The organism is Arthrobacter sp. 147(2020) (assembly GCF_013116715.1).
In the GTDB taxonomy this organism is placed as follows: domain Bacteria; phylum Actinomycetota; class Actinomycetes; order Actinomycetales; family Micrococcaceae; genus Arthrobacter_D.
Window position 1 is genome coordinate 1 of the sequence record NZ_JABFOM010000011.1, and the last position, 57,671, is coordinate 57,671.

The following is a 57,671-nucleotide window of genomic DNA, read 5'->3' on the forward strand; positions in this document are numbered from 1 at the left end:
ACCCCTATGTGTGAGGAGTGATTGCGGTGGGTGGGTCAGACCTGCTGGCCGACGTTCCAGAAGAAGTTGATCAGCGTCACCGACGCTCCGCAGATCACGGCCGCACCGCAGGAGACGAGGACGCCGACTTTTCCGCGGCCGGCGAGATGCGGGTTGGAGGAGTTCGCGCCGAAGCCCCACACGATCGCCGATATGATCAGCGCCAGCACGGACAGGATCAGGCCGACGGTCATCACGGCGCCGACGATGGTGCGGAGCTGTGCGATACCAGGCAGGCCATCGCTGTTGGGATCGATGTTGATGTCCATGGGCATGAGCACGGGCAGAGCGGTGATGAGATCGAACACGGTGGGCCTCCTGACGAACGTTCTCCGCCGGTAGTGCGGAGAACACGGATGGGTTCGGCGGTCAGGTGCGCGGCCAAACCCGTGACGCCGCAAACACGACAGGTTCGCGACACGGGCGGCAGGGCGTCGTCAGAGCTGCTGACCGAGGGTGATGAGCCAGTTCATCCACGCGACCCCGCCGCCGGCCACGACTGTGGTCCCGAGGGCGGTCCACGCGCCGATGCGTGCCTTGGACGCGGCGGTGTGGTTGCCGTTGGCAGTGGCGATGGCCCAGATGATGGCGGAGACGATCAGCATCAACACGGCGGTGATGAGCACGAACGTCAGGAGCGCGCCGACTACTTCGCGCAGGTCGCCGATGCCGCTCAGGCCCTCGAAGTCGGGGAACACGTCCATGGCCGTCAGCTTCCGGCCCGGACAGTGACGTGGAGGTGGTCGATGTGCCGGGTGGTGATATCTGTGCCGTGCGCGTAGTCGCGCCATCCTTCGGCGTCTCGGGCTAAGGACCAGATCTTGTCCTGCCAGATCAGATACTCGACGCCGAGGGTTTCGGCGTGGTCCTTCATCCAGTTGGTGACCTGCCATCCGGCCTCGAGCTGCGGGGGAGTGGGGTTGGTGCCGATGGCGTTACCGAACGTCAGATCGCACGCCCGGCCCAGGGGGTGTTCGGAGACGGTGCCGCGACGTGGCGAGTAGCAGGACCAGGAGGTCTCCGGGAATGCTGCCGTGGCCTGGCTGTGGAGGTGAAGGAGGCGGGCGGTGATTTGCCCGCCGCTGGTGGGGTCGTCGACCATGCGGTCTGGGTCGCCATCCACCGGCTCCGGCTCCCCGCCCGCTGTCCCTGGTCCGGGGTTGCAGCCGCCGGGTGCGCCGGTGGCAGGCTCGGGCAGGTCGGCGGCGTTGTGGGCGTTGAGCCAGGAGGCGGGGTCGCTGTGCTGGCCGTTGGTGCCGCCGTTGCGGACCTCGAAGTGCAGGTGCGGGCCGGTGGAGTTGCCGGAGGAGCCGACGTCGCCGATGTGCTGTCCGGCGGTGACGGTGTCGCCGGCCGTGACGCGGATGCCGGTCTCCCACATGTGCGCATACGCCGTCGCCACGACTGCTCCGTCGATGTGATGTTCGATGACGACAAGTCCGCCGTAGCCGCCGGAGAACTCGGCGACGGTCACGGTTCCGTCTGCTGCGGCGAGGATGGGGGTGCCGTCGGGGGCGGCGAAGTCAGCACCGGTATGGAACGAGTTCTCCCCGCTGATCGGGTGGACCCGGGGCCCGTAGTCCGAGGAGGGAACCCAGGTGCCCTCCGGCAGCGGGAACACCACCCGCGACGACTCTGCCGCGGTCATCACTATTGGCGCGACTGTGCTGCCGGTCGAAGTGTTCGCAGTGGTCTTGGTGGTGAGGGTGGTCAGGATGGTCTCGGCGACGGGCTCGTAGTTGCGGTACCGGTCGGGGTAGGCAGATACCTCGACGGCCTGGGCGGCTTCGCCTTTGTCCATGGATTCCCAGCCGGGGATATCTAGCAGCCCTCGGGGACTGGGGTAGTTCGGGCCGTCTGGTCCTCCGAAGAACGCCCGCGCCTGATAGACGGGGTCCATGAGGTCGGCGACCGTGCCCCACCCGGACTGAGGTCGCATCTGGAACAGGCCCAGCGAGTCGTGGTCGGAGCCGTCACCGTCGTTGGGGTAGTTCGCGGATTCGGGGTAGGTGCCCGTGTTGGCGAGCATGCGCAGGGTGGATTCGGTGAGGGCTGCCATCAGCGCGATTTGGAGCCCGTCCCGGGTAACCCCGTCGATGCCCGAGCCGGTCTCGATGATTGTCGCGGCGTAGGTGAGCTGCCGGTTGTTGAGGGTGAAGGTCTCGCCGTCCGCGGTGGTCACGGTCAACGACTCGGGGACATCGCCGATCGTGATGCCGTTCCCGGTGGCGGTGCACGCGGCGGTGGAGGCGGGGTTCATCAGCACCCCGATCCCGACCAGCGCGAACGACGGGCCGAGCAGGACCAGGGCGAGAGCGGCAGCGGCGAGCTTCTTCACGACAACGACCTCCTGGGCTTATCGGAGAGGGTTGTCGAGCTGGGACAGCCGCAGCAGATGGCAGGTGTCGTAGGTCGGGCCGCAGACGATGAACATCGTGAACGTCACCGGATGTTCGGAGGCGACCGGTTCGTTGTTCCAGAGGCCGGTGCGGTGGCGGGTGCCCTCGATTGTGTAGGCGGTCATTCCGGCAGGGAGCTGTCCCGGTTGAGCCTGTGCGACGGCGGTATCCCAGGCTTTGGGGACGAACTGGGCATCGATGGTGAGGTGCTGGGTCGTGGCGTACTGGCGCAGCTTCGCCCACGCTTCCCGGGTGGGCAGGTAGGTGGCGATGTCGGAGGCAAGCCCGGCTTGCTCGGCGCCAGTGGGGTCGCCGTCAGCAAGAAGAACCGAGGTGTAGTCCTGGGGCATGAATCCCGACGCGGTGTCCCAGGCAAATAAGGCAGTCGCAACGTTGCGGGCGAAAGTCTCCGGATCATCCGACCCGGCTACGACGGGCAGGCGCGGTGTAGCAGTCGGCGCCGGGACGGTAGGTGTCGTGGCGGCTGGCCCAGGACCGGTCGAGCCGCTGTCGGTGCCGGCGGGTGTGGGTGGTCCGGTGATGAGGCCGTAGACGCCGACACCGGCCAGCACGAGAACCGCCGCGACTGCGGCGAGGACGGCGATCCATCGGCGACGGATACGGGGGTCAGTGAGGTCGGGTGTCTTCATGCCCCGTAGGTGCACTACCGGAACCCAGCGGCCTGAAGAGCGGCGCGGAGGAGTCAGAGGGCGCGCAGGTGACCGCGGACGGGCGCGAGGTCACTGCCGGTCTGTCGGTCGTGGGCAGCACGCAGCTCGTCCGCGAACTGGCCGGTCCCGGCGGCAGTGGTCAGGAAGGACTCGATCTGTTCGTCGCTGAGTTCGGCGGCGAGCTGATCGGCGTCGTAGTGGGTCCACCAGTCGACCAGTTCACCCCAGGTGAGCACGAACGCCCGCACCGGATACTGAACCGGCTCGCCACCTTCGTCGGAGGACGGGGCGGGGCGGGGTGTGCGTTTCTTCGTCTTGCTGTTCTTGGCTCGGGTGAGCGCGTCGGAGGCGAGCTGGTGCAGGTCAGTCTCACGCTGATCTTGAGCGGTGGTCGCGGTGGCGCGGACGGATTCGTAAATGGGATGGACCGGAGCGCCGGCATCGATGCGTGCCAACTCAGCAGCGACGTGCGCGCGGAGTTCGGTCGGTTGGGCGGGGTCGGCGGCGATGTGCTCCAGGTAGCCGATCTTGTCGAGGGTCTTGTAGGAGGCGCCGCCCGGGATCATCGCCGCGGCCTGCTCGCGGGTCTTGCCGCGCGAGCCGGCTGACGGTGGTGGAAATTTTCCACCACCGTCAGCTCCCGGCGGGTGGTCGCTGCTGAACATGGTTGCTGCTTGTCGCCGTTCGGCGTCTTCGGCCATCAGGGTTTTCAGTTCCCGGTAGAGGGCGGCGGCCTCGGTGTGCGTCAGTGGCTTGTGCAGCGCGTTGTCGTCCTGCTCGGCCAGGAGATGTCCGAGGCGGTCGGAGATACCTGAGCGGACCCACACATTGGTTTTCTTCCATCCGAGACGTGTGATCGCCGCCAGCCGGCGGGCACCGCACACCAGCACCCCGTCGGGGGTGATCGTGATGGGTTGCAGGAGCCCGTCGCGCTCAATGGACGCAGCAAGTTCATCGATGTCGCCCAGCTCGGTCCGGTGCCGGCGTCCGACCCGAATCGAGGCGACCGTCCGCTCCAGCTCGATGAACCCCGCTGGTGCGCTCACCGCGACCCACCCCCGCCAGGTTCGCGAGGTGCGGCGAGAGAGACGGCGAGGACGAGGTCGTCATCACGCAGCAGCACCGCGACGGGCTCGCCGATCAGCAGCCGTAGCAGCACGCCCCGCCCGGCAGCGGTCGCGGCGTAGGCAGGGTGGGGATTGCCCAGTACCGCCTTCAAGAGGGCAGTCCAAGAGGTGCGAGTGATGTCGAGCAGGGCGCGGGCGTGCTTGTCGCGTCGCAGGGCCTCGTAGGTAGCCTGGCGAGTGCCAGCCCTGGTCAGTGCCCCGCAGACGTGTTCGATCCCGGCTCGCGCGGTCGCCGGCGGCCAGTCCAGCAGGGTGAAGAACTCGATGGCATCCTCGACCGCGGCCGACGCGGAGGTGGACGCCCCCGCCGAGGGCTCGTCCTCACCTTGGCTCTGGCCGTCGCCGTCGCCGTCGCCTGTTGGCGTTGGATCGGTGACGTGGAACGCGGGGTCGTAGTCGATCAGGGGATTGTCGCGGTCGCTGAACCGTTCCGGGTCGTGGAATGCCGACACGTGCGGGCGTCGTGCCTGATGCACCGAGCACAGCAAGCCTTGGGCACGTTCCTCGAAGATGCAGGTGATCCGCACCGCATGAGTGACCACCGCCCACGGGTCGACCGCGGTCCGGGCGGCCCGGGTGCGCATCACGTCGAACGCTGCGGACGCCGCCTCCCACGGGTCCAACCCGTGCTTGCTCGCCAAGCGCGCGTACTTCTCGGCTACGAACACCATCAGCTCCGCTGCCATTGGGTCGCGTCGCCATCCGCCCGGCCCTAATTCGTGGAGCCGGCGCAGCAGGATGCGTAGGCCTTCGCTGGTTGTGTAGTCCTCGACGCTCTCGGTCGGGCGCTCGGTCGTGGTGTGCGTGTTCTCGGTCATGGTCGGGGCACCTCCTGACACACAGGTGCGCACGCGCCTCCAGCAGACGTCGTCTGCGACGTGTCGGTGCTGGGGGCGCGCATCGTCAGCTCACCTCAGCCCGATCCCCGAACGCGTCACCCACGACTGTGACCCGCCCGAACGCCCGAAGTCCGACACCGGCGGTAAACGCCGTGCCCGCTCGGCCTCGACCGTTTGCGCGTCGCTGATCCGGCGTCTGCCCGCACGGACCGCCTGAGCCGGGAGGCTACGGGTGCGGCGGGCCAGCTCGACCTCGAAGTCAATACCCCGACCCGCCAACGCGGCACCGTGACGAGCCATCAAGTCGGTCGGCCGCACCCACTCCACACCCCGCACACGGCTGACGGACGCTCCTGTCGGCGACGTGTCGCTGCCCGGGCGGCTGATTCTTGCGGCCTGCACCGCCTCCGGGGTCTCTGTCCTGTCGGCACGCTCCGATGAGGCGGGGGCCGTCTCCGGCTCGGGCGCGTGTTGATGGCGCTCGTGTGGCTGGGCGGGATGGCTGCTCATTAGTTATCTGCCTCCTCGACTTCGGCATCTTCGGTGTCGTCGGGACGGTGCGCGCTGGCGAACCATCGGCCCACGGTCGAGGGATGTACCTGGAGCTCGCGGGCGATCTCCTTGTTAGACCACCCCCGGCCATGTAGCTCCCGGGCGTGGTCGCGCCGATCCGCGGCAGCAGCCGCGCGGAGCGGTGCTTCCTCAACAGCGGGGAGTCGTCTCAAGAGCGTGCTCCCAACGCGCGGCGGCGGTGCGACGAGGTTTCGTTGCGCGGTCGTGGTGCCTGAGACGTCCGGCGTCTCCTCAGCGGTTGACGGCTCCCCAGCGGAGGGGAGGGGGCGGGTGAGAATGACGGTCAGATGGGTGATCGCCAACAGCACAACCGGCGGGACAGCCGCCACACTCGCGGCCAACACACCTGGGACATCGGCGTCGGCGGCGACGACGGCGTGGATCGCGTTCGCGGTCACAGACACGACGGCCCCGCCTATCAGCAGTGCCCACGAGTACCAGGCCGACCGCCGTCCGGCCAGAGCGACGACGGCGACCGTGGCGACCACGATCATCCCGTCCACGATCAGCGGCCAAGCCCATGCTTGTTCTTCGCCAATCCCGGACCGGGCGGCAAGGTCCGCCAACGCCGTAAAGCTGAGCCAGAACGCCCCCGCAGCGATGAACACCGTCCCGGCCACAGCCGTCACTACCGCCCAACGGCGGCCCGCCTGCTCGGCGAGAATGGAGGTGGCCATCACAGGACCCGCGTATTCGACGGGCCCGAAGCAGCAGGGTCCCTGACAAACCAGGTGCCTGCCTCTGGCGGTGCCGACGCTTGCACGGAGGACGCGGACGCGTCCCTGACGGGGTGAGCGGCACGGTAGGCAGAACGGATGGTCGCGATGATCTCCTGTTCACCCAAACCCGCATCCGAAGCAGCGGCGCCCAGTACGTCGAGGGCATCGGAGGTTGGTAGGCCGTTCTCCGCAAGCCGGCACGCGGCCCAGAACAGGCTGCGGTTCCGCTCACCCTCCGCGCGTCCAGCGACCCATCTCGCCAACCGCGACACATCCGCACCTTGCCGCTGAGCTGTATTCCTCGGCTCGCGAACTGTGGGGCGCGGGTCGAGGAAATCTCGCAACCGATCCGAGTCGAGCACCGAGGACGTTCCGGCCTCGACCCGCCGCGCCCGATAACCGACAACGTTGCCGGCGATGGACATCCGTGAGGGTGGGACGACGATGTATCCGCCGTCGCCACGGAAGTCGATCCCCGCGCGCGCCGCCTGCCAGGACCGTTGCACCTGACCAAGCGTTGATCGGTAGTAGGCGTGCATCCCACCCGACGGCGTGGATACCAGGAGCTGCCACCCGTCCAGCAAATCCACTCGATGGGCGCGCGAGAAACCACGGAACCCATCGACAGGGCCATGGACATCGACATCCACCACGACCATGCCCGAGGGTGCACCGGTCGGGACCCCGATGTTCGCCCCAGGAGACCGGGCCCACCACGCGGCGACTCGGTCGGCGTCGGTCGTGGCGTCGTGGAAGCCGTGCTCGGTCAGCGGTCGTTTCCCGCCCGGTATGCACGGGAACACCGGTACTCCCACGCGAGCCAGCTCTTCGGCGGCAGCAGGCAACGACTGCGGGCCGGATGCTCGCGTCAGCGCACGGGCGAACACGTCTGGGAAGACCATCACAGGCCTCTCTCTCGCGCCGTTGCGGTCGCTACGGTCGTGACCCGCGCGCCAGCGTCAAGTAGCAACGCTGCGCGTTCGGGCGCTAACCGTTCGGTATCGGACTGGTTTCGTTGCGGTGTCTCACGTTCCAAGCCCGGCGGGGTGCCGTCGCCGAGCTGGGCGGTATCGAGCTGGTCGAGGATTCCCATCGCGGTCTTGCGAACCCGCTCACCGGTGGTCTTGACGATCTCGACCGGCTCCTTGCCGTCGACCCTGGCCGCCCAGGTCGACACGTACGGAATCGTGTAACCAGAAGTGTCCATGCCGTGGGCGGCGCCGATCATCAGCGCGACCGACTCTGCCTCGACCTCTCCGATGCCACGGTGCTGGCGAGCGTTCTCGGCATCAGAGCCGTGCATGAGCACATGACCGAGTTCGTGAGCGAGAGTCTTCACCTGCGCGGCCGGGTCCATGTTTTCTCGCACCGCCACCGTCTTCGCGGTGTAGTCCGTCACCCCGTTGGCGCCTTGGATCATCCCCTCGTGTGGGACCCGAAGCACCTCAAACCCGCGCTCCTCGACCAGGGCTGCCAGTCCGCCCCATAGACCGGCGGGTGCCTCGCCTTCTAGAAGCCGTGGTGAGGGCGGTTCCGGAATTGGGTCCCCAGCCGTCTGCGCGACATCCCACACGTAGGCAGGGCGCGCGGCGATCATCTTCGACCGCACGACCTCGCCCGGCCTCGGCCTCTCGCCCTTCTCAAGCCGACGCCATGAATCGGAGGCAGCAGGATTTGACGAGGCGAAGCGTCCCGTTACCGGGGCGAAGATCATGTATCCCGACTGGCCCTTATCCACCTGACGGCCCAAACCCTGCCACTGTCGATACCCCGCCACGTACGACGGCATCGGGTCGGGCACCCGGCCCGCCTCATACGCGGCCTCATGCTGTGCCCAGATCAGCAGCGTGTTAGAAAAGGATCGCGCCCGAAATCGTGCCGCGAACGCGAGCGCCCGCGCCCAGTCATCACCGGCGACGAGCTGTTCCACAGCACCGGTCAGGCGCTCATGCAGCTCGTCGAGCTTCGCCTCTCGCCCCTCCTGGGATTGCTCCCGCGTTCTGGCCATGGCCTGGTCTCCTCCCGATACCCTGAGCACCGGGCCGATCGGGCTCGGTGACGATCAGGTACGCCGGGACCACCAGCAATGAGAGACGGACAGCGAAACAAGCGATGTGACCGTCGGGCGCGGCGGTGAACCCAACGAGTCTTATCTGGACTACCAGTCGAGCGGCTACCTCCGGGCGGAGGCGCGGGCGAGATGCGGATACTCGTACCTCAGATGCGCAAATATGTATCACGACTCACGCCGTGGCACTGCCCCGGCCACGTGCCGATACCGGGTGGGCGTAACTCCAACAGCCTGACGGAACATCCGTGCGGCGTGTCCCCGGCTCTGCCAGCCGACCTGAGCCATCGCTACCTCGATCGGCAGGTCAGTCTCGCGCAGAAGTCGAGCAAGTCTCTCGGCGCGCACTGTCGATAAATAGGTCATTGGTGTCTTGCCGTAGGCGTCCACGAAGACCCGGCCGAGTTGCGATGAAGACAAGTGCACGGCCGATGCGAGATCCTGGAGGGTCCACCGTTCCTCGGGCCGGTTTCGAAGCAGTTCCAGAGCCTGTCGAGCTTCGGTGCGTAGCGGCCCGAACCGGCGGAGCGACGGGGTGCCGGGCCGGCGGAGTGTCTTCCGCTGACTTGGTGTGCGACGCACCGGGGTAGTTTTTAGGTGGGGAATGGTTACATCAAGCACCGCGAAGAGCAGGGCCTGCATTCGGTAGAACCGATCGGGTGGTGCGCCATCGATGCTAAGCGCCACCAATTCATCCAACCACGGCATGAGCACCCCGGCGCGCTCTTCGCCAAGGCTCAAAATCTGAGCTGGCTCGGAGTAAAGCTCACTAGCGAAATCCCGAGCATCCCACCGATCCGCGAGCAGCTCGGCGTATTGCCAGAAGAGTTGGTCGATGACGTAGTCGCGGTCGAGGTAAAGAGTGGTCACTGTGAGTGAACCTTCGGGTTCGCCGCCGCAAAGGGTGTTAGCGGCGAGAGCAACGATGTCACCGACCTGGACGGGCTTCTCGCCGAACTCGCTGAGGAGAATTGCGGAGCCGTCGCGGACGACGATGATCTTTATGCAGTCGTATGCCACCGGGCTTACGGGTTCGCGCACGACACGTGTCCGAGCGACGATTGGGGGAAAAGCGCGTGAGGCGTCCCGCTGCCCTTCTCGCAAAATAGTGCACTCTGCCGGATTAAAGCGTTTGGCTCAGGAGGGCCCAGGTCGTGTCGCAGCACAAACAACTACGAAAAAGCGTATCCCCGACTGAAACAGTTCGGTCATCGCGTGGATCAGTTGGAGAGGTGAAACCGGGAGTCACGGCCATAGTCGTTGAGCCGTAGTTTGAGTGCGGCTGCGACTTGCATGGGTGCGTCGTTTCCAATGAGCAGCCGAAGACGTTCATCGTTCTGGTTCTCAACGTGCGCGAGGATGAGGGCCGCCACCTCTGCGGCTGGCGTGCCATCAGCGGGAGCCTCTGATGAAGGCCACGGCACTGTCGCTGTACCGAACAGATCCGTTCGCAGCTTGTCGTAGGCAGCACTCGGCTGGCTGAACCGCATGCTGTCGCCTCCCCACTCGGTAGCTATTGCCCCAGGCTGCGCCAGAGTTACGCGAATACCGAACTGGGCGACTTCGCCTGCCAATGCCTCGCTGAATCCTTCGAGACCCCACTTGGCCGAGTTGTAAAGTCCGAGGGTTGGCATTGTTCCTACGGCGCCGACGGTGGACACCTGGACAATGTGCCCGCTGCCCTGGTCGCGCATGACGGGGATCGCAGCCTGACTTAGCCAAAGGGGTCCGAAGAGATTCGTGTCGACAATGTCTCGGGCGTCCTGTTCGGAAGCCTCCTCTACAGCGCTGATGAGTCCGTAGCCCGCATTGTTGACGAGAACATCGAGTCGTCCGAATCTGGACACGACGTCCGCGACAGCCTCGAACGCTCCCTGCCTGTCGCGGACGTCGAGGTGGTGGACAGTTAGGCGCTCGTGAACCGGCAGAGAGTGCGAGCTTCGCACCGTCGCCACCACAGAATGCCCAGCGTCGAGGGCGGCCATCGTGAGGGCGCGACCCAGGCCGCGTCCGGCTCCAGTGATCATCCATATCTGTGCGGTGTTCATGCGATCATCCTAGCGCAAACTGGACGTACCGTCTCGTTTGAGTTGATATCATCGGGTATGGCTCGCCCACGCACCCAAGCGAAAATCTTCGAGGCCGTGCTCACGCTCGCTGCGGAGCAGGGCTTCGGAGACATCACGATGGAGGGCCTTGCGGCTCGTGCTGGACTCAGTAAGCAGACCTTGTACCGCACATGGCCTTCGACCGGGGCCATCCTGTTTGATGCGCTACTAGCCCAGAGCCTGAGCGAAGGTGGCGAGGTCGACGTGCCGAATTCAGGCGACCTGTCTGCGGACCTCGAATTGCTTGCGACTGCGGCCATAGCGGAGTTGCGCGATCCCGTTCACGAACGACTTCTGAGGGCGGTGACTGCGGATATGCAGACGGACGAGGACCTCGCCTCTCAGTTCCAGGATCGACTGTTGTCCCCACAACTCCGCGCGGTCTCTGATCGATTCAGACAGAGCGGTATCGAGAACTCAGACGATGCAGCGGAGCTTCTACTGGGTCCGATTCTTCACCGCTGGCTGCTGCGAACACGCCCCTTCGACCCCGATTGGGTGCGCGCGCACGTTGGACGGGTTCTTCGAGCGACCATGCCCTAGCCGTCAGGGGAGGGGCTCGTTCTGGACAGTGAGAATTGGTGACGCCCTCGGCGTGGCACTCCTCTGTCGCCGCCACGACTGTATTGCTGTCCAAGGGCGTTTATCCGGACGTCCTTGGCGCTCGTTGGTCGACACCGTCACCGATGAGCTTTGCATCGAGATGGTCTGTGTGCGGAGAGGAACCGCGTGCGGGGATCTCCGGGGAGACCCATAGATGTGTGTCACGGCTCAGGCTCTAAGTTGTCTTGACTGAGCTGCCGGTATCGAACCGGAGTTACGCCGACGGCCTCGCGGAAGATTCGGGCGGCGTGGCCTCGGCTTTGCCAGCCGACCTGCCGCATCGCTACTCCGACAGGTAAGTCGGTCTCCCGCAGCAGTCGCGCCAGCCTCCCGGCGCGCACTGTCGATAGGTAGGTCATTGGCGTCTTGCCGTAGGCATCCACGAAGACCCGGCCGAGTTGCGACGGCGACAGGTGCACGGCAGATGCGAGATCTTGGAGCGTCCACCTCTCCGCGGGCCGGTCGCGAAGCAAATCCAGCGCCTGCCGAGCTTCAGCGCGCAACGGTGCGAACTCCCGGAGCGACGGGGGACCGAGCCGGCGGGAGGTCTTCCGCTGGCTGGGCGTGCGGCGCACCGAGGTGGTTTTCACGTACGGAATGGTCACGTCGAGCACCGCGAAAAGCAGGGCTTGCATCCGGAAGAACCGATCCGATGATGCACCGCCGATGCTGAGCGCTACCAACTCGTCCAACCACGGCATGAGCATCCCAGCGCGATTCTCGCCGAGGTGCAGAATCTGGGCGGGCTCGGAGTACAGCTCGTCAGTGAAATCCTGCGCGTCGAGCCGGTCCGCAAGCAGCGCGGCGTGTTGCCAGAACACCTGGTCGACGATGTAGTCGCGATCTAGGTACAGGGTGGTGACGGTGATCGACCCCTCAGGGTCGCTTCCGCACAGAGTATTTGCCGCGAGGGCCACGACATCGCCCACCTTGACTGGTCTCTCGCCGAACTCGCTGAACAGAATCGCGGAGCCATCGCGAACAAAGATCAACTTCACGCAGTCGTAGGCGACGGGGGCGATGGGGGCATGGATTGTTCGGCTTCGAGCCACTAACGGCTCGAAGCCGACCTCCCGAGTCGGTTCGTGAGACACCGATCGCTGTTCAGCGAGCGTCCAGGGGGTGCCGTACCTCGCTTTCTCGCATGCGCCCAGCCATCAGCGCGATGAGCGCCAGAACTGGTGGGATGACTCCTGCGATCACGAAGATCGTGGGAATGGGAACGAGGAGCGAAAGAGGGCCGGCTATAGCGATCGAGACCGGCATGAACGCGATCGAGACGAAGAAGTCGAGGCTCGCGACTCGGCCGATCATGTCGAGCGGCACGAGTCGCTGAAGCAGTGTCCCCCAGACAACGACCCCGGCTCCCGTCGTTGCGCCGACAAGGAACAGCGCTCCGAGCATCAGGATCAGGTTGTTGGCGACGCCGATACCCACGAGAGGAAGCGTGCCCCCGCCCCAGCAGACGATCATGAACGTGAGGTAGCGACGCGGGAGTTTCAGCGACGACACGACGAGCGAGCCGACCGCCCCGCCGATCCCGTATGCAGCGAGGAGGAATCCGAAAGTCGCTTCGGCGTCCTCGAATCGGTCGCGGGTAAGGAAGGGCAGGAGCACCTCGATCGGGCCCTGGATGATGAGCGCGAGTGAGGAACCGAAAATCAGCGTCCAGAGCAGCCAGCGCGTGCGCGACACGTAACTTACTCCCGCACGGAGGTCTCCCCAGATGCTCGCACGCTCCTCAGGCGATGTGCCGCGAACTGGTTCGTCGCGGTGGCTGAGGAACAGAGTGATGACGAATGCAACCAAGTACGAGCCCGCGACGATTGCCGCCCCGATGGCAGGGAAGAAAAGACCGACGACGATTCCCCCGAGAGCGGGGCCGAGCCCTTGACCCATCGATGGGCGTAGTGCGCCCTCGAGTCCATTCGCAGCAAGGAGTTGTTCTGCCGGAAGTACCTCTGGCAAGTACGCGCTGTACGCCGGGTAGAAGAACGCGCTTCCGGCGCCCATCGCGAACGAGGCGACGCCGACGTGCCACAGCTCGATCGTTCCGGTGAGCGATAGAACGGCCACCATACCCATGACGACGGCGGTGCACCCCTGAACGGTGATGATGATTCGTCGTTTGGAGAATCTATCCGCGACCACGCCGCCGAGAATCGAGAACGCGAACAGGCCGAGACTCATGCCTGTTGCGACCGCGGAGAGCGCAAGAGGACTGTCATCAAGCGCGAGCACTTGAAAGACCATGACGATCGTCCACATACCCGTTCCGAAAACCTCGATGCCCACCGCAGCGAACAGAAGGCGGTAGTCCCGAGTCGCCAGAGGCCGCAAGGCACGCATCCGGTCGAACTTCTTCTCGCTCATACGAGTGCCTCGCGATCGACCGACGCCGTCAGTTGAAGACTCGGCCAATCCTCCACGTCACGGAGGAGCTGCCGATCATGCGTCGAGAGAACGACGGCCGCCTGAGTTGCGCCGAGAGCCTCGGTGAGTTCATCAACGAGCGCACTGGAGAGATGATTGGTGGGTTCATCCAACAGCAGCACGTGGGGACGTGTCGCGAGCACGAGGGCCAGATCAAGTCGGCGCTGTTGCCCCATCGACAGCTCTCCCACGCGCTTGCCCGCCTCACGCGGACGCAGGAGACCGAGTTGTGAGAGGCCGATGGCTTCCGAGGATTTCATGACGCCTGCGGCGATGAGTTCGCCGACGTGCGCGGCATATAGCTCGCTGACCCTCCGGTCCTCTGGCAGGGCGGTTTCCTGGCGGAGGTAGCCCAGCCGCGTTCCACGAGGACACCGAGCAGTTCCGGTGTCCGGACTCAGATCGCCTGCGGCGATGCTCAGCAGCGTCGACTTGCCGACGCCGTTCGGTCCGGTCACCACGAGGCGGCCACGGTGTGAGAGCGAGAACGAAACCGGCTCGGTCAGCCGCCCTGCGACACTGACGTTGTCAACATCAATGAGGACGGCCCCGGTCCTTGTCGGAAGGTCGGGGAACCGGAAGAGCTGCGGTGGTTCGGGGACCGTAATGGCGTGAGCTTCGAGGACTTCCTGGCGCCGGTGCACGTTCTGCACGATCCCGCTGGCGCGGGTTGCGCGGCCGTGCTTATTGGTGCCCTTTTCCGGACGCCATCCCGAGACGAGCCTGTTCTGTGCGGCGCTAAGGCTCTCCTGCAGGCGGGCATGCTCGGCTTGCTGGCGGTCGTAATCCTGCTCCCACCGGACGCGTTCGGCTTGGCGCCCCTCCCTGTATCCGGAGTAACCGCTGCCGTAGATGCGCGGGCGATCATCCAGTGTCGGGTCAAGATCGACAACGGTGTCCGCAATGTCGGACAGCAGGGCTCGATCGTGGCTGACAACGACCACACCGCCGCTGCGACTTCGGAGCTGCGCCGTCAAGAAATCGAGTCCGCTGCGATCAATATGGTTGGTGGGCTCGTCGAGTAGTAGGAAGTCATGGTCCGCGCCTAAGAGGCAAGCCAAGCGGACCCGATACCTCTGCCCCACAGATAGATCAGCGAGCAACCTAGTCTTGTCGGTCTCCGCCTCAAGGGCTTCGAGCGCTATCTGCACGCGCCGCTCGGCATCCCAGGCATCGAGCGCCTCGGCGAGTTCCAACGAGGCGGCGTACTCCTCTGCGGCTCCATCTATTCCGTTGGCAAGCGCGCGAGCGGCTGCATCGAATGTCGCCAACGCCGCAAGCGGTTCGGCGATTGAGTCCGCCACAGCCTGGCCAACGGTTCTCTCGTCGGCAGCTGTCATCTCCTGTTCGGCGAGACCAAGAGTGCCAGTGCGTTGCACAGTTCCGCTATCGGGCGGCAATGTGCCGGCCAGGACGTGCAGGAGGGTGGACTTTCCGCGCCCGTTCTCTCCCACGATCGCGACTCGGGATGAGGGCGTGACGACGAGGTTGACGTAATTAAGCACAGACATCGTGCCCCTCATTACAGAGACGTCGGTGGCAGTGAGCTGCGCGTGATGGCGCGCCGGATGACGGTTGGTAGGGGTGAGCATTCGAATCCTTCGATACGGCGCACCAGAAGCCGAGAGGCAATCGGGTACGCAAATGACGGCGACCCTAGGAAGGGTCAGAACGAGCGACCGCCGCGGGCTCGGAGTTACTCAACGAGCGCGGTGGGCCTACTCAGCCGTCACAGGAAGTACAAATGCATCTGATGAGTGTACAGGACAAGGCTGAACTCTCGCCAGGGCCGTTCCGCTCGCCCCGAAGCACCCGCGGTCTCGGGCAGCCGGTCTCGCTGTCCGAAGCGGCTTCGCGCCCGGAGCTGCCACGCCTCTTGCAGGTCGAGGAGCGGCACCCGTGCCGGAGAATGGGTGCATGCCTGAATCTTGTGCTTTCTGCGGGTCGGTGGGGCCCCTTACCCGCGAGCACGTTTTCGGTCAGTGGGTGAGCAGGACTGGCTTGGATCTCGCTCCGATGCGTCATCACGCGGGCCCGTTAAATGCTCTGCCGCGCGACATGGGGGAGCAGCCCCCATTCCGGCAAACGGTGAAGAGCTTCTGCGGCTGGTGTAACAACGGGTGGATGAGCAACCTCGAAACGGTCGCGCAGCGAGTGCTGACCCCGTTGATCCTCGACGAGCCCGGGACCATCGCGCTGGAAGACCAGGCGGCGATCGCAACGTGGGTGCAGAAGACCGCGCTGACAGCGATGCTCCTCTCTAGCAAGGAGCAGCGAGAAAACGGCTACGGGCTCGCCCCGTCGGAGTACAGGGCACTCTACGAGCGCCGCGAGCTGGTGCAACCGCTGGATTTCAGCCAGTTCTGGGTCGGCCGATTCGAGGGAGTCAAGGGATTCTCGGCTGTACGCGTCACTCCGCTGACGGTTCGCATCCCAGACTTTCCCGAGCCGCCGCTGCCCCAGGGCTACGCGATGACGATCGTCCTCGGGGCGCTCCTCCTGCACGGCGTGCGGTTCACCACTCCAGGACTTCAGGCAGACACGATGACGGAGCTGGGGATGCCACAGTTGTGGCCGTCGGAAACGTCGGTGATGTGGCCAGCGGGGCAGACGTGCACGGCGACGTCTCTGCTCGCTCTCGCGGATGGGGGGACGTTGCGCGCAACGGGTGGGGAGGTGCGGCTGCAACCCTGGTCTCACGCAGCTCACCTCCCGCAGAGCGCCTTCGAGAACGGTGCAATCAAAGTCCCGGCGCTGTGCCACAAGCACGACATCTACTACCCCGCGGCGCTATTGCAAGAAGCGCACCAGGGGCGGTTCTACGCATTCATGACTTCGTGCGAGTGCAGCGCCTATCTGATCCATACGGACTCTGACCGCATCCGCTTCCGAGCCGCGGGCGAACCGGAAGGCATCGCGGCCATGTACGCGGACATGGTTGGCGACGAGTTCCTCATCGAGGACCAGATCGGGGAGTTCGCCTGCAAGAGGCTGCCCGCCTGAGGCGACCGGCAGCGCCAAGCGCGGGCAGGCACACCTGCTGCGTGTGACGGTCTCGATGCGAGTGATGTCCGCCGGTGACGGCTACAAGTACCTCCTGCGTACGGTAGCCGCCGCAGACGGCGACAGGTCGTTCTCGACGCCCTTGACTCGCTACTACGCCGAGGCGGGAACCCCGCCAGGCCAATGGCTCGGGTCGGGCGTCGCGTCCCTCGGGAGCGGCCGGCTCGCCGTGGGTGATCGAGTGTCCGAGGCGCAGCTCCAGCTCCTCATGGGGATGGGCCGTGACCCGATCACCGGAGATCCCCTCGGGCTAGCGTTCCCGGCCTACAAATCCGCCTCAGAGCGGATCGAGGCGCGGATCGCAGACCTCGCCCCAACAATGTCTCCCGGTGCAATGGGAGACGCGGTCGCGCAAATCCAGGCCGAGGAGACCGAGCGGGAGACACGACGGGCGGTGGCCGGGTTCGACTTCACCTTCTCGATTCCGAAATCTGCATCCGCGTTGTGGGCGGTCGCGGATGCAGGGACGCAAGCGTTGATAGGGGAGGCGCACCACACGGCAGTTGCGGAGGTAGTTGCATTCATGGAACGCGAGGTTGCAGCCACTCGCACCGGCGCAACCGCCGGAGACGGAGCCGTTGCGCAAGTCGATGTCACAGGCCTGGTCACGACGGCCTTCGACCACTTCGACTCCCGTGCCGGTGACCCCCACCTGCACACTCACGTTGTCATCTCCAACAAGGTCCAGACCGCTCTAGACGGGAAGTGGCGGAGCCTCGATGGACGTCCGATGCACGCAGCCGTCGTCGCGCTATCCGAATTGCACGAGGCAGTGTTCGCCGACCACATGACCCGCACCTTCGGCGTCGAGTGGGAAGCGCGTGACAGGGGTCGTGACCGCAATCCCGCATGGGCGATCAGCGGCGTGCCGGAAGAGTTGGTGGCCGAGTTCTCGACCCGCGCCCGGCACATTGATACCGAGACCGACCGCCTCATCGCCGACTACGTGAGCAACCACGGTCGCCGGCCACCCCCTGCGACGATCCTGAAGCTGCGCGCCCAAGCAACCCTCTCTACACGGCCCGACAAAGAGGTCCGGTCGCTGGCTGACCTCACCACCGAATGGCGATCGCGCGCCACCGACGTTCTCGGTCAGGACGCCACTACCTGGGCGCGCAACCTCACAAACAACAACAGCCCGCTCCTGCTGCGCGCCGACGACGTGCCGCTGGAGACCCTCGAAGAACTCGGTACCGCGGTGGTAGAAATTGTCGGCGAGAAGCGGTCGACCTGGCGGCGATGGAATTTGATGGCCGAGGCCTCGCGTCAGACGATGCGTTGGCGCTTCGCGTCCATGCAGGATCGAGAGGCGATCGTCGGGATGATTGCTGACGCTGCCGAACAGGCGTCGCTGCGGCTGACCCCACCGGACCTTGCCACCAGTCCGGCGGCATTCCGTCGTGTCGACGGAACCAGCGTGTTCCGGCCCAAGCACTCGACCGTGTTCTCCTCCGAGCTGTTGCTGGACGCCGAAGACCGACTGGTCGACCGCTCACGCACGCTGACGGCACCCGCGGTCTCGGTGGGCTCGGTCGAGAAGATCACCTCTCGCCCCGACGCCGAGGGCCGGATGCTGAGTGAGGACCAGGCCGACGCGCTCATGAAGATTGCCGTCTCTGGCCGGGTGCTCGACGTGCTGGTCGGCCCCGCCGGCGCGGGCAAGACGACCGCCATGAATGCCCTGCGCCGCGCGTGGGAAGTCGAGCACGGGACAGGGTCCGTCGTCGGACTCGCGCCTTCCGCTGTGGCCGCGCAAGTGCTGGCAGACGATCTCGGCATTCAGGCCGAGAACACGGCGAAATGGTGGCAGAACCACCTCGTGCACGGAACCTCGTTTGATGCAGGTCAGCTCGTCATCATCGACGAGGCGTCGCTGGCCGGCACCTTATCCTTAGATCGGATCACGCAACTGGCTGAGCGGGCAGGAGCGAAGGTGTTGCTGGTCGGCGATTTCGCCCAGCTCCAGTCCGTAGACGCAGGCGGCGCGTTCAATCTCTTGGTGGCCGGCCGGGACGATGCGCCGGAGCTGGTTGACGTCCACCGCTTCACGAACGCGTGGGAGAAGACCGCATCACTCGCGTTACGTCACGGACGCACGGCAGTGATTGGCACCTACCTCGATCATGACCGCATCCGAAGCGGTGAGGCCGACCTGATGACCGATGCCGCCTACTCGGCATGGCGAGCTGACAGAGATTTAGGACTGGCGTCGGTGCTGGTCGCGGAGACCCGCGACCAGGCGACCGCGCTCAACACCCGCGCCCGCGCAGACCACATTCTCGACGGCACCTTGACGCCAGGCCCAGAAGTCGAACTCGCTGACGGAACGATGGCCGGCGCGGGGGACACGATCATCACCCGCCGCAACGACCGTCGACTCCGCAACGGTAAGGACTGGGTCCGCAACGGCGACACCTGGGCCATCAAGTACGTCCGCGACGACGGCTCGGTCACCATCCGCCGAACTGGACGCCGCTTCGGCGCGGCGATCGTGCTCCCGGCTGCTTACGTTGCCGAGCACGTTGACCTCGGCTACGCAGTCACGGCCCATCGCGCACAGGGCATCACCACCGACACCGCGCACGTCCTGGTGGAGCCGACCACGACGAGGGAGAACTTCTACGTCTCGATGACCCGCGGCAAGCGTTCCAACCACGCCTATGTGGTCCTCGACCGAGCCGACGAGGGCCACGCCGCCCCGCACCCGGGCGATAACCCGGACGCCACGGCACGTTCCGTGCTTTACGGCGTCCTGCAACACGTCGGCGCCGAGCTGTCCGCGAACGAGACGATCACCAACGAACAGGAACAGTGGGGCTCGGTCGCCCAGCTCGCCGCGGAGTACGAGACCATCGCGGCGGCCGCTCAACGCGACCGCTGGGCCACTCTCATCCACGACTCCGGTCTCACCGAAGAACAGGCAAGCGCTGCCATCGACTCCGATGCGTTCGGGGCTCTGACTGCCGAGCTACGCCGGGCCGAGGCAAACCATCACGACCTCGACCGATTGCTCCCGCGTCTCGTGGCCGCGCGCGGATTCGGTGACGCCGACGACATCGCCTCGGTCCTCCACCACCGGGTGGCGCGGGCAACCGCACGCCCGGCACGCTCCGGCCGCGGACGCGAGGCACCGCGGCTAATCGCAGGACTTATCCCCGGTGCGAGCGGTCCCATGGCCGACGACATGCGCCAAGCACTCGACGAACGACGCGACCTGATCGAAAAACGAGCCGATGCCGTGCTCGACAGCGCCCTCAGCGAGGGAGCCGCATGGACGAAAGCTCTCGGATCGCCACCTCGCCCGCAGGCGAAGCGACACGCCTGGCTCAGGAATGCCCGCATCGTGGCCGCCTACCGCGACCGATATGGCATCACCGACGACACTCCTCTCGGCCCCACCCCGGTGGCGACCGCGCAGAAGATCGATGCGGCCCGTGCGAAGGCGGCGCTCGACGGGGCACGTAGTGTCACAGCCGGCCCGGAAGAGGCGCCGGGGCGGCAAGGTGGACGCGAGCCACTGGGCCGTTCGTTCTGATCGCCGGCCCTTCCCGGTGTCGCCGCGAAGTCGTATCGTAGACGTCGAGGCGGCCTCTATATTGGCGCTGTCGCTGGTCGCGACAGTATGACTTCCCCGGCAACGGGCGGTCCTTTCAGGTTCTTGTCGCCGAACCCCTGGAGAGGACTGTCCATGTTCCGACTCATCTGGGCCCTCAGCGTCCGCACCCGGTACTTCCTGCGCCGCTACATGCCCACCAATATCCTGCTCGACGCAATCCGCACCAGGCGCGGCCTGCGATGGGGAGTCCCAGCGATGGCGCTGGCGATCCCGTACCTGTACGCCGCGAGCATCTGCGCGCAGCTCGCAGAGAACGGCGGTCCCGGGTGGCTGCACCTCTTGGTGCTTCTGTTCATCTGGAACGCGCTGAAGATGGCCTGGATCGGGCCGATGTCGGTCTTCCAACTCCTCAGAGTTCAGATCGTGAAGCGACGCGAAAACCACAGCCGGCTGCCTGAGGTCGAGCAGCTCGTCACGTCGGATGGGTCGGTGTCGTTATCTGACGCTGGACCGACCGCGAGTACGGAGACTGCATCTCGCGGGTCAATTTGACCTCATCTCAGCGTGCTTCGCCAGCCCAAGCCCTCGCCCTGGTAGCGTGAACTTACGACCCGCCAGAGGAGATTACGGGAAGATGGCAGAAGAGCACGAAGTCCTGACAGCGGAAGAAGCCGCAGCTTTGCTCCGCGTCAGTAGCAAGACTCTTCTGTCCCTTGCGCGCAACGGAGCGCTCCCCGGGGAAAAGGTAGGGCGCGCTTGGCGATTCCTGAAGAGCGACGTCCTCGCCTATGTCAGAGGAGACAAGGACACTAAGGCGCGTGAGGAGCAGTGACTGTGCAGATTGAGACCGCCCCGATGGCTCGCTCGGTCGGAAACGCTGATGGTCCCGCTCTGTGCGCCGTTCTGCTCAACCCATCGTTCTCAGGACCCCACTCTGTCAGTCACGGGAATCTCCGTGTGGCCGCAGAAGCTCTGGGCTTCTGCCGAGTGTCGATCGTGAACCTTGTCGGACTACAAACCCGCAACTCTCGTGATCTTGCCGAGCTGGCGACCACTCCTGATGCCTGGCAGGCAGCCCGGCCTGGGATCGAAGATGCAATTCGAAAGTCGGACCACCTCTTGTTTGGATGGGGTGACTCACGCCTACGCGGGATTGCGAACACCTGGAAACGTGAGCAGATCACATGGACGGTGGCGCGAGCGATCGAACACGGTCACCAACACGTCTTGATGATGGATGAAAGCGCTCGCCACCCGTCCCGGTGGCGGCAATATGTTGGGCCCCAGCGAGGTCTCTACACAGGCTCCAGCATTGAACACCGATTCGTGCAGGCTCTGCGGCTGCACCGGACGGATTCGATGCTTGGGCGCCGTCAGCCCGACGGGGGGTCGATTGCCTCGATGGCACTGGATACGGTCGACATCACCAGGTTTGCACGCGTGAGGACTTCCGCTTGAGCCTCCCAATCCAGCCCCGCGTGGAGCAGACGGCCAGTCCGTCCGACCTACTGCGAGACCTGCTTGCGCAACGGATCCAGGACGACCCGGAGTTCTGGTCATTCAACGCGCTACGGAGTCGGTCAGGCAACCACGCGCTCTTCCAGTATCCGGCGATGATGGTCCCAGAACTTCAAGGCGCACTGCTAGACGACCTGCTCGCGATCGAACCAGATACTTCGCTCGTGTACGACCCCTTTTCGGGGTCAGGGACAGTCATGCTGGAGAGCTTGTATCGAGGGCTCGACTTCCACGGAAGCGACATCAACCCACTTGCTATCTTGCTCTGCCAGGTCAAGGCCACGCCGCCGACTTTGGGTGCCGCCCAGCTCGCAATACGACGGACGATCAGCGAGGCATTAACGACGTATAGCGACGCTCAGGCTCCCGATTTTCCAGGCGTCGACAAGTGGTTCAAACCAGAAATCAAAGCAGGGCTCGCCAGCCTTCGGGAAGCAATCAAGCACCGCAGCAATCTAGTCACCCGGCGCTTCATGTGGATCTGCTTCGCCGAAACCATCCGCTTAGTCTCAAACTCGCGCATCTCAACCTTCAAGCTTCACACCTACACCCAAGATGAGATCGACCGACGTGAGACCGACGCGATCAAGGTGTTCCGCGCGGTCGCAGGGCGCAATGCCGTGCGTCTGAAGCTGCACTGGACGAAAATGTCGGCCGTTGGCGACGATCATCTTCCGACGGCGACGCTGCTGCCCGGTTCAGTAACCGATCGCTGGGTAGCACCCCGGAAGGCGGACGTGCTCATGACCTCGCCTCCATACGGAGACAACAAGACAACAGTCCCGTACGGACAGCACAGTTATCTTCCGCTTCGTTGGATCGATACGCGCGATATCCCCGGCGGTTTTGACCCAGCTCTTCTGAACTCAACCTCTCGGATCGACTCACTTAGTTTGGGTGGTTCACTCAAGCACGCTGATGATGCCCGGGATGAGCTGGCAGGCGTCTCGAAGTCCTTAGAGCGATTCATCCTGGAGATTGACAGCGCCCCGCCCCTGCGACGCAAAGTCTTGTCGTTTACTCGTGACTATCGTGATGCGCTCAGCGCCGTCAGCGCACGACTCAAGGACGGTGCCTTTTGCTTCTTCACTCTTGGAGAGCGACGTGTAGGCAAACGAACCTTCCCGCTCGTGGACATCACACGGGAGCTTCTGGAAGCTGAGAATCACGAGATAGTCACCATCATCGAGCGCACGCTGCCGGGATCGCGCAAGCGCATGGCCGCGAAGAACAGCGAAGGTGCGACCATGGCGCGCGAGTGGATTCTGGTCACACGAGCATGGCGAAAGAGTGACCATGGTTGACTCCGTAGACGAAACGATTGTCGACACGCTGCGGCTGGAGGTTCACCCTTCCGTCGTCTTCAAACTGGGTGCCGACCTGATCACCGACGACATGCAAGCTCTCAGCGAGTTGGTCAAGAACTCATACGATGCCGACGGAACCAGAGTCCGAGTCGTCATCGATACGAACGTCCTTACCGACGCGGTAACCGGTGAAGTCATCTCGGAAGACTCTCGCGAGCAATCGGACGAGACGCCCCGCGCGACACTTCGTGGCTCGATCACGATTGAGGATGACGGCATCGGCATGGACCTTGAAGCAATTCGTCGCGGGTGGCTGACCGTGTCGCTTAGCCACAAGCAGGAAATGAAGGCGCGCGGCGAGACTACGGCCAAGAAGCGGACTCCGCTCGGAGACAAAGGGCTAGGTCGCCTCGGCGCCCAACGGCTTGGGGACGTGCTCACACTCACCACTCGCACGCGGGACCTAGCAGAAGAATCCCCGCCGTTGAAGGTGTCGATGATCTGGAGCAGATTCGCCGCTGCCGATAGCCTCAACGCCGTTCCGATTGAGGTACACCGGCTGCCGCCCGGATCGTTGAAGCCGGGGACGACGCTGGAGATCCGCGGCCTGCGCGACCCAGAATTCTGGAAACAGAACGAAACCAACGACCTCCAACGCGAGTTGGCAGCGATGATCTCGCCATATGAGGGAGTCGCCGGATTCCGGATGACTCTCGCAATCGACGATAAATCGATCAACCTCCGCGAGACTGCACAGAGCATCCTGGCTGCCGCACCGATCTCCTACAGCTTCAATTTTGACGGCAGAGAATTGTCCATAGAAGGCCGATTCACCGCGGAGGTTCTCCGTCCACCGCAAGGTCGGGCCGACATCGCCACCTTTGACGAGTTGATCGGTTTCGATAACGGCTACGCCTTCACCGAGTGGCTGCTGAACGAGAAAGCAAAGAACGGAAAGGCTCTCGGCGTCCAGCCAGGCGACGACAAGCACTTCCTCACGAGTACCTTCAGCCAGAAGCTAGAGGAACTTAGCAAGGTGGAGATGGTCGGTGACGCTCCGGTGAATCCCGGCGCATTCCACGGCGAGGTGAGCGGAATCCCACTGACCAGGGACACCACCAGCGTCTTTGACAAGGCATCCGACTACCGCGAGTTCGTCAAGGCACTCGTTGGGATCAAGGTCTACCGCGACGGATTCGGCGTTCGGGTCGATGACGACTGGCTGGGCCTCGGCGCCAAGTGGACATCCGGCGCGTCCTACTACAGCCTCCGCCCCGGCAACGTCACGGGCTATGTCAGTATCAGCGCGAAGGAAAATGCTGCCCTCGAAGAGACAACTAACAGGGAAGCGTTCAGGGACACTCCTGCGTACCGGAACTTCTACAGACTCTTGACCGCCTGGGCAGACTACACAGGACGGGTCCAGGAGTATCTGCGGAGAAGCTACAACGAGTACCGCGCAGAACGACTCGGACAAGCGGCGAACATCGAGCCGCGAGCGACGCCCGAGGACCTCATCCGCAAGGCAACCAGTCAGATCGACGAAACCAGCCGTCTCGCGCGTCAAACGGCGAACGCCAGTTCTTCGATCCAGCAGATTCAGAAAGCGACCGAGGAACTCGAACGACAGAAGGAAGTGAGCGAGTCCACGGTCTTCCAGGACCCGGCACTGACGAACGCCCTGGATCAAACGATCTCCCGGGTTCGTCACGCTGCTTCAGAGGCCGAAGACCTCATCCGTAACCTTGACAGCCTCTTGAACGAGCAAGAGTCGCTGAAGCAAGGCGTTGAACTCCTCGCCCAACAGATCGATCTGGCGCAGGAGCAGATTAGCGATGCATGGGAATCAGTGGCCCTCGGCCTCAGTGCGGAAACGCTCGCGCACGAGGTGCAGCACATCAGTGATGGGCTTCGAGCTCGAAGCGCGCAGATCACGACATATCTCAATAGCATCAACCACAAGGACCAGCGGGTGTGGACATTCGTTGAGCACGTGAGATCGTCCTCCGGAGCGCTGAGTAAACAAGTCTCGCGTCTCACGCCATCGCTGCGATACATGCGCGAGCGCCGCGATGACATTGGAATGTCGGATGAGATCGAGACTCTTCGCAGGTACTACCTCGAACGGTGGGGAGCGAACCGATTGCGAATGGAAACGAACATCGTCAACGACTTCTCCATTCGCGCCAACTCGGGAAAGCTCACGCAGGTCCTCGATAACTTGGTTCTGAACAGCGAATACTGGCTTCTCCAGGGTCTAGCAACGAAAACGATCGACGAGGGCGTCATCACGGTGACTGTTGATGAGCCCCACATCACTGTCGAGGACAACGGCATTGGGTTCGATGAGTCGATCGAGGAGCTTGCATTCGAGCCATTTATCACCATGAAACCCGCGCAACAGGGACGCGGACTGGGCCTGTTCGTCGTTCGACAACTCCTCGACTCGATGGACGCATCAATCACCTTGGCGCCGGATCGAAACGCACAGGGGAGGCGAAGCCGCCTTCGATTGAGCTTCGCACGAGCCCTATCGTCGACAAGAGATGCCTGAGAACTGACATGACAGACGAAGCACTGAGCGAACAGTCCGACGGGCCTGAGGATGTTGCCCCAACGAAGCGACTGACTCGACAGCTGTTGGACGCTCTCGGTATCACCCGGGTGATCAACGTGGATGACGACCATGCTCAAGGTCAGATTCAAAGCAAGGAGTCGGTCATCGGTGCGCTACGTGCAGGCACCCTAGACACAGTCCTGGTCGCACGGTTCATTCTCCCGGACGAGAAGGACGGGTCCGCCGATGCTCTCGACTTGGACGAAGCCCTCACGCTAGTAGAAGAGCGCTGGGAAGAACTCGGCGACGACAACCGAGTCGAACTGAGTTTTGCTGCGTCCCGCGCGGCAGGCGAAGGACCTCTTGAAGGGCAACCGGAGGCGGTCGTCAGCAACAACGCTGCCCTGCTTGCGCTACCTGATCTGCTCGGCGACGACATTGAACTAGTCAGAATGGGGCTCGTGGAATGGCGAGCCACTGGACAGCAGCTCCTCGTCGATGTGAGGCCGACTCTCCTCCTGTTCGATCGCAGTTTCGAGAATGAGGGACAGTCCGCGACCGCCGGAGACGACCTGGTGCGGGGAGTCCTAGGGCGAGACGATCGCGACCACGTTTACGTAGGTTTGCTCACCCACACAGCATCCGACGAAGGGCGCGAAGACGAGATCGCACGCGAGATCAGCGCGGGCGTTACGCCGCCCCGACCGGTCATTGTCGTGGCGAAACGGCGCCTCCAGACGGACTCGTTTCCCGAAGCACTGAGGGTCCTGCTGTTCTCGAGAGAACTTGAAGAGTTCAGAGCGCACGCGATACGGAGTCTCGAGATCGCGGGCGCTCAAGGTATCAACTTCATGCGTGACGTGACCAGGTACGCCTTGCTCGCATCATTCGAAGCAGCCAGGTCGGAAGGGGTCTTCGAAACCGACCTAGCTATGCGAATGCCCGCTGCCGTGTCTCGCAAGCATCTAGCCAAAGAGCTGAGAGATGGCGCCTTCATCGAAGGCGCCCTAGAACAACTACGCAACGCGGCGGGTATTGAACTGTACTTCGAAGCGGCCGAGAAGCCGTCCGAGATCTCCAAGATCGAGTGGGATGAACGGTTCGATGACGCAACCACTCTCTCCGGCCTGGCGCTTCCACTGGAGATAGGCGACATATTCCGCGTACACGACTTGCTTGCGAACGGAAAGTCACGAGGTGCCGACAGGTACTACATTCTTCTTGCGCAGGCCTGTGACCTTAGCGTCCGAGCAGACGGCAAACGCGGCAACGAACTCAACTCCCTGGTTCTGACCGAGATTCGTCGAGCGGTCAAAGTCCCAGACACGGACGCATATAAAGACCTCAAAGACAACCAGGCAGACGTAGGAATTCTTATTCCTAGCGAAAAGGAACTGTGGCGAATCCAGTTCGCTCGACAAATTCATGTGCCGACACTGGCGCTAGATGCCTGCATCACCAGTGGCACCGGGAAGTCGATCATCAAGACAGACGCATCAGCCTCGAAGTCTCTCCCCAGCTCCTGGCTCCGTCGATTCGAGCGGATGAAGTCCGAGTGCGCAGACCTGCTCAAGGAATATAAGACCTTGGAGCAGGGCACCTCGGTCGTCGAGGGAAAAGAGGCGGAGGGTCGAGCAGTCACCAGGCATCTGGTAGCCGCGCTGTTGAGTACGAAGCCCAAACACAAACTCGGTCTGACCGCCAAGATTGACCCGGCCAAAGACACGATCGAGTTTGGACTAGAGCGATACGCGCGAATCGCCGATAACGCCGCTCGGGGACTCTTGGCGCTACTCGCGAACCATCACGCACGCCCAGCGTTCGATGCTCCCTTGTTTGTCGAAGCCGAAGAAGAGGTGTAGTTGCGGGACGGAGACGTAAGTTATCGACCACGAACGTCCGGATAGCACGTCCTCGCGCAGCACGGTCGGCCGGCGTCACGACTTCGGATTGACCATCGGAACAACGAGAGCGGAATGAGGACGCGCGATATGTTGAACAGCGACGGACAGGCCGGGTCCTCGACAACGTTTCCTCGGTGGCAGTTGGTTGCCGACCGCCTCGATACGCTGATAACCGGGCCCTCAGCCGAGCAGTTGGTCGTCGCGAAGAGCCTCGGAGTGCCGCTTTCCGGTTCGTTACCGGCGCCAGTCGCGGCGGTGGTGATACGTCACCATCTGAGCGCCGAGCTGAGAATCGGGTTCCGAGCGGTTGACGATGTCCCCGAAGTACTCGGGGACATCGAGGACGAATTAGGCGTCACCCGTACCGAGTCCCTCATTACGGGTACGCACGAGGAGGTGACGGCATGGTTTGAGTCGCGCTACATCCTGAAGACGATTCGTGGCTTGCGTGCCCTGCGACCCCAAGTCGGCGATGTCGTTTCGAGTGCTGGTTGGAAGGCCGGTGAACGCAGGGTCATTTCCACCATCCAGGACAGTGGCCGGATCTTCATGAAGCTAAAGCCAGTTCGGAGCGCATGGCCGAACAATCTCGAAACGGTCGAGCGCGTCGGATCTCCGGGGTATGCGGCTGCGGTGAAGAGCGTCGGTGAGTCTGTGCTGAACGCGACCGTCTCAGCCTCCACGAACCTAGATAATTTCGCTCCTCTGGCGAAGTACGAACTCAAGAGTCACGTACCGGCACCGGAGGCGATTCGAGCGCTCGAAGAGTTGCTCGAATCAGGGGAGAAACGCGAAGAGCCGCTGCAAAAAGTGCTGACCCAGTATCCCGAACTGCTGGCATCAACCGTCGTCGGAGGCTGGAAGACCTTCGTGATTCCGAAGCCGCGACTTGGCTCCGAATATGTGCCCGACTTCCTCGTCCTAGGTATCAATAGCGTCGGCCCTCAATGGGTGACGATTGAGATCGAGGGCGCGCGGCATAAGATTCTGACGAACAAGGGCAAGCTCGCACAACAGACGCGACACGCAATAGAGCAGGTTGAGGACTGGCGGGAGTGGCTCACTCGCAATGTGAGCTATGCGCAGATGGAGCAGGGCTATCACGGGCTTACTACGCGCGCTCCGGGCCTTGTGATCATCGGCCGCGACGATCCTGCAGCCGAGCGGCAGGCGTCTCGGGCACGGTCTGAGGAGGCCGCCAGAATCGCAGTGCACTCGTGGGATTGGCTGCTCCGAGGTGCGCGGAACTTGAGTGGACACGCTCTGTACAAGACCAAGTTCGCAGTGGACAACCTGAACGAGCAGGTTGGCAAACAGGTCGTTTCTCTTCCGGTGTCATCTGCGTCCACGTTTGATGAGCTTTTCGCTGAAGACGAGGACGAGGAGTTCAATCGACTGCCATGGTGAAGCGGGCGGCAGAGCCATCGACCGCCCCGCTTCAAGTTTCCGGGGAGCGCCGGGACGCGCTTTGGCCCCCGCGGTGGAGTGGACCAATTAGGTGACCAACGACCTGAAAACCATGCAAAGCGTGACGTGTGAAGCTCTCCCTGGGAAGGCAGAACCCTAGGCTATTCGGCCTTGGAGGACTACTCCTGGCACCTGGGGGTCAAGGGGTCGCAGGTTCAAATCCTGTCATCCCGACAGATAGAAGCCCGTCAATCCAGACCTCAGGGTCGGGATTGGCGGGCTTTTTCGTGCTCGGTGCACTACGAGCCGGAACGGTCCCAGGTGTGTCCTCCGGCCCTAGATAAGGATCGCAATGCCGAGGTAGCTTGCACCCGCGAGGTAACAGGCCGAGGCGAGCATCATCGGAATGGCGAAGGCTTTGCGTTCCTCAGGACCTCGGTCGGGGTTCGCTCGGAGGGCGACCACGTTGAACACCAGACCCACCACCATCACCCCGATGGCAGCGATCACGAACGTATCCATAGTGCACAGCATAGGGCCCAAGACTGCCGTGAGCCCGAGTCTTGATCCGGTCCCTTTCGACGTCGGCGTCCTACTGGGATGTCACCGAGTTTCTCAGGTGCACAGTTGCCCCCTCGCAGGCGTCCTGATTGCTCGGCTTGTCGTTGAAGCCGAGCGATGCACCGGCGAAAGAGGCGCTATCCCCGGGATGTAGCATCGAGCCGACCGCCATCGAGTTGTTCAACACCAGATAGTCGGTGATGTTGCACGTCCCCGGGCCCGCATTCTCGGCTGGTGTGACGGAACTCAGGGAGACCTCGATCGACGTGATGAACGTTTCGTCGGTCCCGTCGTTGGTGACCTGCCCGGCGATAGCGGCAGGGATGAACCCGGGACCCACCACCATCGGCGCAGCAGACTGGGTAATGGTCAGCGAGTTATCAACGGCAACACATTTTTCGGGCGGCGCGTGTGGGGGAGAGACCAGGAAGCCAGCGAGCACGGCCACCAACCCCAGGGGAATATACACCCGCGCACCAATCCGGACCGTGGCCGTCCTTCTGAACCACAACGCCACCACGGTGGCCAGAAACATCAGACCCACCACGACCAATAGTCCGTACCCTGCGAGGGGTCCGAAATCCGGCACTGCATCGCAGGTCATCGTCTACTCCGCGGGATCCACGCCGCTGACAGTGTTGCCAGAGAGCGTAACGGCGTCTCGGGAAAGTGCCCTGCCGGCAAGGGTGGTGCTCTCGCCGAGGGTGATGGCTCCCCGGGCCAGGATGGTGCCGGAGAGCCCGGAACCGGCGCCGATTCCGGCAGCCCCGGTCACCACCCAGTACACGTTCTGTGCCTGCGCGCCGTTAATGAGGACCACGTTGGCGCCCGCCGCGGTGTTGAAGGCGGCGCCGGCCTGGAAGATGAAGGTGGCGTTGGGGTCGCCCTCGCCGTCGAGGGTTACGGTTCCGGTGAGGGCCATGGCTGCGATGGTGCGGTGGATTCCGACCCGGAAGGTTTGCCCTCCCAGGTCACCGGAGACAATGGTGTGGGGCGCGCGGCTCGATGCGTCGTCGAGCGCGGTCAGCAGGTCGGCCTGGGCCGCGGCTGCCGTCGGATCGCCAGCGTGAAGGGCTCCGCCGTAGGTGCCGGGCGGGAAGCCGGCGACGGCGGTGGAGGGGGAGATCCCGACATCGCCGCTGAGCATCGTCGCGCCGGTGTTGGTAATGCTGGTGGCTGCCAGCACGGAGAAGGTGCTGGCGGTTCCCAGGCTGATGGGCGCTGGATTGACGACGACGGTGACCGTCGCGTTGGCGCTGTTGCCGTTGCCGGAGTTGTCCTTGACCTTGGCAAGAATGGTGTGCTGCCCCGCGGGCAGGTCAGCAGCGGTGACCGCCCACGCTCCGCCAGAACCGACGGTGGTGGTGAGGGTCTGATCGGCGATGGTCACGGTAACTGGACTGGCCGGGGCGGCACTGGTGGTGCCGGTAACGGTCGGAGTGGTGTCTGTGGTGGTGATGCTGGGGCCACCGTCGACCGCAATGGAAGGCGGCAACGCCTCGGTAAAGCGCACGGTGTTGTCAGCCAGCGTCACCGCGTCGAGTGAGAGTGCCTGACCGATCAGGGTGGTGCCTGCGCCGAGGGTAATGGCGCCCTGGGCAAGGATGGTGCCGGACAGGTGGGAGGTGGCTCCTGCACCCGCGGCTCCCGTCGCCACCCAATAGACATTGTGGGCCTGCGCACCGTTGATGAGGGCGACGCTGGCACCTGCCGCGGTGTTGAAGGCGGCGCCGGCCTGGAAGATGAAGGTGGCGTTGGGGTCACCTTCGCCGTCGAGAGTCACCGTTCCGGTGAGAGACATGGCCCCAATGGTGCGATGGATCCCGACGCGGAACGTCTGCCCGCCGAGGTCGCCGACCACATTCGTGTGCGGTGCACGGTTGGCGGCGTCGGTGTAAGCGGTCGCAAGGTCGGCTTGGGCGGTGGCCGCTGTCGGGTTGCCGGCGTGGAGGGTGCCGCCATAGGTGCCCGGCGGGAAGCCGGCGACGGCGGTCGAGGGGCTGATCCCGAGGTCCCCACTGAGGGCGGTGGCCCCGGTGTTGGTGATACTGGTGGCAGCCAGCACCGAGAAACTGCTCGCGGTACCGACGGCGATCGGTGCCGGATTGACGACGACGGTAAGGGTCTGGGTAGTGCTGTTGCCGTTGCCGGAGCTGTCCCTGACCTTGGCGACGATGGAGTACTGGCCCGCGGCGAGGTCGCCGGCGGTGACCGACCAGACTCCACCGGCGCCTACAACGGTGGTGAGGGTTTGGCCTGCAATGGTCACGGTGATGGGGCTGGCGGGGGCAGCGTTGGTGGTTCCGGTGATGGTGGGGGAGATGTCCCTGGTGCTGGTGGAGGGCCCGCCGTCGATCGCGATAGTGGGCGGCAAGGCCTCGGTGAAGCGGACGGAGTTGCTGGCCAGGGTGACAGCGTCACGGGACAGTGCCCGGCCGATGAGCGCGGTCCCTGCGCCGAGGGTGATGGCGCCGCGGGCGAGGATCGTGCCGGCAAGATTCGACGATGCGCCCGTTCCGGCGGCGCCGGTGACTACCCAGTAGACATTGTGGGCTTGCGCACCGTCAATCAGGGTGACTGTGGCGCCTGCGGCGGTATTGAAAGCCGCACCCGCCTGGAAGATGAAGACAGCGTTCGGGTCCCCTTCGCCGTCGAGGGTGACGTTCCCGGTCAACGCCAACGCGGCGATGCTGCTGTAGGTACCGGCCGTCAGGACCTGTCCACCCAGGTCGTCGACAATTGCCGCATCGGCTGGCCTGCCGGCAAGCTCGGTGAATGCTGAGTCAAGGGCTACCTGCGCGGCCACAGCGGCGGCGTCGTTTGAATGAAGGTCGCCGCCGGCTGTTCCGGGGCCAAATCCGACGATTGCAGTTCCGGGGCTGACCCCGACGTCGCCGCTAACAGATGTTGCGCCGGTATTGGTCACCATGGTCCCGGCGAGGATCGAGAAGTTTGCTGCAGCGCCAAGCAGGCTGGGTTCGGCGACCGTCACCGGTTCGCTGGGAGTACTGACAGCCGTCCAGGTCTGGAACGCTGCGGTCACCGTGTAGGTGTAGTCGTCCGGGGGGACCGCTGTATCGGTGCACAGGGTGTCCGTGATCAGCTGATCGGGGTTACTCCCGCAGGCGGGGGAGATTGCCCCACCGTTGTCCCGGGTGATGTAGTAGCCGGTCGGGTCGAGTGGACCGATGCCGCGGGACCAGACGACGTCAACCTCGCCGGCCGTCGCGGACGTCACCTGAACATCCTCGGGCGGAGCAAGTGTTCCGGTAACCGTCGTGGCCGATAGCGTGCCCGTGCTGCTCCAGTACGCGGACCCCGGCGGAACCGTGAGTGCAACAGCCAAAATGGAGGCGATGATCCCGATGATGACGCGCTGGATCCCAACCTTGTGACGTGCTAGGTGGATCTTCGCGGGCATGCTCATCAGCAGAGGTGGGTTTCTCTTCGGCGCGGACGCGCTTACGGGTGGGAGGGGCGGATATCACGGCACAGGCTCCGTGCCTCATGCCGCAGAAGCGCGGTGTGAGGCACGGAGCCTGGTTTCGTGGTTATGAAGCCGTGAAGAGCAGGGGTACTTCCTGTCCCTTGCAATCGTCCTGGTTGACTCCGGTGCTTTCGAGGGTCACTGTTGCCACACCGTTGTCGACGGTGCCCAGGCTGGGAATGTCGCCCGCGGTCGGTGCAGTGGTGATGGCGGCCGTGTAATCGTCGATGGAGCAGTCACCGGTCGGGACCCAGGGCACTCCCGGGGCCGTTGCCATTTCGACAGTGACACCTGTGAGGTAGAGCGAGCCTTCGCTGGGATTGGTGACGGTGAAGTCGATTGTCTGGCCGGGACCGTCAGGAACAATAGTGCCGACGGCAGCTTCCGAGGTAATCTCCAAGGCTTCACTGGTGCCGGTTTGAGCGGTTCCCGTCCCAGTTCCCGTGGAGGTCCAGTAGGCATAGGCTGCGCCAATACCCAAGATCATAAAGAGCGATGCAATAACGATCGAAATGCGTTTTTTGCCGCGGGAGGTTGTTCTGGTCATGATGTGCTCCTGTAGTGCGTTAATGAGCATGAACTCTCTGCCACTCCACGCCTGGAAAAAACTCCCGATAGAAGGCTGGCCCAGCGTTGAAAGAAGTGAATATAAGAGACCGTCGCACATAAATGTATGTGCGTGATGCCCCCACTGTAACGGCAGTAATCAATCTAATGACGAATGTTTTAAGAATGTTTTCCGCTGCATTTGATCAGGTACTGCCATCCATGGGAACCGTCAGCTCACCAGAGCAAGGAAGGGATTCCCTCCCGGACAACCAGCGGGCCCGGGAGTATGTTGTAGCTATGGCATCTGAGGCGACAGTCCTGACCGTTGACGGACCCCATGGCACCCGTGATGTGCGGATCTCGAGTCCCAGCCGGGTGTTGTGGCCCGACCTTGGGATCACGAAGCTGGACCTGGCCAAATACCTGGTGGAGGTGGGCGAGCCTTTCGTCGCGGCCAACGGTGACCGTCCGCTGGCGCTGCAGCGGTTCAAGGACGGCATTGGGGGCGAGCAGTTCTTCTCCAAGAACCCGCCCAAGGGTTCCCCCGAGTACATCCGGTCGGTGATGGTGATCTATCCCAGTGCCAGGTCCCATCCCCAGCTCGTCATCGACGAGCCGGCCGCCGCTGTCTGGGCCGCCCAGATGAACACGATCGTCTTTCACCCCTGGCCGTCGCGGGCGGACAACTCGGATAACCCGGACCAGCTGCGGATTGACCTTGACCCGCAGCCTGGCACCGATTTTGACGACGCCATCCCCGCCGCGATCGAGCTGCGCAAGGTACTGCAGGAGGCCGGGCTCGAGGCGTTCATCAAGACCTCAGGCAACCGTGGGCTACACGTGTTCGCGCCGATCGAACCGGTGCGGGAGTTCCTGGACGTACGCCACGCGGTGATTGCTGCCGCCCGTGAACTGGAACGCCGGATGCCCGACGCCGTCACGACGGCGTGGTGGAAGGAAGAACGCGGAGAGAAAGTGTTCGTCGACTTCAACCAGGCCAACCGGGACCGCACCATTGCCGGCGCCTACAGTCCTCGTGCCCTGGCCCATGCCCCGGTGTCCTGCCCGATCGAGTGGGAGGAACTGGAGAACGCCGACCCCCGCAACTACACAGTCCTCACCGTGCCCGACCGGCTCAAGACCATTGGCGATCCATGGGCCCGTTTCCATGACAAGCCGGGCTCCATCGATGAACTGCTGGGCTGGTGGCAGCGCGACCTCGACTCGGGACTGGGCGAACTCCCATTCCCGCCGGACTATCCCAAGATGCCGGGGGAGCCGTCCCGCGTCCAGCCCAGCCGGGCCAAAAAGGATAAGTAGGACACCGAGGCCAGGAAGGATAAATAGGGCAAGCAGGCCGCACGTAACCTAGGCGAGGACCTCGCTCAGGTCGTACGCCACCGGGACCTCCAACTGCTCGAACGTGCACGACTCCGGGTCACGGTCCGGCCGCCACCGCGAGAACTGGGCGGTGTGCCGGAACCGAGAGCCCTCCATCTGGTCATACCTGACCTCTATTACCCGGCGGGGGTGCAGGCGCACAAACGACACATCCTTGCTCCCGCTGAACCGGCTGCGGTCGGTCTCACCACGCACCGCATCGCCGTCGGCGTCCCGCACGACGTCGGGCTCCAGTTCCTCCACCAGCTCCAGCCGCCGCTTGTTGGTGAACGCTGAAGCGCCGCCGACGTTGCGCAGCTCACCGTCGTCGTACAGTCCCAGCAGCAGGGAACCGACACCGGCACCGCTGGTGTGCACCCGGTAGCCAAGGACGACGACGTCGGCACTGCGGTGGTGCTTGATCTTGAGCATGCGGCGCTTTCCCGGCTCGTACCCGGCAGCGAGCGGCTTGGCGACCACACCGTCGAGCCCCGCACCTTCGAACTCAACCAGCCAGCGGCGGGCGAGCTCCACGTCATCGGTGGTCTGTGACAGGTGGACGGGTGCGGTGAACTCGCCCGCGATCCGTTCCAGTGCGGCGCGGCGTTCGGAGAAGGGGGAGTCGAGAAGGTTCTCGGAACCGTCGGCCACCAGATCGAACGCGATAAACGAGGCGGGTGTCTCCTCCGCGAGCAGGCGGACCCGGCTCTCCGCGGGGTGGATGCGCTGGGACAGGGCCTCCCAGTCCAGTCGCTCATTGCCCGGGGATCCGGTGCGCACCACAATCTCACCGTCCACCACGCAGCGCTCGGGAAGGGAAACCTTCAGCGCCTCCACCAGTTCGGGGAAATACCGGGTGAGCATCTTGGACCCGCGGCTGCCAATGTCAACGGTGTCGCCGTCGCGGTGGATGATGGCCCGGAAGCCATCCCATTTAGGTTCGTACAACAGGCCGCCGGTCACGGTGTCGGGCGCGGGCACCTCGCTGACGGCTTTGGCGAGCATGGGCTGGAGGGGGAAGGGCAGATCGGTCATGGTTCGATCTTTCCTCACTCGGCGGTCAGTGGGTAGTGCGCACCTGCCCATTGACCAGGCACTATGCCTATACTCGATCAGTGGCATCCCCAGGACGTCGCGCCCAGTCGACCGGAGTATGACGAAAGGCCGCCCATGAGCAACGTTCCAGAGAATCTTCAGTACACCTCCGACCACGAGTGGGTGACTACGCCCAGCAACGACGGTGTGGTCCGCGTTGGGATTACCGACTTCGCCCAGGATGCCCTCGGTGATGTGGTGTACGTCCAGATGCCCGAGGCCGGGTCACCCGTTACCGCCGCCGATGTGGTGGGTGAGGTCGAGTCGACCAAGAGCGTCAGCGACATTTACGCCCCCGTCACCGGTGAAGTGGTGGCACGCAACGAGGCCCTCGAGGACAACCCGGCGTTGATCAACTCCGATCCGTACGGGGAAGGATGGCTCCTCGAAATCAAGGTCACCGATCCCTCGGCTGTGGATGAACTTCTGAGTTCAACGGAGTACTCACAGCAGGTAGGCTAGAGGGACCGGGCACGTCCGGCACAGCTAGGCAAGATCACCGTTGCAAGGACACGGTGGCCAATCGGTCTCTCGACTGGTTGGCCACATATTTTGGGGAGGGAACACCAATGGTTGGCAACGAGAACGCAGCCACGCATGGCGGATCAGAGCAGCAGGCGCCGTCGCCGGAGACCACCACCATCGGAATCCCTGCACTGGCACCGGCAGCCGTGGTGGACCCCAAGCTTTCCCCCGAAGAGCAGGCAGCAGTTACGGCCCTACCCAGCAGTTCGGCCTTGCTCATCGCCCACAGCGGCCCCAACGCCGGTGCGCGATTCCTCCTCGACCAGGATCTGACCACCGCCGGCCGTCACCCCAACGCCGACATTTTCCTCGACGACGTCACGGTGTCGCGCAAGCACGCCCAATTTGAGCGCGTCGAGGGCGGGTTCACTGTCAGTGATACCCGCAGCCTCAACGGCACCTATGTCAACAATGACCGGGTGGACAATGTGGTGCTGCGCAACGGCAATGAAATTCAGATCGGCAAGTTCCGTTTGACCTTCTACAGCGCCCAGACCGCAGCAACACAGCAGCCCCCAGTCCCGCCACTCGGACAGGAATAGGTCCCGCTGCATGCCCTCACCCCAGTCAGCACGGCGCACCGTAGGCATCGCTCCCGAGCGAGTCCACGGCAACGTGCTCAACATCGGCGAGGTCCTGACGGAGCTGTCCGAGGACTTCCCGCAGATCACTGCGTCCAAAATCAGGTTCCTTGAAGAGAAGGGCCTGATCTCGCCGCAGCGCACCCGCGCCGGCTACCGCAAGTACGCACCGCACGACGTCGAGCGCCTCCGGTTCGTGCTGGCGCTGCAGCGGGACCAGTACCTGCCGTTGAAGGTCATCAAGGACTACGTCGACGCGATCGACCGCGGCGAGAAGCCCGAGTCCCTCCCCGGCGGGATGACCCTGTCGCCGCGGATGGTCTCCGAGCAGTTGTCCCGCGACCTGCACTCCTATACCCGTTCACTCACGCTTGAAACCCTGACAGCTGAGGCAGGGGCCCGGCACGCGCTGGTCCTCGACCTGGTGGGCTTCGGGCTGATCGCCCCGGTCGACGGGCGATTCGACGAACACGCCCTGCGGATCACGCGGGCGTGCGTGCTGCTCGAAGGTCACGGCATTGAACCCCGTCACCTCCGCCCGTTCCGTGCGGCCGCTGACCGCGAACTGGGCCTCGTCGAGCGGGTGGTTGCACCCGTCGCCTCCCGGCGTGACGTCGCCTCCAAGGCCCGCGCCGCCGAAATGGCCCGCGAGATCAGCGAACTGTGCCTTAACCTGCACACGGCGCTAGTGCAGGGACAAATTTCCCGCATGGATAGCTGAGGCGGCCCACAAATGCTTGAAGTAGAAGTTGTCGGAGTACGAATCGAACTGCCCTCCAACCAGCCCCTGGTTCTCCTCAAGGAGACCCAGGGCGAACGCCACATTCCCATCTGGATCGGCGCGCCTGAAGCCAGCGCCATCGCGTTCGTCCAGCAGGGCATCGTCCCGCCGCGCCCCATGACCCACGACCTGATGGTCAGCGTGGTCCACGCCCTGGGCCGGTCCGTCCGGCAGGTGCAGCTCACCAGCGTGGAGGACACGGTCTTCCACGCTGAGCTGGTGTTCGACGACGGCACCTCGGTGAGCTCCCGGGCCTCCGACGCCATCGCCGTCGCCCTCCGCGTCCCCTGCCCAATCTATTGCGCGCCCTCGGTCATGGACGAGGCTGGCGTCGAGATCACCGAGGCGACCGAGGACGACGACGACGAAGCTCCCGCCACCCCTCCGGTGAACGCCGAACGGGAACTGCGCCAGTTCCGCGAGTTCCTCGCTGACGTCGAGCCGGAGGATTTTGAGCGCTGACGGCCCGACACGCCAAACTCTTTATGGCCCGCATCTTTGACCTGGGGTGCCCGGCAATCTAACGTCGAAGCATACGGTTCCATTGCACTACCAATGAACTCAGGGCAGACTTGAGAGCAAACCCTGAGAATCTTGGTGTGTGTCGAATGCCTGCCGTGCCCAGTATTCCAACCGTTAACAGAACGAGGAGGCAGCACGTGAGTCCCAAAGGCGACGCCGGTACGGGTTCCAACGCGGTAGCGGCCGGAACTGGCATCCCTGCCAGCGCACAGGGCCTCCTCTTCACCGAAGACCTCCCCATCCTCGACGAGGACGCCGGCTATCGCGGTCCCACCGCCTGCAAAGCTGCCGGCATCACCTACCGCCAGCTCGACTACTGGGCCCGCACCGGTCTGGTCGAACCTGCGGTGCGCGGCGCTTCCGGGTCCGGCACCCAGCGTCTCTACGGCTTCCGGGACATCCTCGTGCTCAAGGTGGTCAAGCGGCTCCTCGACACCGGCGTCTCCCTGCAGCAAATCCGTGCGGCCATCGAACACCTCCGTGAACGCGGCGTCGAAGACCTGGCCCAAATCACGCTGATGAGCGACGGCGCCAGCGTCTACGAGTGCACCTCCGCCGAGGAAGTCATCGACCTCGTTCAGGGCGGCCAGGGTGTGTTCGGCATCGCCGTCGGTAAGGTCTGGCGCGAGGTGGAAGGCAGCCTGGCTGCGCTACCCAGCGAACACGCAGCGGACCAGGACTTCCCGGACGACGAACTCAGCAAGCGCCGGGCCACCCGCAAAATCAGCTAGCTTCCCGCCTCACAACAGGGAGTCCCGCCCCTTCCGGGGCAAGCGACTTATCCCGTCGGGCCCGCCAGTCATTTCAACCCAGCAGGCCCCGCCCGCCACGCCTCAGGCGCGACGCGCCACCCGGCTCCGCAGCCGCCCCGAGTCGACCACGTTCCTCAGCAGCTCGTCAAAGTAACTGGACGTCTGGCGCGCCAATTCCCCTGGCCAATGGTGCACCGAATGGGCGGCACCCTGGATCTGCTGCCAGTTCTCCTGGTCGGTGATGATCGGGCTCAACAGCAGGTCACCGAACATCTGCCGCATCTCGGCAAGCCGGAAGGTATGTTCATTCGAGTTCGGCCGGACCCGGTTGGCGACAATCCCCGCAGTCGACAGGTTCGGGGCGAACTCCCGCTTGAACAGCTCGATCGCGCGCATGGTTCGTTCGGTCCCTGCCACGGAAAACAGGGCCGGCTCGGCGACCAGCAGCACCCGGTTGCTGGCGGTCCACGCCATCCGGGTCAGCCCGTTCAGGGACGGCGGGCAATCAATCAGGACCAGGCCGTAGCCCTCGACCCGAGACAACAGGGTGGTCAGGCGGCGCAGGTCCCGCCGGCCGAGATCGGGCCGGTCATAGATACCCGCGTAGGCGGAGCCCACGGCCACATCGAGGACGGGCTTGGCGCCCGACGACGGCAGGTTGCGTTGCCGTGCGGAGGCTACCCATCCGCTCGGTGCCACATTGGCGGGGAGGTCGCCGCGGCGGGCGTTCCTCAATAGCCGCCCGATGTCGATCCGGTCGCCTGGCTTCACGCCCAGGCCGGTGGTGGCATCTGCGTGCGGGTCCAGATCCACCACCAGGGTCGGAATGCCGGCTGCCAACGCTGCGGATGCCAGTCCGAGAGTGACCGAAGTCTTACCGACGCCGCCCTTGAGACTGCTGATGCTCACTACTTGCACTTCTTAACCCAATACCTAACATCTCGTCGAACAACGCTCCCATCATAGGTTGACCGGGTGCCGTTACGAAGCCAGCCCACGCCGCTTCCGGAACACGATGTTGCGAAGGGTTAAGAGTGGAACCTCACAGCGCGGTAGGGTGAGCAGTGCCGTGATGTAGCACACGGTCGCACGTATCCACTGGTGAGATGCACGTACGCAGGAGAGCGATGTTTTCGAAAATTCTGGTAGCAAACCGTGGCGAAATAGCCATCCGTGCCTTCCGCGCTGGCTTCGAGGCCGGCGCGAAGACAGTTGCAGTGTTCCCTTACGAGGACCGCAACTCGATCCACCGTCAGAAAGCTGACGAGGCCTACCTCATCGGTGAGGAAGGCCATCCCGTCCGTGCCTACCTGGACGTGCAGGAAATCGTCCGGGTTGCCAAGGAATCCGGCTGCGATGCGATCTATCCGGGCTACGGGTTCCTCTCGGAGAACCCCGGCCTCGCCCGGGCCGCCGAGGAGGCGGGCATCACCTTCGTCGGCCCACCAGCAGACGTCCTCGAACTTGCCGGCAACAAGGTCCACGCGCTGGAGGCCGCACGTAAGGCTGGCATCCCGGTGCTGAAGTCCTCGCAGCCGAGCTCAGACCTCGACGAGCTCATCGCCGCCGCGGACGAGATCGGGTTCCCCATTTTCGCCAAGGCGGTTGCCGGTGGCGGTGGGCGGGGCATGCGGCGGGTGGACAAGCGCGAGCAGCTCAAAGACGCGCTGGAGGCAGCCATGCGCGAGGCCGATTCCGCCTTCGGCGACCCCACGATGTTCCTGGAACAGGCTGTGCTCCGGCCCCGCCACATCGAGGTCCAGATTCTGGCCGACGCCCAGGGCAACGTCATGCACCTTTTCGAGCGTGACTGCTCAATCCAGCGCCGCCACCAGAAGGTCATCGAGATTGCCCCGGCGCCCAACCTTGACGAGGACATCCGGCAGGCGCTGCACCGCGACGCCGTTGCCTTCGCCAAGGCCCTGGGTTACGTCAACGCGGGAACCGTCGAGTTCCTCGTCGATACGGTCGGGGAGCGGGCCGGCCAACACGTGTTCATCGAGATGAACCCCCGCATCCAGGTAGAGCACACGGTCACCGAGGAGATCACCGACGTCGATCTGGTGCAGGCGCAGCTCCGTATCGCTGCAGGCGAATCCCTGGCCGATCTGGGCCTGAGCCAGGACAGCGTCCAGGTCAGGGGCGCCGCCCTGCAAAGCCGGATCACCACCGAGGACCCCGCAAACGGTTTCCGGCCCGACGTCGGGCAGATCACCGCCTACCGGTCCGCTGGCGGCGCAGGGGTGCGGCTCGACGGCGGCACCGTATATGCCGGCGCCGAGATCAGCCCCCACTTTGATTCCATGCTGGTGAAGCTGACCTGCCGCGGCCGCGACCACAAGTCCGCGGTGACCCGTGCCCGGCGTGCCCTCGCCGAGTTCCGGGTGCGGGGTGTCTCCACCAACATTTCGTTCCTGCAGGCAGTGCTCGATGACCCGGACTTCATCGCCGGGAACGTCGCCACCAACTTCATCGACGAACGCCCCCAGCTGCTGACCGCCAGGGTGTCCGCCGACCGGGGCACGAAGCTGCTCACCTGGCTCGCCGACGTCACGGTCAACAAGCCCCACGGCGAACGGCTCGTCGAGATCGACCCGGCCGAGAAGCTCCCCGTTGCCGGCGAGCACGACGCCGCCCCGGGTCCAGGATCGCGGCAGCGGCTGCAGGAGCTCGGCCCGGAGAAGTTCGCCGCCGAGCTTCGCGCCCAGACCGCCGTCGCTGTCACCGACACCACGTTCCGTGACGCGCACCAGTCGCTGCTCGCCACCCGGGTGCGCACCCGGGACCTGGTGGCTGCCGGCGACGCCGTGTCCCGGCGGATGCCCCAGCTGCTCTCGGTGGAGGCGTGGGGCGGCGCCACCTACGATGTTGCCCTCCGGTTCCTCGGAGAGGAGCCGTGGGAGCGTCTCGCCGCGCTCCGGAAGGAACTGCCCAACATTTGCCTGCAGATGCTCCTGCGGGGACGCAACACTGTCGGTTACACCCCGTACCCGGAGGAGGTCACGGAGGCCTTCGTCAAGGAAGCAGCAGAGACCGGCATCGATATCTTCAGGATCTTCGATGCCCTGAACGACGTCTCACAAATGGAACCAGCCATCCGCGCGGTCCGCGCCACCGGCACCGCCGTCGCGGAAGTGGCCCTCTGCTACACCTCCAACATGCTTGACCCCGAGGAGAAGCTCTACACCCTCGACTACTACCTGGACCTGGCCCAGCGGATAGTCGACGCCGGTGCGCACATCCTGGCAATCAAGGACATGGCCGGACTGCTGCGGCCCGCCGCAGCGGCCCAGCTGGTCACCGCCCTGCGGGAACGCTTTGACCTGCCGGTCCACCTGCACACCCACGACACCGCTGGCGGACAGCTCGCCACCTTGCTGGCCGCGGTCGATGCGGGAGTCGACGCCGTCGACGTCGCCAGCGCCTCCCTGGCGGGCACCACCAGCCAGCCCTCGGCGTCGGCCCTGGTCGCGGCCCTGGCCAACACTGAACGCGACACCGGCATTTCCCTGGCAGATGTGTGTTCGCTGGAACCCTACTGGGAAGCGGTCCGCCGGGTGTATGCACCCTTCGAATCCGGCCTCCCCGGTCCCACCGGACGGGTCTACCGCCACGAGATTCCTGGCGGCCAGCTGTCCAACCTACGGCAGCAGGCCATTGCCCTGGGTCTCGGGGAACGGTTCGAGGCTATCGAGGACATGTACACCGAGGCGGACCGGATGCTCGGGCGGCTGGTGAAGGTCACGCCGTCGTCCAAGGTGGTCGGAGACTTGGCGCTGCAACTCGTCGGCACCAACGTGGACCCCGCGGACTTCGAGCAGAACCCGCAGAACTATGACATCCCCGACTCCGTGATCGGCTTTCTCAGCGGTGAACTGGGCGACCCGCCGGGCGGCTGGCCTGAACCCTTCCGCACCAAGGCGCTCCAGGGCCGCGAGGTCAAGGTCCGCGATACCGAGCTGAGCAGCGTGGATCAGGCCGCCTTGACCGGGGATTCCGCGCAGCGGCGCGCTACCCTGAACCGGCTGTTGTTCGCGGGGCCCACCAAGGATTTCCTGGCCACCCGGGAAACCTACGGTGACGTCTCCGTCCTGGACACCCGGGACTACCTCTACGGACTGCAGCAGGGCAGCGAGCATGTAATCGCCCTGGAGAAGGGTGTCCGGCTCATCGCCACGCTGAGCGCGGTGTCCGAGGCGGATGAGAAGGGCATGCGCACCGTCATGTGCACCCTCAACGGGCAGATGCGTCCCGTCGTCGTCAGGGACCGGAGCATCCACAGCGACGTCAAGGCGGCGGAGAAGGCCGACAAGTCCATCCCCGGTCAGATCGCTGCACCGTTCGCGGGGGCAGTCACCATTACGGTCGCCGAGGGTGACACTGTTGAACAGGGCGGCACGATCGCGTCGATCGAGGCCATGAAGATGGAGGCGGGCATCACCTCGCCGGTCGCCGGTACGGTCAAACGTGTCGCCGTCGAGAAGGTGTCGCAGGTGCAGGGTGGCGACCTGCTGATCGTGGTGGAGCCCGCCTAACCGGTACCTCGCCCCGGGGGAGGGTGCGCTAGTGTTTTGCTGGAGACCGGGCGCCCTTCGCTGCGCCCCACTGACCCCGTGAGGAACCATGTCCCTGCAAGAACGCTCCGCTAACGGCGGCCGCCGATGACCCACTACGACCTGGTAATCGTCGGATCTGGATCCGGAAACAGCCTGATCACCCCGGATTGGGACAACCGCAAGGTGGCGATCATTGATGGGGGAACCTTTGGCGGGACCTGCCTCAATGTGGGCTGCATTCCGACGAAGATGTTCGTCTACCCGGCCGAGCAGGCCACCGATGCGCGCGAGGCCTCCCGGCTGGGCGTGGACCTGGAGCTGCGCAACGTGCACTGGCGGGCCATCCGTGACCGGATCTTCACCCGCATCGATGCCATCTCCCAGGCCGGCCGACACTACCGGGCCGAGGAACTGGATAACGTCACCCTCTACGAGGAGTACGTCCGGTTCACCGGCGACAAGTCCTTCGTCACCGGCGCGGGCGAGGAAATCCACGCCGAGCAGGTGGTCATCGCCGCCGGCTCGCGTGCGCTCCTTCCCGACATCCCGGGCATCACCCTGCCGCAGGTCCACACGTCCGACACCATCATGCGGCTGGAGGAGCTCCCGGGCCGGATCCTGATCCTCGGTGGGGGCTACATCGCCGCGGAGTTCGCGCACATCTTCGGCGCGTTCGGGTCGGCGGTCACTGTGGTCAACCGCTCCGGGACCCTGCTGCAGTCACTCGACGACAGCGTCTCCGAGGCGTTCACCGCTGAAGCCTCACGCCAGTGGGACGTAGTTCTCAACCGCACGGTCTCCTCCCTCACCGCCAACGACGACGGCTCGGTCCGCGCGGTGCTGGCGGGCGACGGCGACGACCGCGTGCTCGACGTCGACGTCGTCCTGGTTGCCGCAGGCAGGGTACCGAACACCGACCGACTGGGAGCGGCCGACGTCGGGCTGGATCTGGAAGCCGATGGCCGCTTGGTGGTCGACTCGCACCAGCGGGTGCTCCGGGATGGGGCGCCCGTGGACGGGCTATGGGCGCTGGGCGACGTCAGCAACAGGTTCCAGCTCAAACACGTCGCCAACCATGAGGCGCGGATCGTCGCGCACAACGTGACCCACCCCGATGAGCTGCGCAGCAGCGACCACCAGTTCGTCCCGGCCGCCGTGTTCACCCACCCGCAGATCGCCGTCGTCGGGCTGACGGAGACCGAGGCGCTGGCGAAGGCGGAGGCCGAAGGGTTCGAGGTCACCGTCGCTGTGCAGCAGTACGGGTCAACCGCCTACGGCTGGGCCATGGAAGACACCACAGGTTTTGTGAAGCTCATCGCTCACCAAGGCACCGGTCAACTGTTGGGAGCCCACATCATGGGGCACGAAGCCTCGATGATCATCCAGCCGCTGATCCAGGCCATGTCCTTCGGCCTGGACGCCCAGACCATGGCCAGCGGGCAATACTGGATTCACCCGGCCCTCACGGAGGTTGTCGAAAACGCGCTCCTGTCCCTGAAGGCCGGGTAAACCCGCTACGAGCGTGGCGCCGAGTAGATCGATTCGACCACCGAGGAGTAGTCCTTCAGGACCTGGGCTCGCTTGATCTTCAGGGACGGCGTCAGGTGGCCGCTGGTCTCGGTGAAGTCGGTGGCCACGATGCGGAAGGCCTTGATCGACTCCGCCTGTGAGACGTTCGCGTTGGCCTGATCCACCAGCTGCTGCACCTCGGCTGTGACGAGTGGGTGCTCGGCTGCCTGGGCAACGGTGGTGTCCTTCGGCAGCTGGTGCCGGTCCAGCCAGCCCGGCAGGGCCTCCTCGTCGAGGGTGATCAGGGCGGAGATGAACGCCCGGTGGTCGCCGACGACCACGCACTGCGATACCAGGGCGTTGGAGCGGATGGTGTCTTCCAGCTGCGCCGGGATCACGTTCTTGCCGCCAGCCGTGACGATGATTTCCTTCTTGCGGCCGGTGATCTTCAGGAATCCCTCGTCGTCGAGCTCGCCGATGTCGCCGGTGCGGAACCAGCCGTCGACGAACGCTTCCTCGGACAGGTCGTCGCGCTTGTAGTACCCGCGCATCACGCAGACACCCTTGGCGAGGATCTCGCCGTCGTCGGCAATCTTCACGGCGTTGCCGGGAAGCGGGGCGCCCACGGTGCCGATCTTGATCTTCTTCGGGGTGCTCACGGTGATCGGGGCGGTGGTCTCGGTGAGACCGTAGCCCTCGAGGACCATCAGGCCGATGCCGTGGAAGAAGTGGCCCAGGCGGTCACCCAGTGGCGCGCCGCCGGAGACGGCGTGCTCCACGCGTCCACCCATCGCCTCGCGGATCTTGCTGAACAGGATCCGGTCAAACACGGCGTGTTTCACCTTCAGCATCAACGGGACCTTGCCGGCCTGATCCGCCTTGGACCATTCGATGGCCACCTTGGCGCCAGCGTGGAAGATCTTGCCCTTGCCGCCGTCCTCGGCCTTGAGCATTGAATTGTTGTAGACCTTCTCGAACACCCGGGGGACAGCGAGGATAAAGGAGGGCTTGTAGCTCTGTAGGTCCGGGAGCAGGTTCTTCACATCGGGGGTGTGGGCCACCGTGGCACCAGCGGCGACGCACAGGACCGAGATGAACCGGGCGAACACGTGGGCGAGGGGGAGAAACATGATGGTCTGGGCACCCTCGTGGGCGACCTCGGGGAGAGCGGCCTGGGCGTTGACCGAGAGTTCAACGAAGTTCCCGTGGGTCAGTTCACACCCCTTGGGCTTGCCGGTGGTTCCCGAGGTGTAGATGATCGTGGCGACGTCGTCGAGGCCAGCGGTCCGGCGTCGGGCGTCCAGGGCGGCGTCGTCGATGCCGCTGCCAGCGCTGCGCAGGGCGTCGAGTCCGTTGCCGTCGAGCTGCCAGACATGCTGGGCGCCCGGGATGTTGGCTGCGGCGGATGCCTGGCGGACTACGTTCTCGTGGCGTGCCGATTCGACGAACGCAGCGATAGCCCCTGAATCCTCAAGGATCCAGCCGACCTGGGACGGGGAGGAGGTCTCGTAGACGGGGACCGAGATGGCTCCGGCGAACCAGATCGAGAAATCAACCAGTGACCATTCATAGCGGGTGCGTGCCATGATTGCCACGCGGTCGCCGGCCTGCACGCCGCTGGCCATCAGACCTTTAGCCAGCACCTGGACGTCGGCGAGGAATTCAGTCGCCCGGATGTCCTGCCATTCGCCGGCGCTGTCCTTCTTCGAGAACAGTGCCGGGTTGGAGGGCTTCGAAGCCTGTTTGACAACCAGCTCCGTGATATTGCTGTCACGGGGGGTGTCCACCAGGGCGGGGACGCTGTATTCGCGCACGACTATCTCCTTTGATATCTCCAAAACCTGCGGGATTTCTTTAGCCTATAGGTTCCACAGGCGTAAATACTCTCCAGTAATGTACGAATCGGTAACGGTAAGGCAACGCCAATAGCAGACGCAGGGAAGAGGGCCACCCATGATCAGGCAGACGGACGCCGCAGCACCGCCCCGGCCGCGGGGCCAGCCGCGCGTCCCTGGGCCGGGCGGACGACCGGGCCGACGTCGCCCGGGGGTGGCTGCCGGTCCAGTCGATTCGCCGAACTTCCTGCGGCGGGGGCTCGCCATTGGGATCGATATTGGTGGAACCAAGGTCGCGGCTGGCGTCGTCGACATCCGGGGAAACATCCTGGTGCAGGCACGCCGGGACACACCCGGTCAGGACCCGCGGCACGTGGAAGCGGTCATCGCCGAACTGGTGGCCCAACTGTCGCTGGGATACCGCATCCGGTCCGTCGGGATTGGGGCAGCTGGTTGGATGGACCTGACCAACGGGACTGTACTGTTCAGCCCCCATCTGGCCTGGCGGAACGAGCCGCTCCGCCATAATCTGGAGCAGATCCTCCGCCGCCGCGTGACGGTAGTCAACGACGCCGATGCCGCCGCCTGGGCCGAATGGCGGTTCGGCGCCGGACAGGGGGAGAGCCGACTGGTCTGCATCACCCTTGGGACAGGCATTGGCGGGGCAATGATCATGGACGGCGCGTTGGAGCGTGGGCGCTTTGGCGTCGCTGGAGAATTTGGGCATCAGATCATCGTGCCGCAGGGGCACAGGTGTGAGTGCGGAAACCGCGGGTGTTGGGAGCAGTACGCTTCGGGCAACGCACTCGGGCGCGAGGCCCGTGAACTGGCGGTGGCAAATTCGCCTGTGGCGCAGGCTCTGCTGCGCGAGGTCGACGGCGACCCCCAGCTCATCACCGGTGCCGTGGTGACCAAGCTGGCGCTCGAGGGCGATCCTGCCTGCCGGGAACTTGTGGACGACGTCGGTCAGTGGCTTGGGCTGGGGATGGCCAACCTGGCGGCGGCGCTGGACCCTGGGACGTTCGTGGTGGGCGGCGGTCTGGGGGCTGCGGGTGACCTGCTGCTGGAGCCGGCCCGCCGGGCGTTCGCGCGGAACCTCACGGGCAGGGGTTTTCGTCCAGCTGCCCGAGTGGAGGCAGCAGCTTTGGGGCCTTACGCGGGGCTGGTGGGAGCGGCGGATCTATCCCGGCTCAGTCCGCGATTGAGAGGCGCGCGAACCTCCCGGAGCTGACTCTTTCGGGCTGTGGATAACTGTTGGCAAAATTTCGGATTCCGCTATTCTGTTGTCTTTCGATAGCTTCGACTCGGCCCCACATCCCCGGGAGTCACAGTGTCACAGCCTCGTAGCATGTCCCCGCCCCGCCGTCTGGTCCCGCTCCGCAGTTTGTTCGCTCCCAGCAGCCTGTTCCACCCGCGCAGTTTGTTCCACCCGCGCGGCCGGACCGTTGTGGTTGCCGTCGTGTTCGGGTTACTGGTGACGGGATGTCAGGGCGATGCATCGCCGCCGGGCCCCACTGCGGGGGAGACCTCCGCCTCGGCTCCGGAACCCACAAGCCCGTCGCACACACAGACGACTGCACCGTCTGAACCCGCCGCGCCCGAACCGACCGCAGCGTCGTCAGACGGTCCAGCCGCCAACATCCCGGTGCCCGAGAAACCCGCCCTCGCCGACGAGAACTCGGTAGAAGGCCTGGAGGCGTTCACCGAGTACTGGTTCGAACTCTTTAGCTACGGGTACATCACCAACGACTGGGCTGAGTTCGATGCGGTGACTGATCCAGCGTGTGCAAGCTGCTCAAATATCAAGCAGGTAGTCCAGGGAATTTACGAGCAAGGACGATGGCTGAGCGGCGGGGAGTTTGAAGTGCTCAACTTCGCTAGCGAGTTTGAGCAGAACACTTCTGGATCATTTCAGTCCTTCGTCGAAAACCGCCAGGCTGACATCACCTATTTCGAATCGGATGGATCGGAGATACGAACCGATCCGTCTCCGACGCCGGTGATTGATGTGATGTTTGCCGACTACTCAGATGGGGCTTGGAAAATTCTGGACTATGGCAAGCCGGAAGGAACCTGACATGAACTCTCGGAGCAACGCAGGGCGGTTCCTAGTTTCCTTGGGCTTAGTGGCCGTTTTCTCATTTGTCTTTGATCCAGCCGCAGCTGAGGAGCCACCGCCACCGTCCGCACATGCAGCTGGCAACACAGTTCAGGTGACCAATTATTCTGGGTCTGCCGAAGGCGGTTCTGGTGGTTCAGGGCAACGGGAAGCCGCCGGAGCTACCAACGCTTACCTTCCAACCGATGACGGGATCGATTACATCTACGAGCGGGTCTGCACAGCCGGCGCTCAAGACTTCATGGATCCCGGATATTGTGTGCAGCTGAACGCCCAGTGTGATGCGCAGGCCGACGGGATGTTGGTGCAGTGGATTGAGGTCAACCGGAACACAAGTCCACCCACTGAGACGGCGACGGGACGGAGCGGGTGCCTTTACCCGGGACAACCACCGGTGGCACCGACTGCCGAAACCCTCGGGGAAGCACCGATCATCATCACGTTGACTGAGTTCGAGAGTCAGCCGATTCTGGCTGCGGGTGTCTTTTCTCAGCCAGACCAGTTTGGGTTGCGGAACGCCCACAGCAACCTTTACGCCGTCGCCAATGACCAGGAATTCACTTTCGAGTTCCAGAACGCCCAGATCGAACTGCGTGCCTGGCCGGTCTCCTATGAATGGTCCTACGGTGACGGCACAAGCCTGACCACCTCCAACCCCGGAAGCGCCGTCCCAGGCGACGGGTTTGATACCGAAACCCCCACGAGTCATCTGTATACGGAAACTGGCGACTACTTCGTCCAGCTGGACACGTTGTTCGCCGGGGACTACTCGGTTGATGGCGGGCCGTGGTTACCGGTGGCAGGCCTCGCCCGGGTCTCGTCGGAACCGCACCTGATGAGTATCTGGCGCAGTGAGCGGCACAGTGTCGCGGATAACTGCCTAGAGAACCCCGCCGGGGTTGGCTGCTGACACGCTCGCAGAGTAGCTGTGGGACCCGCCGCGATCTTAAGGTGTGCACTTGTGGTGGGTAGGCTCCACCATTCGTTCACTTGTGGTGGGTGCCTGCGACCTGCACCCGCCACAACTGCACAAGCAACGCGGGGTAAATTCACGCACCCGCCACAACTGCACAAGTGCCCGGCGCGTAATCGGGAGGACCCGCCACAACTGCACAAGCAGCGGGGGGCAAATTCATGCACCCGCCACAACTGCACAAGCACCCGGCCCGTATTCGGGAGTGCCCTCCACAACTGCACCAAGCGCCCCAAATAAAAGTCACCCGGCCGTCAAGGAAGTACGAGCAGGATGCATGCTGCACTAATAGTGCAGTATCATGCACTTATGGATGCAAGTACCACCGCTCTCGCAGCGGCAATCGGGGCACGGGTCAAGCAGGAGCGGCAATCCCGCTCCCTGACACTCGAGCAGTTGGCCGAGGCCGCCGGAGTGAGCCGACGAATGCTGATCAATGTTGAACAGGGCGCAGTAAACCCCAGTGTCGGGACGCTGTTGCGGATCAGCGACGCCCTGGGGGTCGGACTTCCGGCCCTGGTGGAGTCGCCTGCGCCCAAACCCGTCACCGTCACCAGGAATGGCGAGGGAGCCGCGCTCTGGACGTCGGAGGCCGGCGGACGCGGCATCCTCGTAGCGGGCACCGAATCACCTGACGTCGTGGAACTCTGGGAATGGTTCATGGTGCCCGGCGATCACCATCCAAGCGAGCCCCACTCTGAGGGGACCAAGGAATTGCTCCAGGTGCTGGAAGGGTCGCTCACGGTCGTGGTGGATGACCAGCCAATCGTGCTCGGGCCGGGAGACGCACTGTCCTTCCCCGGGAATGTTGACCACTCCTACCGGAACGACACAGCCGAACCCACCCGATTCACCATGGCCGTCTTTGAGCCTGGCGTCGGGCTGGGGCATTCAATCGGAGGCAAGCAATGAGTGAACAGGGCACGCTGCAGCACCTGGTCGAGTCCGCCCGGGTGGATCCCGAGGTATTCGCCCTGCGCCCGGACTACCGGGCCGTACTCATCGCCGTCGATGGTCTGGTGCCGGGCCCCAGCGACGACGTCAGCGAAGCACTCCTGCAAAAGGCCGAAGCGTTCGCGGTCCAGCTCCTCGCCGCCGGACCGGTGGAGGAGGTGCCGCACGTGGCAGCGTGGCGCGATGCCTACCGGGCCTTCGGCGCCAAACCGCAGCGCACCAGGAACAGTCTTGAGGCACTGGTGCGCCGGGCCGCAACCGGATTGCCCCGGGTAAACCGTCTGACCGACATGTACAACGCGATCTCGGTCCTGCACCAGATCCCCCTGGGCGGAGAGGACCTGGCCGGCTACGTTGGCGCCCCACGGCTGATCCGCGCCAACGGCACCGAACCATTCGATACCGCAACCAGCGGAGAAGCGACTGTGGAACACCCGGAACCGGGCGAAGTGGTGTGGTGCGACGACGCCGGAGTCACCTGCCGGCGCTGGAACTGGCGCCAGGGACGGCGAACACAGCTCCATGACCACACCACCAGTGCGCTGTTTATCCTCGACGCGCTGGCTCCACTCTCGGACGAGGCGCTCGGCCAAGCCACCGCCGACCTGTGCACCCACCTGGAACGGCTCGGCCCCGATGTGCAGGTGGCCAGGCGTCTCATGGAGACCCCCCGGGAACAGCCATGACCAGAACACTTCCGATCCCGCCGTGGGGGCTGGCGGTCACCGCGATGCTGTCCGTCCAGCTCGGCTCCGCCCTGTCGGTCGAGATGATCGGAGCCGTTGGACCCGCGGGAACTGCCTGGCTGCGCCTGAGTATGGGAGCGATCATCCTGATCCTCCTGGTCCGCCCGCCGCTGCGCACGATCCGGCGGCAGGACGTCCCCACCATCCTCGGCCTCGGCCTTGCAACGGGTGTCATGACGGTCGGGTTCCTCGCAGCGCTGGAGCACATCGACCTGGGAACCGCCGTAGCGATCGAGTTCCTTGGACCGCTGACCGTCGCAGCGATCCGCAGCCACCGGCGAAGCGCCCTGCTATGGCCAGCGCTCGCCCTACTCGGTGTGGTCCTGATGACCCAACCGTGGCGGGGAGAGTTCGATCCCACCGGGGTCGGGTTCGCAGCCATGGCCGCCGTCGGGTGGGCGGTCTACATTCTGCTGACACAGCGCATCGGCGACCGCTTTACCGGGATCGGCTCCCTGTCACTGACCGTGCCGATTGCGGCACTCGCGGCGGCAACCATCGGCATCCCCCAGGCCGTCGGGCAGATCACCCCAAGCATCCTCATTGCGGCGTTGGGGCTTGCGGTGCTGCTGCCGGTGCTGCCCTTCGCCCTGGAAATGCTCGCCCTGCGCCGAATGACCCCGACGGCTTTCGGAACCCTGATGGCGCTCGAGCCGGCGTTTGGGGTGTTGCTGGGGCTGATCATTCTTCAACAGCAGCTAGGGGTCCTGCAGATCATCGGGATTGCCCTGGTGGTGATCGCCGGAGCCGCCGCGCAACGGGGAGGCCGGCGCGACAACTCCTCTGCCACCCCACGGGCCGAAACGCTCCACGTTCCCGGGTGACTGAACCGCAGGTCTACCTGGGCAAAAGCCTCGCTAGACTTCCGCGCCGTTGTCGTCGAAGTCGCGGGTTTTGGGGAGCCGGAAAATGAGGAAGGCAACCGAGACCAGGAAGATGGCCAACACTCCCAGCATCATCATGAGCGGTGCTGCACGCCAGAACATGGCGAGGAGCAGCAGGGCGATCGGTCCACCGACGGCACCGAACCAGGCGAGCACCAGAAGCGGTTCGCCCGTGCCCAAAGCCGGTGGCTCCGGCGGGTGATACCCCTCGTCCTCGTCGTCGTCGGATTCCTGCGGGGTGTAGTCGCGGGGACCTGCGGGGGAGCGGCGGGGCTGATTCTCGAACAGAGCGCGCACCCGCTCCTGATCGGACATCCCCACACCCGCGTTACGTTCGGGTGCCGGCGCTGGGGCTTCTTCGCCCGCCCTGTCCGGCGCGCTGGGAGTCTGCTCCAGCCGCGCCACCAAATCCTGCCACACGGCATCGTCGGTGGACTCGTTGGGTTCCTGACCTCGGGATGTCATGCGGTGCTACCTGCCGTCACGTGCTGGATGAATTGCGCTGAGCGTTCAAAAATTGACTGCGCGTCATGGTCCATGGTCGCAACATGATAGCTGTTCTCCAAACGGACAATCTCCAGTTCAGCACTCCCGATCCGCTGTTGCAATACCTCGATGCTGCTCTCCGGTACCACCGGGTCCACTGATGAACGAAAAACCAGCGTCGGAGCGGTAACGCTGGGCAGTTGCGCCACCGTCTCCCGGAACAGTTTGGAGAGCTGAACGACGGCGGCGACGGGGGTCCGCGCGTAGGCGCCCTCGTCGAGACCTTCCTTCTTGATGTTGTTGGCGATCGCCGGCACCGACCGCATCACGTACTTCAGCAGTCCCGCGTAGCGCGCCCGCGGATCGGCGATGGTCAGGCCCGGATTGACGACGACGACGCCAGCCACCGGCTGCAATGCTGCCAGCCGCAGGGCGAGGGTTCCACCCATTGAAAGTCCAGCGGCGACAACCACGTCGGTCGATTCTTCCAGTTCCCGGTAGCTGGCCTCATAACTGGCGTACCAGTGCTGCCACGGAGTGCGGGCCAGCTCCTGCCAGGTGGTTCCGTGCCCGGCAAGCAGCGGCAGCCTCACCGCATACCCCTGGTCCGCAAGATACCGCGCCCATTCCAACAGGCTGACCGGGGATCCGGTGAAGCCGTGGCTCATCACTACCCCAATGCGGGAGGCCTCCCCAAAACCATCGTTGGAGAAGGCGACCGGGCCGGCACTGGATGTCATAGCCCCATCGTGCCACCTGCTGTCGATGCCTTACCAGCGGAGGCGCCCCTTAGAGTAGTCTCTCAAGGAAAAGCGCGATCATCAGTGGGGGATTCCCGTGTGGTCCCGTCCGGGTCTAGGAAGGCTGTCAGCGTGTTTTATTGGTTCATGAAGCGGATCATTGTGGGTCCGATTCTGGGTCTGCTCTTCCGCCCGTGGGTAAAGGGAATGGACAATGTCCCCGCAGAGGGCCCAGCAGTGCTGGTCAGCAACCACCTCTCCTTCTCCGACTCCATATTTCTGCCGATCGCGGTGCCGCGCCCGGTGATCTTCCTGGCCAAGTCCGAGTACTTCACGGGCAAGGGTATTAAGGGCAAACTCACCGCGATGTTCTTCCGTCTCTCGAACCAGCTCCCGATGGACCGTTCGGGCGGTGCTGCTTCGTCGTCCTCGCTGAGCGCCGGGGAAGCGGTGCTCAACGGCGGCGGCATCCTGGGGATTTACCCCGAGGGAACGCGCAGCCCGGATGGACGTCTGTACCGCGGGAAGACAGGCGTTGCCAAGCTGGTTCTGGCCACGGGTGTGCCGGTGATCCCGGTGGCGATGATCGGCACCGACAAGGTGCAGCCCATCGGCAGGCGCATCCCCAACATTCGCCGGATCGGCATCATCGTCGGTGAACCCCTGGACTTCTCCCGGTATAAGGGACTCGCGGAGGACCGCTTTGTTCAGCGGTCAGTCACCGACGAGATCATGTACGAACTCATGAGGCTCTCCGGCCAGGAGTACGTGGACGTGTACGCGAGCAGTGTCAAGGAAAAGCTGGCGGCCGCGAAGGCCACAGAAAAGAAGTCCGCTGACAAGAAAGTCTCCGACAAGAAGGCGTCAGAGACAAAAGCTACCGATACGACGTCGACCGATCACGAACCCACCGGGCCCAAGGTGGACGTCGACGCCGGGAAGGGTGGAACCGGGAAGGACGCGGCTGACGCGTTGGTGACCGACAAGGCCTCGGTCCGCGACAAGCTCACCAGCATCAAGCTCCCATCCTGGCTGACCCGCAACCGGTAGTAATGGCCGGCACAATATGACAGCGCCGCCCGGCTGCGTGACGGCCCTGGCCACTACGGGTTGCCTGAACCATTACGCTTAACTGGTGACTGATATCCTTGCACCCACCGATTCCACCGTTTCCTCAGCCGGGCAGAGCAGCCAGCAGGCCGATTCCATGCTCGATCACTGGCGCGAGCTGCCGATTTCGCAGCAGCCCACTTGGCAGGACAGCAGCGTGTATTCGGCCTCCGTCAAGGAGCTCTCCACCCTTCCACCGCTGGTCTTCGCCGGTGAAGTCGACGTGCTGCGCAGCCGCCTGGCCGCCGCCGCGCAGGGGAAGGCGTTTTTGCTCCAGGGCGGCGACTGCGCCGAGACCTTCGAAGGCGCGACCGCAGACCGGATTAGCGCCCGCGTCCGGACTATCCTCCAGATGGCAGTGGTACTGACCTACGGCGCATCACTTCCCGTCATCAAGATGGGCCGGATGGCCGGACAGTTCGCCAAGCCCCGCTCATCGAACGACGAGACCCGTGAAGGCGTGACCCTCCCCGCCTACCGCGGCGACATGGTCAACGGCTACGACTTCACCCCAGAATCGCGGGGCCATGACGCCTCCCGCATGGTCAAGGCGTACCACACGTCGGCTTCGACCCTGAACCTGATTCGTGCCTTCACGCAGGGCGGTTTCGCCGACCTGCGCCTGGTGCACCACTGGAACAAGGGATTCACCGCCAACCCCGCGCACTCGCGCTACGAGTCGCTGGCCCGTGAGATCGACCGCGCCGTCCGCTTCATGGACGCATGCGGCACCGACTTCGAGGCGCTGAAGCGGGTGGAGTTTTTCGCCAGCCATGAGGCCCTGCTGCTCGACTACGAGCGGGCTCTGACCCGGACCGACTCCCGTACGGGCCTGCCGTACGACACCTCGGCCCACTTCCTGTGGATTGGTGAGCGCACCCGCGACATCGACAGCGCGCACATCGACTTCCTCTCCCGGGTCCGGAACCCGATTGGCGTCAAGCTCGGCCCCGGCACATCCCCGGACGATGCGCTGGCCCTGATCGACAAGCTTGACCCCAACCGCGAACCGGGCCGCCTGACCTTCATCACCCGCATGGGTGCCGGGAACATCCGCGAGAAGCTACCCAAGCTGGTCCAGAAGGTCACCGACTCCGGCGCCCAGGTGCTGTGGGTTTCCGACCCCATGCACGGGAACACCGTCACGTCGCCGAACGGCTACAAGACCCGCAACTTCGACGACGTCATGGACGAGGTTCGCGGCTTCTTCGAGGTTCACAACTCGCTGGGGACCTTCCCGGGTGGCCTGCACGTCGAAATGACCGGCGACGACGTCGCCGAGTGCCTGGGTGGCGCCGATCCAGTGGACCAGGAAGCCTTCCTGGAACGCTACGAATCGGTCTGCGATCCCCGTCTGAACCACATGCAGTCCCTTGAGATGGCATTCCTGGTTGCCGGAGCACTCTCCAAGCGCTAGCAGCACATAACAAAGGCGAAGCGGAAACGCTTCGCCTTTGTTGTGTCCCGAAGTATTTCTGGGGCGCACCCCGGTGGTTCGGGAATGAGAGACGGCTACGTGACTGTGATGGTGACCGTCGACCCCTCGGGCTGTTCACCGGTCAGGTCCTGGCCCGCTACCAGCCCCAGCACGGAACTGCCGAAGGTGTAGTCAACGACGACGACGAAACCGGCCGCCTCAAGCTCGGCCACTGCCGCTTCCTCCCGCTGGGAGAACACGTTGGGCACTTCCACGAGGCGCGGGCCGAGGGACAACGTCAGGGTGACGGTCTCGCCACGGGTGAGCTGCCCGCCTGATGGGCTTTGTCCGACGACGGCTCCCTCGGGGATGTCCCGGCTGTTCTCGCCGTCGGGTGCGACGGCGGCGACCAGCCCAGCGGCCTCGATCGCTTCAACAGCTTCGGCCCTGGACAGGCCGGACACCACCGGGACGTCGATGGGCTCCGGGCCCTGCGACACCACCAGGTTGACCGCTGTCCCGCGCGGTGACTGCTCGCCAGCGGCGGGCGTCTGGCTGATGACCAGCCCGTCTGCGACATCGGCACTGAACTCCCGGGTGATCTCGCCGACCGCCAGCTCGGTTCCGCCGAGTTGTTCAGTCGCCGACGCCTCGCTGCGGTTGACCACGTTGGGGACAGCGAACAATTCGGGACCCTTGGAGACAAACAGTTCGACTGACTCGTAGCGGCGAAGCTGTGTCTGCGCCGCCGGCTCGCTGCGGATCACCAGGCCGGACTCCACCTCGTCATGGAACTCCTCCTCCGAGCGGGGGGAGTCAAGGCCACTCTCTGCCAGCAGCAGTTCCGCCTGCGCCACCGAGCGGTTGACGACGTCGGGCATGGTGGCCAGGGCGCCGGGACCGACGCCGAAGAACCAGCCGACCCCTGCCGCCAAGCCTGCAAGGAGGAGCAACAGGACAATCCAGAGTGCGTTGCGGCGGCCCCGGTGTCCCGGATGCAGGGATTTTTCGGGGCGCTGGGCCGCCTTTGCCTGCTGCTTCTGATAGACCTTGAAGTCCCGCGCTGCTGCCTTGTCGCGGGTCTTCGAATCCGGCTCCTGCCGCGGAGCGGACTGAGGTTCCGGTGCCGTCCGGAACGCGCGGGTGTGCTGGACGTCGTTGGCGATCACCGACGTCCTGAACTGGTCAGCCCCGATCACCTCTGTTGGTCTCGGGCCG

At 64.4% G+C, this 57,671-nt stretch carries 50 protein-coding genes (1 of these 50 running past the window's edge); 25 read left to right on the top strand and 25 right to left on the bottom strand.

Translation table 11 applies throughout. The annotated features are described in order from the left end of the window. Positions 1–35 precede the first annotated feature (35 nt). The 12 genes from HMI58_RS09325 to HMI58_RS09380 form a co-directional block, all read right to left on the bottom strand. Entirely contained in the window at positions 36–347 is a 312-nt protein-coding gene (locus HMI58_RS09325) for a DUF6112 family protein (RefSeq protein ID WP_077685426.1), read from the bottom strand. Between the two features lie 129 nt (positions 348–476). After that, entirely contained in the window at positions 477–743 is a 267-nt protein-coding gene (locus HMI58_RS09330) for a DUF6112 family protein (protein WP_077685425.1), read from the bottom strand. Between the two features lie 5 nt (positions 744–748). Continuing rightward, complete coding sequence (locus HMI58_RS09335) at positions 749–2,377, bottom strand: M23 family metallopeptidase (protein ID WP_171619252.1); 1,629 nt, start codon at positions 2,375–2,377, stop codon at positions 749–751. Positions 2,378–2,395: 18 nt separating this feature from the next. Further along, positions 2,396–3,088: a hypothetical protein gene (locus tag HMI58_RS09340; protein ID WP_171619254.1), complete on the bottom strand. Its 693-nt coding sequence runs from the start codon at positions 3,086–3,088 to the stop codon at positions 2,396–2,398. Between the two features lie 53 nt (positions 3,089–3,141). Beyond that, entirely contained in the window at positions 3,142–4,155 is a 1,014-nt protein-coding gene (locus HMI58_RS09345; RefSeq protein WP_171619256.1) for a ParB N-terminal domain-containing protein, read from the bottom strand. Further along, positions 4,152–5,054 carry a hypothetical protein gene (locus HMI58_RS09350; protein WP_171619258.1) on the bottom strand — a complete coding sequence of 301 codons (903 nt, stop codon included), beginning with the start codon at positions 5,052–5,054 and terminating at the stop codon, positions 4,152–4,154. Before HMI58_RS09350 ends, HMI58_RS09345 begins: the two co-directional genes overlap by 4 nt. Before the next feature lie 90 nt (positions 5,055–5,144). Then, complete coding sequence (locus tag HMI58_RS09355; RefSeq protein WP_171619260.1) at positions 5,145–5,585, bottom strand: hypothetical protein; 441 nt, start codon at positions 5,583–5,585, stop codon at positions 5,145–5,147. Further along, entirely contained in the window at positions 5,585–6,325 is a 741-nt protein-coding gene (locus HMI58_RS09360) for a DUF2637 domain-containing protein (protein ID WP_171619262.1), read from the bottom strand. Before HMI58_RS09360 ends, HMI58_RS09355 begins: the two co-directional genes overlap by 1 nt. Then, positions 6,325–7,269 carry a bifunctional DNA primase/polymerase gene (locus tag HMI58_RS09365; protein ID WP_171619350.1) on the bottom strand — a complete coding sequence of 315 codons (945 nt, stop codon included), beginning with the start codon at positions 7,267–7,269 and terminating at the stop codon, positions 6,325–6,327. Before HMI58_RS09365 ends, HMI58_RS09360 begins: the two co-directional genes overlap by 1 nt. Next, the gene (locus HMI58_RS09370; RefSeq protein ID WP_171619264.1) at positions 7,269–8,375 is read right to left on the bottom strand and encodes an ImmA/IrrE family metallo-endopeptidase; all 1,107 of its coding nucleotides are present in this window, start codon (positions 8,373–8,375) and stop codon (positions 7,269–7,271) included. Before HMI58_RS09370 ends, HMI58_RS09365 begins: the two co-directional genes overlap by 1 nt. Before the next feature lie 228 nt (positions 8,376–8,603). Continuing rightward, entirely contained in the window at positions 8,604–9,476 is an 873-nt protein-coding gene (locus HMI58_RS09375; RefSeq protein ID WP_318779180.1) for an AraC family transcriptional regulator, read from the bottom strand. 179 nt (positions 9,477–9,655) lie between these two features. Further along, a complete protein-coding gene (locus tag HMI58_RS09380; RefSeq protein WP_225668013.1) occupies positions 9,656–10,483 on the bottom strand; it encodes an SDR family NAD(P)-dependent oxidoreductase in 828 nt (275 codons plus the stop codon). Between the two features lie 57 nt (positions 10,484–10,540). Between HMI58_RS09380 and HMI58_RS09385 the strand changes: the two genes are divergently transcribed. Beyond that, complete coding sequence (locus HMI58_RS09385) at positions 10,541–11,086, top strand: TetR/AcrR family transcriptional regulator (RefSeq protein ID WP_171619266.1); 546 nt, start codon at positions 10,541–10,543, stop codon at positions 11,084–11,086. A 221-nt stretch (positions 11,087–11,307) separates the two neighbouring features. Here the strand turns inward: HMI58_RS09385 and HMI58_RS09390 are convergent, their stop codons facing one another. Genes HMI58_RS09390 through HMI58_RS09400 form a run of 3 tightly spaced genes read right to left on the bottom strand, consistent with a single transcriptional unit; the run spans position 11,308 to position 15,171 of the window. After that, positions 11,308–12,240, bottom strand: a complete 933-nt coding sequence (locus HMI58_RS09390) for an AraC family transcriptional regulator (protein ID WP_171619268.1) — start codon at positions 12,238–12,240, stop codon at positions 11,308–11,310. Between the two features lie 10 nt (positions 12,241–12,250). Beyond that, positions 12,251–13,519 (bottom strand): MFS transporter, encoded by a 1,269-nt coding sequence (locus tag HMI58_RS09395; RefSeq protein ID WP_171619270.1) that lies wholly within the window; start codon positions 13,517–13,519, stop codon positions 12,251–12,253. After that, positions 13,516–15,171 (bottom strand): ABC-F family ATP-binding cassette domain-containing protein, encoded by a 1,656-nt coding sequence (locus tag HMI58_RS09400; RefSeq protein ID WP_171619272.1) that lies wholly within the window; start codon positions 15,169–15,171, stop codon positions 13,516–13,518. Before HMI58_RS09400 ends, HMI58_RS09395 begins: the two co-directional genes overlap by 4 nt. 532 nt (positions 15,172–15,703) lie before the next feature. On the opposite strand from HMI58_RS09400, the gene HMI58_RS09405 reads away from it, so the two are divergent. The 8 genes from HMI58_RS09405 to HMI58_RS09445 all read left to right on the top strand — a co-directional run bounded on the left by HMI58_RS09405 (position 15,704) and on the right by HMI58_RS09445 (position 28,891). Beyond that, positions 15,704–16,582 carry a hypothetical protein gene (locus HMI58_RS09405; protein WP_171619274.1) on the top strand — a complete coding sequence of 293 codons (879 nt, stop codon included), beginning with the start codon at positions 15,704–15,706 and terminating at the stop codon, positions 16,580–16,582. Between the two features lie 55 nt (positions 16,583–16,637). Then, positions 16,638–20,177, top strand: coding sequence for a MobF family relaxase (gene mobF, locus HMI58_RS09410; RefSeq protein ID WP_171619276.1), 3,540 nt, complete (start codon positions 16,638–16,640; stop codon positions 20,175–20,177). Between the two features lie 153 nt (positions 20,178–20,330). Continuing rightward, a complete protein-coding gene (locus HMI58_RS09415) occupies positions 20,331–20,750 on the top strand; it encodes a hypothetical protein (protein WP_225668012.1) in 420 nt (139 codons plus the stop codon). 82 nt (positions 20,751–20,832) lie between these two features. Further along, positions 20,833–21,030, top strand: a complete 198-nt coding sequence (locus tag HMI58_RS09420) for a helix-turn-helix domain-containing protein (protein WP_130629193.1) — start codon at positions 20,833–20,835, stop codon at positions 21,028–21,030. A 646-nt stretch (positions 21,031–21,676) separates the two neighbouring features. Then, positions 21,677–23,020, top strand: coding sequence for a hypothetical protein (locus HMI58_RS09430; RefSeq protein ID WP_171619280.1), 1,344 nt, complete (start codon positions 21,677–21,679; stop codon positions 23,018–23,020). After that, positions 23,013–25,577, top strand: coding sequence for a sensor histidine kinase (locus HMI58_RS09435; RefSeq protein ID WP_171619282.1), 2,565 nt, complete (start codon positions 23,013–23,015; stop codon positions 25,575–25,577). The genes HMI58_RS09430 and HMI58_RS09435 overlap by 8 nt, the downstream gene beginning before the upstream one ends. A gap of 8 nt (positions 25,578–25,585) precedes the next feature. Next, positions 25,586–27,442: a hypothetical protein gene (locus HMI58_RS09440; protein ID WP_171619284.1), complete on the top strand. Its 1,857-nt coding sequence runs from the start codon at positions 25,586–25,588 to the stop codon at positions 27,440–27,442. A gap of 129 nt (positions 27,443–27,571) precedes the next feature. Next, entirely contained in the window at positions 27,572–28,891 is a 1,320-nt protein-coding gene (locus HMI58_RS09445; protein WP_171619286.1) for a Shedu anti-phage system protein SduA domain-containing protein, read from the top strand. 336 nt (positions 28,892–29,227) lie between these two features. Here the strand turns inward: HMI58_RS09445 and HMI58_RS09450 are convergent, their stop codons facing one another. From HMI58_RS09450 to HMI58_RS09465, 4 genes are all read right to left on the bottom strand, one after another. Beyond that, positions 29,228–29,413: a hypothetical protein gene (locus HMI58_RS09450; protein ID WP_171619288.1), complete on the bottom strand. Its 186-nt coding sequence runs from the start codon at positions 29,411–29,413 to the stop codon at positions 29,228–29,230. A gap of 70 nt (positions 29,414–29,483) precedes the next feature. Beyond that, on the bottom strand, positions 29,484–30,056 hold the full coding sequence (locus HMI58_RS09455) for a hypothetical protein (protein WP_171619290.1): 573 nt from the start codon (positions 30,054–30,056) through the stop codon (positions 29,484–29,486). Between the two features lie 3 nt (positions 30,057–30,059). Beyond that, positions 30,060–32,873 carry an ice-binding family protein gene (locus HMI58_RS09460; RefSeq protein WP_171619293.1) on the bottom strand — a complete coding sequence of 938 codons (2,814 nt, stop codon included), beginning with the start codon at positions 32,871–32,873 and terminating at the stop codon, positions 30,060–30,062. Positions 32,874–33,003: 130 nt separating this feature from the next. Beyond that, positions 33,004–33,486, bottom strand: coding sequence for a hypothetical protein (locus HMI58_RS09465; RefSeq protein ID WP_171619295.1), 483 nt, complete (start codon positions 33,484–33,486; stop codon positions 33,004–33,006). Positions 33,487–33,785: 299 nt separating this feature from the next. Here HMI58_RS09465 and ligD point away from each other — a divergent pair, with 299 nt between their 5' ends. After that, entirely contained in the window at positions 33,786–34,808 is a 1,023-nt protein-coding gene (gene ligD / locus HMI58_RS09470) for a non-homologous end-joining DNA ligase (RefSeq protein ID WP_171585433.1), read from the top strand. A gap of 48 nt (positions 34,809–34,856) precedes the next feature. Here the strand turns inward: ligD and HMI58_RS09475 are convergent, their stop codons facing one another. Beyond that, entirely contained in the window at positions 34,857–35,903 is a 1,047-nt protein-coding gene (locus HMI58_RS09475; RefSeq protein WP_171585432.1) for an ATP-dependent DNA ligase, read from the bottom strand. Between the two features lie 135 nt (positions 35,904–36,038). Here HMI58_RS09475 and gcvH point away from each other — a divergent pair, with 135 nt between their 5' ends. From gcvH to HMI58_RS09500, 5 genes are all read left to right on the top strand, one after another. Next, entirely contained in the window at positions 36,039–36,425 is a 387-nt protein-coding gene (gcvH, locus tag HMI58_RS09480; protein WP_171585431.1) for a glycine cleavage system protein GcvH, read from the top strand. 107 nt (positions 36,426–36,532) lie between these two features. Then, entirely contained in the window at positions 36,533–37,030 is a 498-nt protein-coding gene (locus HMI58_RS09485) for an FHA domain-containing protein (protein WP_171585430.1), read from the top strand. A 10-nt stretch (positions 37,031–37,040) separates the two neighbouring features. After that, complete coding sequence (locus HMI58_RS09490) at positions 37,041–37,790, top strand: MerR family transcriptional regulator (protein ID WP_225668011.1); 750 nt, start codon at positions 37,041–37,043, stop codon at positions 37,788–37,790. Positions 37,791–37,802: 12 nt separating this feature from the next. Further along, a complete protein-coding gene (locus HMI58_RS09495) occupies positions 37,803–38,312 on the top strand; it encodes a bifunctional nuclease family protein (RefSeq protein ID WP_171619297.1) in 510 nt (169 codons plus the stop codon). A 197-nt stretch (positions 38,313–38,509) separates the two neighbouring features. Beyond that, positions 38,510–39,103, top strand: a complete 594-nt coding sequence (locus HMI58_RS09500; protein ID WP_171585428.1) for a MerR family transcriptional regulator — start codon at positions 38,510–38,512, stop codon at positions 39,101–39,103. A gap of 102 nt (positions 39,104–39,205) precedes the next feature. On the opposite strand, the gene HMI58_RS09505 is transcribed toward HMI58_RS09500, so the two are convergent. Next, on the bottom strand, positions 39,206–40,042 hold the full coding sequence (locus HMI58_RS09505; protein ID WP_171619299.1) for a ParA family protein: 837 nt from the start codon (positions 40,040–40,042) through the stop codon (positions 39,206–39,208). Positions 40,043–40,251: 209 nt separating this feature from the next. Here HMI58_RS09505 and HMI58_RS09510 point away from each other — a divergent pair, with 209 nt between their 5' ends. Together HMI58_RS09510 and HMI58_RS09515 are read left to right on the top strand one after the other, a co-directional pair. Continuing rightward, positions 40,252–43,659 (top strand): pyruvate carboxylase, encoded by a 3,408-nt coding sequence (locus HMI58_RS09510; RefSeq protein WP_171619301.1) that lies wholly within the window; start codon positions 40,252–40,254, stop codon positions 43,657–43,659. A 126-nt stretch (positions 43,660–43,785) separates the two neighbouring features. Next, on the top strand, positions 43,786–45,189 hold the full coding sequence (locus HMI58_RS09515) for a mycothione reductase (protein ID WP_171619303.1): 1,404 nt from the start codon (positions 43,786–43,788) through the stop codon (positions 45,187–45,189). Between the two features lie 5 nt (positions 45,190–45,194). On the opposite strand, the gene HMI58_RS09520 is transcribed toward HMI58_RS09515, so the two are convergent. Continuing rightward, positions 45,195–47,003, bottom strand: a complete 1,809-nt coding sequence (locus tag HMI58_RS09520) for an AMP-dependent synthetase/ligase (protein WP_171619305.1) — start codon at positions 47,001–47,003, stop codon at positions 45,195–45,197. A 139-nt stretch (positions 47,004–47,142) separates the two neighbouring features. On the opposite strand from HMI58_RS09520, the gene HMI58_RS09525 reads away from it, so the two are divergent. The 6 genes from HMI58_RS09525 (at position 47,143) to HMI58_RS09550 (ending at position 52,640) form a co-directional block, all read left to right on the top strand. Next, positions 47,143–48,255 carry an ROK family glucokinase gene (locus tag HMI58_RS09525; protein WP_225668010.1) on the top strand — a complete coding sequence of 371 codons (1,113 nt, stop codon included), beginning with the start codon at positions 47,143–47,145 and terminating at the stop codon, positions 48,253–48,255. Positions 48,256–48,372: 117 nt separating this feature from the next. Then, a complete protein-coding gene (locus HMI58_RS09530; protein ID WP_171619307.1) occupies positions 48,373–49,101 on the top strand; it encodes a DUF6318 family protein in 729 nt (242 codons plus the stop codon). A gap of 136 nt (positions 49,102–49,237) precedes the next feature. Then, positions 49,238–50,053 (top strand): PKD domain-containing protein, encoded by an 816-nt coding sequence (locus HMI58_RS09535; RefSeq protein ID WP_171619309.1) that lies wholly within the window; start codon positions 49,238–49,240, stop codon positions 50,051–50,053. A gap of 372 nt (positions 50,054–50,425) precedes the next feature. Continuing rightward, positions 50,426–51,028, top strand: a complete 603-nt coding sequence (locus tag HMI58_RS09540) for an XRE family transcriptional regulator (protein ID WP_171619311.1) — start codon at positions 50,426–50,428, stop codon at positions 51,026–51,028. Further along, positions 51,025–51,756 (top strand): phenylalanine--tRNA ligase beta subunit-related protein, encoded by a 732-nt coding sequence (locus HMI58_RS09545; protein WP_171619313.1) that lies wholly within the window; start codon positions 51,025–51,027, stop codon positions 51,754–51,756. The genes HMI58_RS09540 and HMI58_RS09545 overlap by 4 nt, the downstream gene beginning before the upstream one ends. Next, complete coding sequence (locus HMI58_RS09550; protein ID WP_225668009.1) at positions 51,753–52,640, top strand: EamA family transporter; 888 nt, start codon at positions 51,753–51,755, stop codon at positions 52,638–52,640. Before HMI58_RS09545 ends, HMI58_RS09550 begins: the two co-directional genes overlap by 4 nt. 33 nt (positions 52,641–52,673) lie before the next feature. On the opposite strand, the gene HMI58_RS09555 is transcribed toward HMI58_RS09550, so the two are convergent. Both HMI58_RS09555 and HMI58_RS09560 read right to left on the bottom strand, forming a co-directional pair. After that, the gene (locus tag HMI58_RS09555; protein WP_171619315.1) at positions 52,674–53,165 is read right to left on the bottom strand and encodes a hypothetical protein; all 492 of its coding nucleotides are present in this window, start codon (positions 53,163–53,165) and stop codon (positions 52,674–52,676) included. After that, entirely contained in the window at positions 53,162–53,926 is a 765-nt protein-coding gene (locus tag HMI58_RS09560) for an alpha/beta fold hydrolase (protein WP_171585418.1), read from the bottom strand. Before HMI58_RS09560 ends, HMI58_RS09555 begins: the two co-directional genes overlap by 4 nt. A 132-nt stretch (positions 53,927–54,058) precedes the next feature. Between HMI58_RS09560 and HMI58_RS09565 the strand changes: the two genes are divergently transcribed. Both HMI58_RS09565 and HMI58_RS09570 read left to right on the top strand, forming a co-directional pair. Then, positions 54,059–54,976: a lysophospholipid acyltransferase family protein gene (locus HMI58_RS09565; RefSeq protein WP_318779179.1), complete on the top strand. Its 918-nt coding sequence runs from the start codon at positions 54,059–54,061 to the stop codon at positions 54,974–54,976. A gap of 82 nt (positions 54,977–55,058) precedes the next feature. After that, positions 55,059–56,453, top strand: a complete 1,395-nt coding sequence (locus tag HMI58_RS09570) for a 3-deoxy-7-phosphoheptulonate synthase class II (RefSeq protein ID WP_171619362.1) — start codon at positions 55,059–55,061, stop codon at positions 56,451–56,453. Positions 56,454–56,548: 95 nt separating this feature from the next. Here HMI58_RS09570 and HMI58_RS09575 read toward each other — a convergent pair whose 3' ends face one another. After that, positions 56,549–57,671, bottom strand: the 3' portion of a protein-coding gene (locus HMI58_RS09575; protein ID WP_171619317.1) for a PASTA domain-containing protein. It continues 998 nt past the right edge of the window; only the last 1,123 of its 2,121 coding nucleotides appear in the window; its start codon lies beyond the right edge, outside the window; its stop codon occupies positions 56,549–56,551.

Excerpts from the sequence above, each read along its gene's own strand:
- HMI58_RS09330 (WP_077685425.1), bottom strand. The coding sequence starts at position 743 with ATGGACGTGTTCCCCGACTTCGAGGGCCTGAGCGGCATCGGCGACCTG.
- HMI58_RS09340 (WP_171619254.1), bottom strand. The coding sequence starts at position 3,088 with ATGAAGACACCCGACCTCACTGACCCCCGTATCCGTCGCCGATGGATC.
- HMI58_RS09350 (WP_171619258.1), bottom strand. The coding sequence starts at position 5,054 with ATGACCGAGAACACGCACACCACGACCGAGCGCCCGACCGAGAGCGTC.
- HMI58_RS09355 (WP_171619260.1), bottom strand. The coding sequence starts at position 5,585 with ATGAGCAGCCATCCCGCCCAGCCACACGAGCGCCATCAACACGCGCCC.
- HMI58_RS09360 (WP_171619262.1), bottom strand. The coding sequence starts at position 6,325 with ATGGCCACCTCCATTCTCGCCGAGCAGGCGGGCCGCCGTTGGGCGGTA.
- HMI58_RS09365 (WP_171619350.1), bottom strand. The coding sequence starts at position 7,269 with ATGGTCTTCCCAGACGTGTTCGCCCGTGCGCTGACGCGAGCATCCGGC.
- HMI58_RS09370 (WP_171619264.1), bottom strand. The coding sequence starts at position 8,375 with ATGGCCAGAACGCGGGAGCAATCCCAGGAGGGGCGAGAGGCGAAGCTC.
- HMI58_RS09380 (WP_225668013.1), bottom strand. The coding sequence starts at position 10,483 with ATGAACACCGCACAGATATGGATGATCACTGGAGCCGGACGCGGCCTG.
- HMI58_RS09385 (WP_171619266.1), top strand. The coding sequence starts at position 10,541 with ATGGCTCGCCCACGCACCCAAGCGAAAATCTTCGAGGCCGTGCTCACG.
- HMI58_RS09395 (WP_171619270.1), bottom strand. The coding sequence starts at position 13,519 with ATGAGCGAGAAGAAGTTCGACCGGATGCGTGCCTTGCGGCCTCTGGCG.
- HMI58_RS09400 (WP_171619272.1), bottom strand. The coding sequence starts at position 15,171 with ATGCTCACCCCTACCAACCGTCATCCGGCGCGCCATCACGCGCAGCTC.
- HMI58_RS09405 (WP_171619274.1), top strand. The coding sequence starts at position 15,704 with ATGAGCAACCTCGAAACGGTCGCGCAGCGAGTGCTGACCCCGTTGATC.
- mobF (WP_171619276.1), top strand. The coding sequence starts at position 16,638 with ATGCGAGTGATGTCCGCCGGTGACGGCTACAAGTACCTCCTGCGTACG.
- HMI58_RS09415 (WP_225668012.1), top strand. The coding sequence starts at position 20,331 with ATGTTCCGACTCATCTGGGCCCTCAGCGTCCGCACCCGGTACTTCCTG.
- HMI58_RS09420 (WP_130629193.1), top strand. The coding sequence starts at position 20,833 with ATGGCAGAAGAGCACGAAGTCCTGACAGCGGAAGAAGCCGCAGCTTTG.
- HMI58_RS09435 (WP_171619282.1), top strand. The coding sequence starts at position 23,013 with ATGGTTGACTCCGTAGACGAAACGATTGTCGACACGCTGCGGCTGGAG.
- HMI58_RS09440 (WP_171619284.1), top strand. The coding sequence starts at position 25,586 with ATGACAGACGAAGCACTGAGCGAACAGTCCGACGGGCCTGAGGATGTT.
- HMI58_RS09445 (WP_171619286.1), top strand. The coding sequence starts at position 27,572 with ATGTTGAACAGCGACGGACAGGCCGGGTCCTCGACAACGTTTCCTCGG.
- HMI58_RS09450 (WP_171619288.1), bottom strand. The coding sequence starts at position 29,413 with ATGGATACGTTCGTGATCGCTGCCATCGGGGTGATGGTGGTGGGTCTG.
- HMI58_RS09455 (WP_171619290.1), bottom strand. The coding sequence starts at position 30,056 with ATGACCTGCGATGCAGTGCCGGATTTCGGACCCCTCGCAGGGTACGGA.
- HMI58_RS09460 (WP_171619293.1), bottom strand. The coding sequence starts at position 32,873 with ATGCCCGCGAAGATCCACCTAGCACGTCACAAGGTTGGGATCCAGCGC.
- HMI58_RS09465 (WP_171619295.1), bottom strand. The coding sequence starts at position 33,486 with ATGACCAGAACAACCTCCCGCGGCAAAAAACGCATTTCGATCGTTATT.
- ligD (WP_171585433.1), top strand. The coding sequence starts at position 33,786 with ATGGCATCTGAGGCGACAGTCCTGACCGTTGACGGACCCCATGGCACC.
- HMI58_RS09475 (WP_171585432.1), bottom strand. The coding sequence starts at position 35,903 with ATGACCGATCTGCCCTTCCCCCTCCAGCCCATGCTCGCCAAAGCCGTC.
- gcvH (WP_171585431.1), top strand. The coding sequence starts at position 36,039 with ATGAGCAACGTTCCAGAGAATCTTCAGTACACCTCCGACCACGAGTGG.
- HMI58_RS09485 (WP_171585430.1), top strand. The coding sequence starts at position 36,533 with ATGGTTGGCAACGAGAACGCAGCCACGCATGGCGGATCAGAGCAGCAG.
- HMI58_RS09490 (WP_225668011.1), top strand. The coding sequence starts at position 37,041 with ATGCCCTCACCCCAGTCAGCACGGCGCACCGTAGGCATCGCTCCCGAG.
- HMI58_RS09495 (WP_171619297.1), top strand. The coding sequence starts at position 37,803 with ATGCTTGAAGTAGAAGTTGTCGGAGTACGAATCGAACTGCCCTCCAAC.
- HMI58_RS09510 (WP_171619301.1), top strand. The coding sequence starts at position 40,252 with ATGTTTTCGAAAATTCTGGTAGCAAACCGTGGCGAAATAGCCATCCGT.
- HMI58_RS09515 (WP_171619303.1), top strand. The coding sequence starts at position 43,786 with ATGACCCACTACGACCTGGTAATCGTCGGATCTGGATCCGGAAACAGC.
- HMI58_RS09525 (WP_225668010.1), top strand. The coding sequence starts at position 47,143 with ATGATCAGGCAGACGGACGCCGCAGCACCGCCCCGGCCGCGGGGCCAG.
- HMI58_RS09530 (WP_171619307.1), top strand. The coding sequence starts at position 48,373 with ATGTCCCCGCCCCGCCGTCTGGTCCCGCTCCGCAGTTTGTTCGCTCCC.
- HMI58_RS09540 (WP_171619311.1), top strand. The coding sequence starts at position 50,426 with ATGGATGCAAGTACCACCGCTCTCGCAGCGGCAATCGGGGCACGGGTC.
- HMI58_RS09545 (WP_171619313.1), top strand. The coding sequence starts at position 51,025 with ATGAGTGAACAGGGCACGCTGCAGCACCTGGTCGAGTCCGCCCGGGTG.
- HMI58_RS09550 (WP_225668009.1), top strand. The coding sequence starts at position 51,753 with ATGACCAGAACACTTCCGATCCCGCCGTGGGGGCTGGCGGTCACCGCG.
- HMI58_RS09555 (WP_171619315.1), bottom strand. The coding sequence starts at position 53,165 with ATGACATCCCGAGGTCAGGAACCCAACGAGTCCACCGACGATGCCGTG.
- HMI58_RS09560 (WP_171585418.1), bottom strand. The coding sequence starts at position 53,926 with ATGACATCCAGTGCCGGCCCGGTCGCCTTCTCCAACGATGGTTTTGGG.